This is a genomic window from Streptomyces shenzhenensis, from assembly GCF_003688995.1.
Lineage (GTDB): Bacteria > Actinomycetota > Actinomycetes > Streptomycetales > Streptomycetaceae > Streptomyces > Streptomyces shenzhenensis_A.
Genome location: NZ_PENI01000022.1, coordinates 113,307 through 166,165, shown reverse-complemented (window position 1 = coordinate 166,165; position 52,859 = coordinate 113,307). Strand labels below are relative to the sequence as shown.

The window sequence follows — 52,859 nt, the reverse complement described above, 5'->3', positions numbered from 1 at the left end:
GAACGCCGATCGTGAGGAAGATCCGCTGCCAGAAGGCGTTCATCTTCTTCAGGATGCCGGCGTTGACCACGGCGTTGTCGAACGACAGCGAGATTTCGAGGATGGACAGGATCGCCACGATGCCAAACGCGGTCCACCCCCCGTAGAAGACCGCGGCGACCAGGCCGAGCGCGGTGACCGCGAACGACCAGCCGAACGTTTTCACAAGCACGGGCTGTCCCATCGTCGTGTCCAGGTGTTCCGCACGGCCTGGTCAGGTGTGCGCATGAAGGTGTATTTCGTCGGGGGTGCTGCGCTCGGGACGTGTTCGGCCGTCACGAGGACGTGGGGGCGAGCGCGGCAGCCTGCTCTCGGGTGAGGGGGCGGGTGGTGTGACCCCTGAGCAGGAGGTGGAGCTTGGCCGTTTCCTCGAGTTCCTCGATGGCGTCGGCGGCCTGGGCCAGGCTGCGGCCGGCGACCACGGGGCCGTGGTTGGCGAGAAGCACGGCGTGGTGGGTGCGGGCCGTCCGCTCGGCGAGCGGTTCCAGGCCGCTGTCGCCGGGGGCGTGATAGGGGAGCAGGGGCAGAGTGCCGACGCGCATCGCGTAGTACGCGGTCAGCGGGGGCAGGGCGTTCGCCCGGTCGATGTCGTCCAGGCAGGAGACGGCGGCGGCATGCGTGCAGTGCAGATGGACGACCGCGTGGGCGGTGGGCCGCGCCCGGTAGAACGCGGCGTGCAGGAACGCCTCCTTGGTGGGCCGGGGGCCGTCGAGGTGATGGCCGGTCAGATCGGTGCGGGAGAGTTCGGCCTCTTCGACGGTGCCGAGGCTGGAGCCGGTGGGAGTGAGCAGAAGGCTGCCGTCGGCCAGCCGGACGGACAGGTTGCCCGTGGAACCGTGTGTCAGGCCGCGGGTGAACAGGGAGCGGGCGGTGCGCACGATGAGTGCGCGGGCGGCCGACTCGTCGTCGTAGCCGGTCACTTGGCCTCCTCGGCGGTTGCGCTCAGGGCGCGGGTGAACAGATCGGGGGCGCCGAAGTTGCCGGATTTGAGCATGAGGGCGAGGCCGCCGGTGGCGGCGCCGGCGTAGGTCCAGGGCACGCCGGGATCGGCTTCGTCCGCGACCAGGACGGCACGGATCCCGAGGGCTGTGGTGACGGCGCCCGAGGTCTCCCCACCCGCGACGAGGAGCCGGCGCACGCCGCGTTCGACGAGGCGGGAGGCGAGGGTGCCGAGGAGTTCCTCGACCTGGGCGGCTGCTTCGGAGACGCCCAACTGGGCCTGTACGGCGGCGAGTTCGTCCGGTGAGGCGGAGGCGTAGACGAGCACGGGCAGCTTGGGGTCCTGCGCGTCGTACCAGGTCATTGCCTCGCCGATGACGTCCCGGCCGGTGGCGGCGGCCAGGACGTCAAGGTGCAGGGAGGGCAGCCCGGCGGCGTAGAACTGGGCGATCTGCTCCAGGGTGCGGGCGGAGCAACTGCCTGCCAGAACCGCGGCGCGGCCCTGCCGCGGCAGCGCATCGGCGGGGTCGGGACCGGCGGTGGGGTAGGCGCGGCCGAGGCCCTCGGCCAGTCCGGCGGCGCCCGCGACGACGGGGAGTTCGAGGGCGGCGGCGCCGAGGACGGCGAGGTCGTCGTCGGTGAGGGCGTCGGCGATGACGTGCCGGACACCTGCCTGCCGGTGCGCGCTGAGGGCCTCGCGGACCGCGTCCACCCCGCGGCGTACGGTCGGCCAGTCGATCAGGGCGACGCGGTGCGGGGTCTGCGCGGACAGCAGGCGCACCAGGGCGGAGTCGGTCATGGGGGTGAGCGGATGGTGGCGCAGGGGAGAGTCGGACAGGAGCTGGTCGTGGACGAAGAGATGGCCCTGGTAGACGGTGCGCCCGTTGGGCGGGGAGGCCGGGCAGTGCAGGGTGACGGCGGTACCGGCGGCCTGCAGGAGCGCGTCGGTGACGGGGCCGATATTGCCCCGGGGTGTGGAGTCGAAAGTGGAGCAGTACTTGAGGTAGATCTGCGCGGCGCCCTTGGCGTGCAGCCAGCGCTGGGCGGTCAGGGAGTCGGCGACGGCCTCGTCGGCGGGCGCGGAGCGGGATTTGAGGGCGACGACGGCGACGTCGCAGTCGGCGGGCAGCTCGGTCGTGCTGTCCGGGGCGCCGAAGACCAGGGCGGTGCGCAGGCCGGCCCGCCGGAAGGCTGCGGCGACGTCCGTGCCGCCGGTGAAGTCGTCGGCTATGCAGCCGATGCGCAGGGTCATGGGCGTGGTCTCTCCTCGGGCGTGGGGTGGAGCGTGTGATCCGGGGCGGGTGGGGGAGTGGCCCGCCCCGGACGGACTCGGGTCAGTTCTGGCCGGCGTCGGCGGTGATGGCCTTGACGACGGCTGCGGTGAACTCGGTCGTGGAAGCGCTGCCGCCCAGGTCGCGGGTGGAGATGCCCGCGGCGATCGTGCCGGCCACACCGCTCTCGATGATCTTTGCGGTGTTCGCCAGTGCCGGGTCGCCGTGCCGGGCGCCGAGCCATTCGAACAGCATGGCGCCGGAGAGGATCATGGCGACCGGGTTGGCGATGTTCTGACCTGCGATGTCCGGGGCGGAACCGTGGGACGCCTGGGCCATGGCGGTGGTGGCGGAGGCGTTGATGGACGGGGCGGTGCCGAGTGAGCCGCTGATCTCGCCGGCGAGGTCGGAGAGGATGTCGCCGAACATGTTCTCGGTGACGATGACGTCGAAGTCCTGGGCACGGCGCACCAGATGGACGGTCATGGCGTCGATGTGGAAGTCGTCCACACGCACATCCGGGTAGTCCCTGGCGACGTCCTGACAGACCGTGCGGAACAGGCCGGTGGTGAGCTTGAGGACGTTGGCCTTGTGGACGATGGTGAGCTTCTTGCGGCGGGAGCGGGCCAGGTCGAAGGCGACGCGGGCGACGCGCTCCGTGGCCTGACGGGTGATGATGCCCATCATGATCGCCGTGTCGGGTGTGGGCATGAACTCGCCGGTGCCGGCGAAGGTGTTGCGGTCGGCGTAGAAGCCTTCGGTGTTCTCGCGGACGATGACCAGGTCGGCGCTGTCGCAGACGGCCTGGGCACCGGGGAAGCTCTTGGCGGGGCGGATGTTGGCGAACAACTGGAAGTGCTTGCGCAGGGTGCCCGAGGGGTTGAGCGCGGACTTGTGCGGCTCGGGGTAGCTGACCGAGTCATGCGGACCCAGATACCACCCGTCCAGGCCGGCCAGGGCGTCCTTGGTCTCCTCGGGAACCGGGGTGCCGTGCGTGGCGATCGCGGCGGCGCCGAGCGGCAGGGTCACCCAGTCGACGCGGGCGCCCGCGACGGCCGCGGCTGCGGTGGCGATCTCGACCGAGGAGGGGACGATCTCGGGGCCGATGCCGTCGCCGTCCAGGACGCCGAGGCGGTAGGTGGTGCTCATCTGCGGGTTCCTCTCGAAACGGGGTAGCGGGGTAGTTCTTCCGAGGGTGGGGAGACGGATCAGGCCAGGGCGGCTGCGGCGTCGGTGAGAGCGGTCCAGGAGCGGGCGGCGGCTCGGACGCTGTCTCCGTCCTGGGTGTGTTCCAGTGTCAGCCAGCCGGTGAAGCCGCCCTGGCGAAGTGCCTTGAGCAGGGGTGGAAGCCGGGGGTCGCCCACCGGCAGGGGGCCCCGCGTGACAGTCGCCGCGAGTTGCAGACAGCCGGTGACGTGTGCGTGCTCCGTGACCGCCTGGACCGTGTCGACGCGCTCGGCTTCGAGATGGTGGCTGTCGAGCACCAGGCCGGCCGGGGAGCCGAGCGTGCGGATGACGGTGACGGCTTCGCCGGGAGTGTGCCACAGCGAGGTCGTGGCGCGTGACTGCGGCTCCAGCAACAGCCGGCTGCCGTGCGCGGACGCTTCCTCGGCCAGTCGCCGGACGGCACGTTCGACCCACAGACGCTGTGCGTCCGCCAGCCCGGGAAGAAAGGTGCCGCGGGTCTGGCCGAGGGTGACGGGCACACCGAGCGCGCCGGCGAGGCGGGCCGCGTCCAGCAGCCGGGCCAGGGCGTGTCGGCGCACATCGGGCGACGGGTCAGCGAGTGTCAGCCGGTCCTGCGCGGCGACCGGGCCGGTGCCGATGCCCAGGATCTTCAGGCCGGTGCCTGCCACGGTCCGGGCCAGCGCGTCGGCATCGCGCGCGCCCTTCTCGCGGACCTGGACCTCCACACCGTCGTATCCGAGGTCGGCCAGGTGACGGACGGCCTCGGCAAGGGGCGCCGCAAAGCCGAGCGGCATGGGGGCGCGGCAGTCGTCGCCCGAGACGGTGTAGGCCAGCGGCCAGGGCAGGTGTGCGGTCACGGTGCGACCGCCACGGCCGTCTGCCCGGCAGCGGGGCTGAGCAGGGCGCGCAGTTCGCGGGCGGCCGCACCGGCACCGTCCAGGACCGGCACTCCCACCAGCGCGGCCAGAGCCTCGCGAACCGGGGCCAGGGAGTACTGCGCCAGCAGCACCGCATCGGCGTCGGAGCCCCCTGCGGCATACAGCGCATCGGCCAGATGACCAGCGGCCGTCTCCGCGCTCTCGGCACCGGCGGCTCCCTCGCCCAGGGCGGTCACGATCTCGACCGGGCGGTCGGGCCGCACCGCAGGGACGAGCGCTTCGAGCTGGGCGACGGCCGCCGGGACGGCGGGCGGGGTGGAGGCGACGACGGCGATGCGCCGGTACGAGCAGGCCAGAGCGGCCCTGAACATCGCCTCGTCCGACTTCAGGACGGGCACGCTCCACAGCAGTCGGGCCGTGTCCGCGACCTCCCCGTAGGAGGAGCAGGTCAGCAGCAGGCCCTGTGCGCCGCCGTCCAGCACATGCCCGATCAGGCGAAGCATGCGTCGGCGCAGCGCGCCGGTGAGGCCGCCGGCCTCACGGGCATCGTCCAGGAGCCGGTCGTCCGACACGTTCCAGACCGTGGCCTCGGGGAACTCTCGCGCGAACGCCTCTTGGGCGATGCGGGCGCCGGTCGGCACGGCGTGGATCATGGCAACCAGGGGATGGGGTTCGATCACCGGGTTCTTCCTCTTCCGGTAGGCGGGACCGTCGGGGTCCCGGCTCCGGGCCGCTCCGTTCGGCGCGAGGACGCTCCTCACAGGCATGGGGAGGGGCCCGGGATGGGGTGCGGCGAGGTGTCGCTGCGGTGCCGCGCCGCCACTGTAGAAGCAACCGGTCAACCGGTCAACCGGTTGGGGGTGTGGGAAGCCCCGCGGGCTGCCGGATCCCGCCCGGCGGCCCATGGGGCACCCGTCACGTGTCCCGCTGTTCGAGGGCCTCCATCAGCCGCCGGGACGCCCCCTCCATGTGCTGCGCCATGGCCGCGCGGGCCGTCTCCGCATCGCCCTTCGCGACGGCCTCGAAGATCGGTACATGGTCCGCGTACGCCACCGCACGGGGCCGTACGGCCCCGGTGCGCTGGACCCAGCCGCGCTGGATCATCGCCCGCATGCCCTTGAGCATGTCCCGGAGCACCGTGTTGCCGGCCAGTTCGCCCAGGGCCGCGTGGAACGCGGTGTCCGCCTCGGGGAACTCCTCGTCCGGACACTCCCGCATCGCCGCGAGCCGGGCGCTCAGCAGGTCGATCCCCGCCTCGTCGCGTGCCTGGGCCGCCAGGCCTGCGACCACCACCTCCAGCTCCGCGCGGGCTCGCACCATGTCGCGGGCGCCCTGCTCGCCGAGGACCAGGCCCAGTTCGAACAGCCGGTAGAGCACGTCCGAATCGGCGCCCCGGAAGTATGTGCCGCTGGACTGCCGGATCTCCAGCAGGCCGAGGAAGCCGAGCGACTTGATCGCCTCCCGCACGGTGGGCCGGTTCACACCGAGCATTTCGGTCAGCTGCCGCTCCGACGGGATACGGTCGCCGGGCTGCACCTCACCGGACATCAGGTAGTCGATCAGGCGACGGGAGACCTCGGCGGCCAGTGGCTCACGCGGCTCGACCGTGATCCTGGCGAGTTCGGCCATCGAATTCCTCACTTCGGTATTGACGCGGTGGCTGGATTCTAGTTTCCTACCGGCCATCCGGTAAACCGGTTGTCCGGAAGCTCGGCGAGCCGCCCTCCCTTCCCCGCGGCAGCCGCTCCGGTAGTCCCAGCCACTCCAGGCGCACCTCTGACACCTCCGCAGGGCCTCTGCCCGCTATGGCCGTGCGCCCCGAACCTCCGTACAGGAGCCGTATCTGCCCTGGCCGACCCGATGCACGAGCCGCATCCCGTGTGCTGACGGTCGCCTTCCGCCCCGGCACGCACCGACTCGTGCGCCGCCTTGCGCCGCCTTGCGCCGCCGGTCGACCGGCGGTCCCTCAGAACTGCCTCAAGGAGCAACGATGCTCGCCGTCCTCGGCTTTGCCACCCTGGGCAGCTTCATGCTGCTCGTGATGCGGAAATACCTCTCCGCGTTCACCGCCATCATGCTCACGCCGATCGCCGCCGCTCTCGTCGTCGGCAAGGGCGCCAAGCTCGGCGACATGATCACGAACGGCCTGGACACGGTCGCCCCCACCGCCGCGCTGCTGCTGTTCGCCGTCCTCTACTTCGGCCTGATGATGGAGTGCAGACTCTTCGAGCCCGTGTGCCAGGTCATCGTCCGTGCCGCCAAAGGCGATCCGGTCCGTATCTGCGTCGGCACCGCCGTTCTGGCCCTGTGTGTCGCACTCGACGGTGACGGCACCACCAGCTACATGATCGTCTGCTCCGCGTTCCTGCCGATCTACCGGCGGCTGGGCATGAACCCCCTCGTCCTCGCCACCATTGCCGCCATGGCCCTGGGCACCATCTCCGGCACCACCCCCTGGGGCGGCGCCGCCACCCGCGGCATCAGCGTCCTGCATCTGAGCGCCACCGAGTACTTCGTTCACATGATCGGCCCCATGGCCCTCACCAGCCTGGCCGCCATCGCCGTCGCCTACTGGCTCGGCCGGCGCGAACGCCGAAAGATCGACGTCGACGAACTCGCCGCCCACCAGCGCGAGATCGCCTCGGGCGAAGCGTTCGAGCCGGTGACGGCGGACTGGCGCATGTGGTTCAACGCCGCCCTCACCGTGCTGTTGCTGGTCCTGCTCATCCTTGAGGTCGCCGACCTCCTGGTGCTGTTCATGGTCGCGTTCGTCATCGCCCTGCTCGTCAACATCCGCACCATCGGCGACCAGCAGGAGCTGATCAAGCGCCAGGCAGCCAACGCCGTCCCCGTGATGATCCTCGTCCTGGCGGCCGGCGTCTTCACCGGGATCATGACCGACGCCGGCATGATCAAGGCCATGGCGGACGCCGCCCTCGCCGTCGTGCCCGAGTCGATGGGCAATCTCATCCCGCTGTTCACCGCCGTCCTCGCCCTGCCGCTCGGCTTCTTCATGTCCAATGACGGCTACTGGTTCGGCGTCGTCCCCGTCCTCGCCGAATCGGCCGCGCACTACGGCGTCGACGCCAACGAGATCGCCCGCGCCGGCGCCATCGGTCAGATCCTCCATATGATGGGTCCCACCAGCGCACCGCTGTGGGTCCTGCTCGGACTCGTCAAGGCGGAACTCGGCGACTTCCAGAAGCACGCCCTGCGCTGGGGCATCCCGGTCTCCCTCGCCTACATAGCCTTCGCCGTCATCACCGGAGCCATCACCGTCACCTGACTCCGAGCCGCGGGCGGCCGACATCGACACGACGTTCCGTCCGGTGCCCGCGCCCACGATGCGGCCACCGGACGGTCGGCGGGTGGGACAACATGCCCCCGATCCGACTCGGCACGCGGTGCTCTTCCGCACTGACGTCCGCGATGCGGACAAAGCCGACAGCACCGGCCGGGTCGGCACCGAGTGTCTGTATCTGCTGGTTCAGCGGGTGGCTGAGGGAGATCGCGGCCCCGGCGGCGTCCCCGGCCCGGCCGCGCCAACGCGCATGGTTGCGGTGTGTGCCGAACATCTTCAGCCAGTTGGGGAGCGCCGTGAGGGCGCCCAGGCCGCTTTCCCGCGGATGCCGGAGTCCGCCGTGCCGGCCCAGCACGCGGCCCAGATCGGTCGGGAGCGCCTCGTACGCCGTCGCCGCTCCGCAGGTGCTCCCCGACTCGCCCAGCCGGCGTGCGAGTTCGGCCCGGGCATCTTCCGGTGGGCCGGCCTGGCCGTGGAGTCCGGGAACGTGTGCTGGTGCAGCAGGGGCAGGAGTTCGGCGTACGCGGCCGCCGCCCCGGCCGCGACCCGCCGACGGCCGGGCTGCCGTCCCCGACCGCCGTCCCGGACGCGCCGTGGGTGTTCAGCAGCGAGTGCAACTCCGCGGCGGCACGGTCGCGTTCGTCCTGTGCGAGGCCCTCCGGCAGGCTCTCGAAACGAGCCTGCCACAGGGCCTCCTGACGGATGCGGATCTGCTCGGCCGATACGCCGTCGTCCGCGTCCAGTCCGGCTAGGTCGGCCGCGGTCCGGTCCAGCCGCGCTGCTGAGCACGTTGACTTCAAGAGGCCGCGCCGCTTCCGGGTGGCAGGCAGCCGCTCGCCGTTCGGCGTCGGCGACGTCTTCCGACAGCGGTACGGCAGAGCCGGGGGACCCTGGTTCATGACCCGGAGGTGTGCTCGGCTGCAGCGTGTTGGGCTCTGGTGGTCGCGTAGATGCGGATCGGACGACCGCAGCTGGGGTCCACCGACTCACGTACCAGCCGCATCCCCAGCTTCTCCATGATGCGCTCGGAGGCGCCATTTCCCACTTGGGTGACGCTCACGATCTGTTCCAGTTCACAGTCACGGAACCCGAACCGCACCACGGCGGCAGCCGCCTCGCTCGCGAAGCCCTTACCCCAGAACCGGCGCCCCAGACGCCACCCCACCTCGACCGTCGGCATCACCTCGGGGAGGAACTCCGGAACCGACAAGCCGGTGAAACCGGCCAGTTCACCCGTGGAGCGGACCTCGACGGCGAACAGGCCGAAGCCGTTGGCCTCCCACTGCCGCTCCATGGCCTCAAGGCCGGCGCGGGTCTGCACCTCATCACGAGTCGACCCGTCACCGATCCAGCGCATCACGTCCGGATCGGCATGGATGGCAGCCAGTGGCTCAAGATCATTGTCACGCCAGCGGCGCAGGACCAGTCGGGCGGTGTCAATCTTGACCATCCGGTGACCCTATCCGCGGTGTCACCCACGAGGCTCAATCCGCCTGGGCTCTGTGTCCTTCTTCAAGAAGGTCGCGCGGGCTCCGGCGGCCAGGCAGACCGAGGCCGTGGAAGACCAACGCCAGCCCGACCGCCCCATACGCGGTGAGAAAGACCCCTTGCAGAAGGAGCTCGCTCTGGTGTTGGGCTCGGAGGTTCACCGCCTCGTCGAAAGTCTGCGTGCCCGTTGGGTTCCGTCCGTCGTACGTGGTGCAGGTCTGGCCGGGCCGCAAGTGCCTCACCGGGATCTCTTCCCCGTACCTGTCGTGCACGGTGCCCCTGCACGGCGGGTTCTCATCGGCAGGTAAGGCGCCTGCCATCTGGAACAAACCGCAGCCGACGGGCAGGAGAAAGAACAGCACCAGGCGACGCCGGAGCGTCGTGGCTCTGTCCACATGTGGCCGCGGTTTCGGAGCACGGAAGAACATGCGGGCACAGCGTAGTGCCGAACCGCGCGATGCGATATTCGCTTGCCTGTCGGTCCACCGCTCCGCATAGTGAGCACGATGAGCGACATGCCCGAGCGGTGGAGCCAGGCCAGTGTGTACCCCGACATGTGGGCCGATCCCGACGAGGATCCCCGCAACCGCGACGGGGCCAGCCCGGACGGCGAGTTGGCGACGCTGCAGGATTTCCTGAGGGACTATCGGCTGACCCTGCAGATGAAGTGCGAGGGGTTGGATCCGGAGAAACTGGCGCGCCGTTCGGTGCCGCCGTCGACCATGTCCTTGCTGGGGCTGGTCCGTCACCTTGCCGAGGTGGAGCGGGACTGGCGCAACTGGGTGGTGCCAGGGGACCCGGCACCGAAGCTGTACGGAGCGCGTGACGCCGACTTCGAGGGAGTCGCCGCGGACCAGGCGCTGGTCGAGGGCGCGTTCGCCGATCTCGCCCGCGAACAGGCGGCGACCGACGCGGTGTTGGCCGAGTATCCGGATCTGGGCACGCGCGTGGGCCGGGACGGCATCGCTGTCCGGGAGCTGTTGGTGCACCGGATCGAGGAGTACGCCCGCCACTGCGGACACGCCGATCTGCTGCGCGAGTGCATCGACGGCCGGGTAGGGCAGTAGCTCCCCACTCGGCGGCTGCAAACAACTGACCGCTTTGGCTCCGGCGGTTCAGGTGAGGGACAGCCGCATGATCGTCAGATCGAGTCGGCGGCCGAACTTGATTCCGGCCTCCCGCACCGTTCCGACGTGGTGGAACCCGAACCGTTCGTGCAGCCGGATCGAGGGGGCGTTCCCGGCCTCGATGTCGGCGATCATGAGGTGATGGCCGGCCTCGCGCGCTGAGGCGATCAGCGCGTCGAGCAGTGCGGAGCCGATGCCGAGCCCGTGCCGGCCTTCGCGAACGTAGACCGAGTCCTCCACGGTGTGGCGGTACCCGTCCAGTTCCCGCCACGGCCCGTACACCGCGAATCCGGCCACCTCGCCGTCCAGGTCGGCCACGAGTGCCGACCCCCGATCCAGATGGGCGGCCAGCCAGGCGGCCCCCTCGGCGGGGGACTGCGGGGTCTGGGTCCACAGGGCCGTCGACTGCTCGATCGCGTGGTTGCGTATCGCGCGGATGGCCTCCGCGTCGCCCCGCTGTGCGCGGCGTACGGTCACCGCCACCGTGTCTCTCTCGTATATTGGATTCATGTCCAACATAGTAGATCCTCTGGTGGGGCAGATCGCAGCCCGGGTCCGCACCGAACGGGAGCGCCGGCGGTGGACCCTGGCCCAGCTCGCGGAAGCCTCCGGTGTCTCCCAGGCGATGATCAGCAGGATCGAGCGCGGCGAGAGCAGCCCCACCGCCGTCGTCCTCGGCAAGCTGTCCGCCGCCTTCCAGCTCAGCGTCGCCTCCCTGCTCGCGCTCGCCGAGGGGACCCGGAGCGACACGGAAGCGGCAGCAGGCGTGCGCCGCCGGACGGACACGGCCGAGTGGCGGGACCCCGGCACCGGCTACCGGCGCCGCCAGATCACCGGCCCGCACTTCCCCGCCGAGGTCGCCGAGATCCGCCTGCCCGCAGGCGCGCAGGTGCCGTATCCGGCCGCCGCCTTCGCCTTCGTACGACAGCTCGTCTGGGTCCTCGAAGGCCGCCTGACCTTCCACGACGGCGACACCGTCCACGAACTCGACGCGGGCGACACCATCGAACTCGGCGAGCCCGCCGAGCGCGTCTTCGTCAACACCACCGACGCCGAGTGCCGTTACGCCGTGATCCTCACTCGCGGCGCACAGCCATGACCCGCCCCCTTCCGCGAAGCGGCACACTCCTGCTGGCCCTCATCGCCGGGACGGCGATAGCGAACAACTACGCCATTCAGCCCGCGCTCACCGCGGTCGCCGCCGACCTGGGCGTCCCGCTCTCCGTGATCGGCCTCGCACCGACCGCCGCGCTCGCCGGCTGCATGACCGGCTTCGCCCTCCTGCTTCCCCTCGCCGACCGTCTCGCCCCCAACCGCCTGGTGGCCGCCCAGCTCACCGCCCTGGCCGCCGCCCTCGCCCTGGCCGCGGCCGCACCCGGCGCGGCCGTACTCCTCGTCGCCTATCTGCTCATCGGCGCGGCCGCCGGCGTCGCGGCCCAGGCCGGCGGCATCGCGGGCCGGTATGCCCCGCCCGGCCGGCGGGGAACCGGCGTCGCCACGGTGGCCGCAGGGATGTCGGCGGGCATCCTGCTCAGCCGCCTGGCAGGCGGAGCCCTCACCGACAGCCTCGGCTGGCGGCGGATGCTCCTCGTCTTCGCCGCCCTCGCCCTGCTCGGCGCGCTCGCCGCCGCCACCCGCCTGCCCCGGCAGCGCCCGCACAGCGACCACAGCTACCGCGCCGCCCTCACCGCACTTCCCCCACTGCTGCGCGAGTTCCCGGACCTGCGACGGGCAGTGGTCACCGGTGGGCTGTGGTACTTCGCGTTCAATCTCATGTGGGTCGCGCTCGCGCTCACGCTGGCCGCACCGCCCCACTCGCTCGATCCGACCGCCATCGGCCTGTACAGCCTGGCCGGACTCCTCGGTCTCGCCGTCCTCCCGCTCACCGGACGCCTCACGGACCGGCACGCCCCGGCCGCTGTGATCACTCACTGCACACTGGCCGCCGCCGCGGGCACCGCCTTGCTGGCCATCGGTGTGAACACCCCGCCGCTCCTCGTCCTCGGCCTGGCTCTCCTCGACGCCGGCTGCTTCGCCGCCCAAGCCGCCAACATGAGCCGCGTCATCGCCCTCGACCCGCGCCGCTCCGGCAGCCTGACCAGCGTCTATCTCGTGCTGTACTTCATGACCGGCGCCGTCGGCACCGCCCTCGCCGCGCCCCTGCTCAACCTCCTCGGCTGGCAGGGCACCACACTCACCGCCCTCGTCGCACTCCTCCTCGCCGCCGCCCTCGGCCGACTCGCGAGTGGCGCGTCCGTGCCCGTTCGACAGCGGTCGGTCCGGTCCGGGTGCGGCCGAGGGCACTGACAACAGCCCGCGCCTCGCCGACGGATGGGCGACGTGGGGGACGGCCGGCTGGTGCCCCACCGGGTACCGGGGGCACGGTTACGGAGTCGCGAGGTCGGCGAGCAGGGCCACCGTCTCCGTCCACAACTCGTCCTGCACCCGCTCGTCACGGCCGGGCTCGGGACATTCCAGGGGCTTGGCGCCGCGTACGGAGAAGTAGCCTCCGCTGGTGTGAGCGAACGCCGGATCGGTCGCCAGCCGGACGACGATGCCGGCGCCCTTACGGGGGTCGCCCACCCTGAGGGTGTTCAGTACGCGCTGCAACACGGCGGATCCGCGCAGATCCCGGCCGAGGCCGGTGGCGTTGAATCCGGGGTCGCAACAGTTCACGGTGACCTGCGCCGGATCCAGACGCCGGGCCAGTTCCCGGGTCCACCGGCCGTACAACGCCATCGACTCACGCCGGGTGTAGGGGGCGGTGTGCCGCAGGTCCCTCGCCGGCGAGACGGTCCCGGCCTGCTGGGCGGCATCCGAGGCGACATTGACGATACGTGCCGGGCCGGACGCGGACAGCGTGTGCGTCAGGGCCTGCGTCAGCGCGAACGGGCCGAGGTAGTTGACCGCGGTCATCTCCGCCGCCCCCTCGGCTGATCACAGCAATGCACGCAGGCCCTGATCCGGCCCGGGTGGGGCTGCAGTTCCTCTCCGTCGCCTACCGGGTACGCCAGGCGGTCGACCAGCACATGGCTGCGGCGGGGCTGTCGCTGTCCCGCACCAAGACGCTCCGACTCCTGGCCGAACGCGGCACCCTGCACCAGGCCGAGCTCGCCGAGGCCCTCGGCCAGGCGCCACGCTCCGTCACCCAGGCGCTGGAAGCCCTGGAACGGCTTGACCTCATCGCCCGAACCACCGATCCCCAGGACCGCCGCCGTAAGATCGTGACGCCGACCGGCAAGGGACGGGCGGCCCTCACGGCGGGAGAGCAGCGGCTGCGGCAACTTTTCGGTTCCCTCGACGGCCGCCAACTGGCCGCTCTGGACAGGTTGCTCACCACCATCGACGTAGCAACCGGCAGCACGGACTGAAGCCGGCCGGGCGCGGAGCGGGCGCGGAACCTGAGGGTTCCGCGCCACGGGACCGGGGCGTCAGCGTGGCGAGGTCACCACCACGACGTGCACTTCGTCTGCCCGGCGTTCTTGAGGTACCCGCACGCCCGGAACCGGTAGCTGGACGACGTACTCGTCGTTTTCGCGGCGCTGGTCTTCGAGGTGCCCGGGCCTCGGTCGACCGCGAACGGCCCGCACTGGAGCCACGTCGAGCCGTTGTCCGTCGTCCAGTCCATCCACACCAGGTCCCCGTTGACGGTAGTGCCGCTGAGCTTGGCCCAGCCTCGCTGCGCACCGGCGACGCTGCCGTAGTGGAGGGTCACCGAGCGGCCGGCACCCATGTCGACCGACCGGACAACGGTTCCGGACGCGTCGTCGGAGATGTCGACGAACCCGTTGCGTCCGCCCTGACAGTCGGCAGCCGCGGCAGAAGCCAAGGTGGCCGATCCGGCGACGGACAGCCCGGACCCGAGCGTGAGCGCAGTGGCGGTGGCCGCAAGGCAGCGCCATAAACGATTCTTCATTGGGTGTTCTCCTCCTGTGGTCGCACCCGCTGGTCCGCGGGTCGGCCGGGCTCGTGGTGTTGCCCCGGCGGGGTGAGGTCCGTACGCCGACGGCGCTCCGGGACCCAGCGGGCCCTGGCCTCGCTCAAGGTGCCCGCCATGGCCGGCGCCTGTCGTCGCGGGCGAGCACACTGGTCCCAAAACCCGGCAACGGCGTCTGAAATCTTGGTGTCCCGGGCAATCCGGCCCAGTCCCTGTCGTCAAACTCCCGCCTGCCCCGCGACGCCATGCACGCACTCTCGCCGCACCGGACACAGGCCCAAGTACGTCCAGTACGAGGACCCGCGCCCGGCACACCGAGAGCACGCACCTGACGCCGCAGGGCCCGCCCTCCGGGCGGACGACGGGAGTTTGACGACAGGGACTAGGTTCTGACTCATGGACGAGCGGTTAGTGGTGATCGTCGGCTACGACGGGGCGCAACTGCTGGACATCGCCTGCGTGAGCTCGACACTGGATGTCGCCGACCTGGGAGGCGCCACCCCTGCCTACCGGGTGCGCCTCGCCACCCCCGGAGGCCGGCCCATCACCTGCGGCCAGGGACTGACCCTTGAAGGCCAGGAGACACTCGAACGCCTCACCGGCCCGCTGGACACGCTGATCGTCTCCGGCGGGCTCGGATTCAAGGCGGCGGCAGCCAACCCGCGGATCGTCGGCCATGTGCGCCGCCTCGCCAGGGAGGCCCGCCGGGTGGCGTCGGTGTGCACGGGGGCCGGCGTCCTGGCGGCCGCGGGCCTGCTCGAGGGCCGGCGCGCCGCCACCCACTGGATGTTCGCCGAGGAGATCGCGGCCAGCTATCCCGGCGTCACAGTCGACCCCTGCCCCATCTTCATCCGCGACGGCCATGTCTCCACCTCGGCCGGCGTGACCAGCGCACTGGATCTGACCCTTTCCTTCATCGCCGAGGACAACGGGCTCGAACTCGCGCGCCAAGTGGCTCAAGTTCAGGTGACGTACCTCCAACGGCCGGGCAACCAGGCCCAGATGAGCATGTTCGTGGCGACTCCCACACCGGAGGACGACCTCGTGAACCGTCTCGTCGCCCACATCACCAGCCACCTGGACGGCAACCTGACCACCACGGCACTGGCCACGCGGATCGGAGTGAGCGAGCGCCACCTCACCCGGCTGTTCACCCAGCACCTCGGCCAGACACCCGGCAGGTTCGTGCGGCAGGCCCGCACCGAAGCAGCCGCACACCTGCTCACGACCACCACGCTGGCCATGGCGAGCGTCGCCCGACGGTGCGGATTCAGAACCGCCGAGGCACTGCGCCTGGCCTTCGTCGACCGCTACGGCGTCTCCCCGTCACGCTTCCGTACAACTCGCCGCACGCCAACCGCGGTTGCCCCTCGTGGGGTGGACCGGCGCCTGCCCGATATGCCAGCGTGGTCCGTCGAGCGAAGGGGGAGAGGGCGCACGTGACATCGACTGCGTTTCGTATCGGCGGGGATCTGACAATACGCCGACTGGGGTTCGGGGCCATGCACCTGCCGACGGAACCGGTCCAGGCCCGCGAGACCTCTCGCGCGGTCGCCCGACGCGCCGTCGAACTGGGCGTCACGCTGATCGACACCGCGTATCTGTACGGCGGTGGAGCCAACGAGAAACTCCTGGCCGAGGCCCTGCACCCCTACCCGGACGGGCTGCTGATCACCACCAAGGTCGGCGTCGCTCGGTCGGGCCCCGCCGGCGAGTGGAAGCTCGACGGGCGGCCGGCGGTGCTGCGCGAGCAGGTCGAGCGGGCCCTGCTCCGACTGCGCGTCGAGCGGATCGAGCTGCTTCAGCTGCACCGCATCGACCCCGGGACACCGCTCGCCGACCAGGTGGGTACGCTGCGGGACCTGCGGGACGAGGGCAAGATCGGCCGGATCGGGCTGTCCGAGGTCGGCGTCGACGAGCTCGACGAGGCGCGGGAGATCGTGGACGTCGCCAGCGTACAGAACCGATACAGCCTCCTCGACCGCGAGCACGAGCCCGTGCTGGCCGCCTGCGAAGCGGCGGGGATCGCGTTCCTGCCGTGGCGCCCTGTCGCCTGGGGGGAGTCAGGGACGAACGCGGAGGTCGCCGCCGTGGCGGCCGAGGTGGCGGCCACCCCCACGCAGGTTGCGCTCGCCTGGCTCCTCGGCCACTCATCGGTCATCCTCCCGATCCCCGGCACGGCCCGGATCGATCACCTGGAGGAGAACCTCGCTGCGGATCGTCTCGAACTGGCCCCGGCGCAGCGGGATCGACTCGACCGACTGTCCGAAGTGGCGTAAGAGCCCCGTCACTTCAGCCTTGCCCGGAACACCTCGACGCCGACATCAACCCGGCAGCACCCTGGGCCTGGCCGACCCGATCGGCGCGGACGGCAGCGCGGCCCGGATGCCGGACCACCTCGGTCTGCCCGACCAGGCGACCCGCCTCCCTTTGGTCACCCGTGATCGGCAGCACTGGCCCCCGCTGGGCCGGTGACCTGGGCGGTCCCTTCTGTAATCGCAGCCGGGGCGAGGCTGGTTGCGAGCCAATCGGTGATCGAACGGTGCCGCGGGCGCCAGCCGAGAAGACCGCGGGCGCGGTCGGCCCGAACGCGGCTGTTGGAGCCCAGGGCGTGCTGGGCGAACTCGGGGTGCCAGAGGTTGTCCGGAGAGCCGGGGTCCCAGGGGCGGGGGCCGGGCAGCCCGAGGGCGGCGGCGATGGCGTCGGTCATCGCGGCCAGGGACTCCTCGCCGTTCTCGACGAAGTAGAAGGTGCCGGGCGCTGTCTTCTCCAGAGCGAGAAGATAGAGGTCGGCGACGTCGTCGAGGTGCACATTGGACCAGATGTTGCGGCCGGCGCCCACACGTCGGACGACGCCACCGGCGCGAGCCTGGTTCACCAGCGCGGCGATCAGGACGCTGTCCCGGGCCGGTCCTCGTCCGTGGCCGTAGATGAGGCTGTTGCACAGGACCGCGGAGCGTACGCCCCGCTCGGCGGCGGCCAGGACCAGGCGGTCGACGGCCACCCGTGCCTGGCGCACGGGATGGCCGGGTGCCCAGCCGGATCCCTCGTCCAGGATGGCCTCGTCGAAAACCGTCGCGGACGCCTCGCCCTCCGTGCCCACCCCCACGATGCTGGAGCCGCTGGTGTGGATCAGTGGCTTGTCCGAGCCGGCGAGCGCGGCAATCAGGGTCCGGGCGGCGCCGAGGTGGTCGCTGTCGGCCGCATTGATCACCGCGTCCGCGTGACGCGCCTGCTCGGTGAGGACAGGGGCGTCGTCCAGCAGCCCCACCACCGGCCGCACGCCGATACGGGCGAGTGCCTCAGCCTTGGCCGGGTCCCGGGTCAACCCGGTGACGGTGTGGCCGGCGCGGACGAGTTGCGCGGCGACGGTGCCGCCGATGTAGTCACTCGCGCCGGTGACGAAGACATGCATCGCATACCTTTCGGGTCGGAGACCGGATGCACCGGCAGCCTCGGCCGCTGCGCGGCAGGGCTCCAACGCAGGTTGCGGAAACGGCAAAGGCTTGCACCGGGTGATGAACGACTCACGCGTCGGATGCCGCCGACCTCGGCGTCTCGGAGGTCCGGTTCGATGGGTCGTCGGGGAGATCCCCTTCCGGTCGGCGCACACCCGTGAGGTCGGTGTCGTTCCAGGTGATCTCGGCCAGGTACGCACCCTCCAGGTTTGCGCCGGCCATGTCCGCCCCGCTCAAGTCGGCGCCGGTCGGCAACGTCTCCGGTGGACGCAACCCCGGGACCGATCGTTCGGCGAGGGACCGGGTTCCGTCGAACGCTGCAGCCGGGCCATCGGTCGAGCTGACGGGTGGGCCGTTTCACGTCAACAAGCTGAACTTGACAGAGAAATCGCCGCCTCGACGCTGGTGGCCGCCGTCCCGGTCACCGTCAGGCGCGCGCGGACGCCGGCGCTGCCGCGGGCACGCGCTGACCGTTCGTCCGCACACACGCGGAGAGCGAAGCCGCCCCGTTGTGTCGCGGGTCTTGACTTGATTCCGGCTCTCCCGCCACAGTGCTCGTTAATGCGCATTACCTAATACGCATTAACGCGTGAGGAGGAGTGGCGTGGCCAAGGAAGGCGCGGGACGTGCCCGGCCGGGGCGGAGCCCTGTACCGGCGGGGCGGCGCTCTCGGCCCCGGCAGGCCGAGGTGGCCCAGCTGGCGGGCGTGTCCCAGGCGACGGTGTCCCTGGTGCTGTCGGGGCGGGACGAGGCGACGGCGCGGCCGATCTCGGAGGAGACTCGCAGAAAGGTCCTCCAGGCCGCGCAGACCCTCGGCTATGTGCCGGATCCGGCCGCCCGCCGGCTCGCCGCCGCCCGCAACAACCTGCTCGGTGTGTTCAGCTTCACCGCGACCTTCCCGACCGATGTCCGCCACTCGTACTACCCCTTCCTGGTGGGTGTGGAGCAGGAGGCCGCCGTACAGGGCTACGACCTGGTCCTGTTCACCGGCTCCAGCGCCGGCGGCGCGGACGCGGCAGGCGCCGGCGCGCTCAACAGGGTCCGGCTGGCGGACGGTTGTCTCTTCCTGGGCCGGCACGCTCCCTCGCCGGAACTGGCACGGCTCGTACGGGACGGTTTCCCGGTCGTCCATCTCGGCCGCCGCGAGGACACCGAGGGGGTCGCCTGGGTGGGCGCCGACTACATCAGCGCCAGCCGGGATGTCGTCACGGCGCTCGCCGAGGCCGGCCACCGGCGCATCGTGCTGGTGCGCGAGGACGACGACGCGCCGGCCTCGACCGACCGCGAGCACGGCTTCCTGGACGGCCTGCGGGCCGCGGGCCTGCCCGCCGGGCCGGCGGCCGTCTTCCGCACGGCCGATCCGCACACCGAGGTCACCGCCGCGCGGGTGCGCGCCTGGCACGAGGACGGGGTGACCGCGTTCGTCGCCGAGGAGACCGACACCGGCGCGGCCTGGCGTGCCCTGCGCGCCGCCGTCGACGCGGCGGGTCTGCGCTGCCCCGGCGAGGTGTCGCTCGCGGTACTGGGCAGCCCGCCCCCGGACCTGGTGAACGAGCCCGTCCCGATGGGGTTCGACATCCCGAGGGCGCGGCTGGGCGCCGAGGCCGTCCGGCTGCTGTCCGCCCTCATCGCGGGCGAGCCGACCGAAAGCACGCTCGTCGCCTGCACGTTCAGGGCCGGCGTCAGCTCCGGTCCGCCGGCCACTGCCTGACCCGTGCGAACCTCCCGACCCGCCGACTACGGCAACCCGAACCCTTCGACCGGCCGGCCGCACCGGACCGGTCCCCCCGAAGACCAGCGAGGAGAAGAGTGATACCGGAAGCCGACATCCTCATCGTGGGCGGTGGGCTGGGCGGCGTTGCCGCCGCGCTCGCGGCCTGCCGGGCCGGATGCAGCGTCGTGATGACCGAGGAGACGGACTGGATCGGGGGACAGCTCACCAGCCAGGCCGTGCCGCCGGACGAGCACCCGTGGGTGGAGCAGTTCGGTGTCACCGCCACCTACCGGCAGCTGCGTGAGGGGATCCGCACCTACTACCGCCAGTGGTACCCGCTGCGGGCGGAGGCGCGGGCGGTGCCGGAACTCAACCCCGGCGCCGGGCGGGTGAGCAAGCTGTGCCACGAACCACGCGTGGCCCTGGCCGTGTTGGAGGGCATGCTCGCGCCGCACCGTGCGGCCGGACGTCTGACGGTCCTGACCGAGCACCGGCCGGTCGCGGCCGAGTCCGACAACGATGCCGTGCGTTCGGTCACCGTGCGGGACCTGCGCGACGGCACGCGCCGCACCCTGACCGCCCGTTACGTCCTGGACGCCACCGAAACCGGCGAACTGCTGCACCTCGCAGGCGTCGAACACGCCACCGGTGCCGAATCACGAGCAGAGTTCGACGAGCCGCACGCCCCCGAGACGGCGCAGCCGCTGAACCAGCAGGGCATCACCGTCTGCTTCGCGCTCTCCCATCACGAGGGCGAGGACCACACCATCGACCGGCCCGCCGACTACGCCTTCTGGCGTGACTACCGGCCCGCGTTCTGGCCGGGCCCGCTGCTCGGGTTCCAGGCGCCCGATCCGCGCACCCTGGAACCCGTCGGACGCACCCTCCGGCCCAACCCCGACATCGACCCGCTCGCCGTCACCGCCGACCAGAGCGCCGACGCCGGCGACAAGGAACTGTGGGGATTCCGCCGCATCCTGGCCCGGGGCATGCACGCGCCGGGCGCGTTCGACTCGGACATCACGCTGGTGAACTGGCCGCTCAACGACTACTGGCTCAAGCCCTGCATCGGTGAGGAGACCGAAGCCCTCAAGGGGGCACGGCAGTTGTCGCTGTCGCTGCTGTACTGGCTGCAGACCGAGGCCCCCCGCCCCGACGGCGGCACCGGCTTCCCCGGGCTGCGGCTGCGCCCCGACGTCACCGGCACCGCCGACGGCCTCGCCAAGTCCGCGTACGTGCGCGAGTCACGGCGCATCAAGGCGGTCACCACCGTCACCGAGCACGATGTCGCCATCGACCTGGTCGGCCCCTACGGAGGCACCCGCCACGGCGATTCCGTGGGCGTCGGCGGCTACCGCATCGACCTGCACCCCTCCACCGGCGGCGACTCGTACATCGACATCGGTTCCGTCCCGTTCGAGATTCCGCTCGGTGCGCTCCTGCCGCGGCGCGTGCGCAACCTGCTGCCGGCCGGCAAGAACATCGGCACCACCCACATCACCAACGGCTGTTACCGGCTGCACCCGGTGGAGTGGAACGTCGGCGAGGTCGCCGGCGCCCTGGCCGGCTACTGCCTCGCCGAGAACGTCGAGCCGCACCAGGTGCAGTCCGAGGAAAAGCGGTTCGAAGACTTCGGCCGGCTGCTCGACCGCGAAGGCGTGCAACGCCACTGGCCCGACATCAGAGGCTACTGAACCACTCCCGCGCGGTGCGGAGTTGGGCGGGGCAGCACCACCTGCCCCGCCCGGCCGCCCGCGTGGACCGACCCAGCACAAGGAGGTGCCCGGACATGACCACCCACCGCATCCGCGTCGGTATCGACGTGGGCGGAACCTTCACGGACGCCGTGGCCGTCGACGCCACGACACTCCAACTCGTGGGCCAGGTGAAGGTTCCCACGAGCCACCACCACGAGGACGGCGTCGCCCACGGTATCGTCGAGGCGCTCGACCGGCTCCTGCGGCAGACCGGCCACGCACCCACCGACATCGCCTTCCTGGCACACGGCACGACCCAGGCTACCAATGCCCTGCTGGAGGGCGACGTCGCCACCGTAGGTCTGCTCGGCATCGGTACGGGACCGGCGGCCTTCCTCACCCGCCGCCTCGCCTCCCTCGCCAAACTCGAACTCACCCCCGGCAAACGTCTTCCCCTGCGGTACGCGCACATATCCGACCCCGACGACGAACACGCCGTACGCGCCGTGGTCGAGCAGGCGAAGGAGGCCGGCGCACAAGCACTCGTGGCCAGCGAGCCGTTCGGCGTCGACCGGCCCGAGGGCGAGCAAGCCGTCGCCGCGGCCGGACGCGCCGCCGGGCTGCCGACGACGGCCGCACACGAGATCACCTCCCTGTACGGGCTGCGCAAACGCACCCGCACCGCCGTCGTCAACGCCGCGATCCTGCCGCGCATGCTCGCCACCGCCGACCTCGTCGACACCTCCATCACCAAAGCGGGTGTCACCGCGCCGCTGATGGTGATGCGCTGCGACGGGGGAGTGATGTCGCTCGACGAGATGCGCCGCCGCCCCTTGCTGACCGTGCTGTCGGGGCCGGCCGCGGGCGTCGCGGGCGCCCTGATGCAAGAACGCGTCAGCGAGGGCGTCTTCCTGGAGACCGGCGGCACCTCGACCGACATCAGCGTCGTCCGCCGGGGCAAGGTCGCCGTGCGGCACGCCACCATCCTCGGCCGCACCTCCTACCTCAACGCCCTCGACGTACGCACCGTCGGCATCGGCGGCGGCTCCATGGTCCGCCTCGGCAACGGCAGGATCACCGGTGTCGGCCCGCGCAGTGCGCATATCGCCGGACTGCCGTACGCCTGCTTCGCCACCCCCGACGACCTGCGGGACGCCACGCCGGCCACGGTCCGCCCGATGCCCGGCGACGCCGCCGACCATGTGGTGGTCGACGCCGCGGGCGGGCGGTTCGCGATCACCCTGACCTGCGCCGCCAACGCCCTGGGCCGAGTACCGGAAGGCGACTTCGCCCATGCCGACCCCGCGGTGGCGCGCGCCGCCCTCGCCCCGCTCGCCGCCGCACTCGGCGTCGACGTGGCCACCGCCGCCACCCGGATCCTGGACGAGGGCATCGCCCAGGTGAAGACCGTGGTGGACACCCTGATACGCGAGTACCGGCTGGACACCGACACCGCGGTACTGGTCGGCGGAGGCGGCGGCGCGGCCTCCGTCACTCCCCACCTTGCCGCGATGACCGGTATGCAGGGCCGGATCGCCGCGCACAGCGAGGTCATCAGCCCGATCGGCGTCGCCCTCGCCCTGGTCAGGGAACAGGTCGAGCGGATCGTGCCCGGGGCGACCCAGGAACAGATCCTGGCCGTGCGCGCCGAGGCCGAGCAGGCCGTCGTCGCCCAGGGCGCCGCCGCCGACGGCGTGCAGGTCGAGGTCACCGTCGACCCGCAGACCCATGCCGTGCGCGCGATCGCCACCGGAGCCACCGAACTGCGCACCCAGGACCGCGCCCACCGGACCGACGAGACCGAACGCCTGCACCTGGCCGCGGCCAGCCTCAAGACCGACCCCTCCCACGTCCATGTCCTCGCCGGCACCCCCGCGCACACCGTCTACGGCGCCGACACCTCCCGCCGCTTCCGACCCGACCGCCATCCGGTACGGATCGTGGACGCCGACGGCGTCGTACGCCACCACGCCGCCGACGCCACGGTGGCGGCCACCACCGTCGGACAGGCACCCGAGGTGCTGGCCCGGCTGGTCACCGAGGCGACCTCCTACGGGGACGGCGGAGTACGCGCCCCCGCCGTCCGACTGCTGCTGGGCTCGCGCATCGCCGACCTCTCCGGCGTCCTGGACCCGCAGCCGCTGCTCGCGCTCGCCCGCAGCGAGCTGCGCTCCAGGGCCGCCGACGAACCGGTCGTCGCCGTCCTGGAGGCACGGAGATGACCGCCCCCACAGCCGGCCCCGACCTCGCGCGGACCGACGACATCGAGTGGGCCGTACGGCTGCTGGCCGCCACCCCCACCCACGAGAGCCGCGACCCGCAGCTGCTGCGCCGATGGGCCCTGGCCGCCGACGCGTTCGGCGCCGCGCTCGCCCCCGTCGCCTGCACCGCCCGCATCGTCGAACGCGACGGCGGGCTCGCGCAGGGGCTGCTCGCCCGCTACCGCTCACGACCGCCGACGGTCGAGCTGTACACCGACACCCTCGCCCTGGCCGAACGCGTCGTCGACGAGCGCGGCTGGCGCACCTGGTACCCGCCGGGTTCGGTGCGGGCCGCCGCCCTCGCGCACGAGGCCGTGCACGCCCACCTCCACCACGGCCCGGCGCGCACCGCACTCAAACGCACCCTCGGCCACACCGCACTGCGGCTGGGCCGCTGGCAGGTGCCCGGCCATGTCGCCGGCGCCGAGGAGGTCGCCGCACACGCCTACGCCCGCACCGTGTGCGGCCTCGGCCGCAGCCCCCTGCTCCTGACCGCCGCGCTGGCCGCCGCCACCGGCGACGACCGTGCCCGCACCGCGAGAAGAGAGAACTGACCCATGGGTGTCGTCATCCTCGTCGTCATGGCGGCCGGTGTCGCCGCGATGCTCACCCGCAGAATTCCCACGGCCTTCGCCCTGGTGATCCTCGCCGTGGCCATCGCCCTCCTGGCCGGCGCGCCGCTCACCGGCGAGAACAGCGTCCTGGACACGGTGCTGCAGGAAGGCGCCCCGGCGCTGGCCGCGACCATGGTCGCGATCATCCTCGGCTCCTGGCTCGGCCGGCTCCTCGACGAGACCGGCATCGCCGGCACCCTCGTCCGCAAGATCGTGGAGTTCGGCGGCGACCGGCCCACCGTCGTCGCCCTCGGCGTCCTCGCCGTCTCCGCGCTCGTCGGCACCGTGACGGGCTCGGCGCCCGCGGCCATGCTCGCCGGCATCATCGGCATCCCCGCCATGATCGCCGTAGGTGTGCCCAAGGTGACGGCCGCGGGGACCGTGCTGATGGGCATCGCCGTCGGCGCCCCCTTCGAACTGCCGGTGTGGCAGTTCTTCTCCACCGCGCTGAACCTGCCGATCCCCACCGTGCGCGGCTTCATGGTGAAACTGTTCCCCTTCGCACTGGCCGCGGCCCTCGCCTACGTGGTGATCGAAACCCGGCGCCGCGGCACCGAGCACACCTGGTCCCTGAAGTCGGTGCCGGCGCGGCCCCGTTCACGCCGGGAGCAGCTCGGCGACGCCCCCTGGTACGCGCTGCTCGCCCCGGTGGTGCCGCTGGTGCTCGCCCTCGGCCTTGAGGTGGCCATCGTCCCCTCACTGCTGGCGGGCGTCGGCTACGCCCTGGTCACCACGACGAGACCGCACGAGATGAACAAGCGGCTGCTGCGCACCCTGTACGGCGGCTTCGAGGTGGCCGCGCCGCCGATCGCCCTGTTCGTCGCCATCGGCATCCTGCTCGCCGCCGTCAAGCTCCCCGGTGCCGTCGACGCCCTGCAACCCCTGGTCAAGGCGGTCAGCCCGGACAACCCCGTGCTGTTCGTGCTCGTCTTCACCCTGCTGGTGCCGCTGTGCCTGTACCGCGGACCGCTCAACGTCTTCGGCCTCGGCGCGGGCATCGCCGGCGTCCTCATCGCCACCGGCATCTACCCGGCCGCCGCCGTGCTCGGCATGGCCACCAGCTACAACCAGGTGTTCGGCGTCGCCGACCCGACCAGCACCCAGACCGTGTGGAGCGCCCAGTACGCCGGCGTCACCCCCCAACAGGTCATGATTCGTACCCTGCCCTATGTGTGGGTGGTCGCCCTCGGCGGTCTGTGTGTCACCGCCGCCCTGTACCTCTGACCTCGCCCCGCTCCGACCCGATCCCTTCCGCACCCGATGGAGCCGACATGCACGAGCCGCACCTCGACCGCCGTCTCTTCCTGAAGGGCACGGCCGCCACCGGCGCCGCCCTCGCCCTGGGCACCGCCGCCGCACCCGCCGCGACGGCCGCACCGGGGGGCTTCCCCGACTACACCTACGTCCGCACCCTGCTGACGCCGTCCCAGCTCTCCTACAACCCCACCGGCGAGATCATCTTCCCCACCGTCCGCGGTGTCTACGACAAGCTGACCACGCGGCTGGGCCGTTACTACCTCTACTACGCGCCGCACGACGCCCCGGGCGGCATCTGCCTCGCCTACGGGAACTCCCTCGAAGGCCCGTTCACGGAGTACCCGAACAACCCGATCGTCTCCAACAAGTGGCAGCCGCACTACTCCGTCAGCCATGTCTCCTCACCCCATGTGCTGTGGAACGCCGACGCGAAGGAGATGTGGCTGTACTTCCACGGCGAGAACACCACCACCCGCCTCGCCCGCTCGACCGACGGCATCCACTTCACCTACGACAAGGTGGTCCTGTCGACGTCGATGCTGCCCGCGGGCACCACGGAGACGTCGTACGCCCGTGTCTTCCGCCACGACCTGCCCTCCCGCAACGCCCGGTACGTCATGGTCTTCATGCTCAACAACACCACCAACCACCGCGACATCCACTGGGGTTGGTCTCCCGACGGCCGCAACTGGACCTTCGACCAGCAGCCGCTCATCCGACACGGCGACGTCGGCGCGGTCAACGTCGGTGGCCCGCACCTGCTCCACCGCAACAACTCCACCTACGTCGTCTACAACAAGGACAAGGGGAGCGGCGGCGACATCATGATCACCGAGGTGGGCAACGACTTCAGCCGCCGCAACCACCTCGGCGTCTTCTACAACTCCCGCGCCGCGGCCCCGGAGAACGGCCGCGCCGCCGCGCCCAGTTTCGGCACCGACGGCGGCGTCCCCTACATGATCTACGAGGCGGGTGAACGCCTGGCCGGCTCCATCGCGGTGGCCCGCGGCTGACCCGCCCGCGCACGCGTGGCTGAAAAGGGACTCTTCGCCGAAAAATCCCTTCGGAATCCCCCGGAACCGGAGTATTCGTAGCGACCAGTGAGGCTCGACAGAGAGCCGGCGCTTCGTACGACTACTGGAACGGACACCATGAACATGGCCCGCGCCGAGGACCATCCGCCCTCCTGCCGCGACCTGGTGGGCGCCCTAGCCCAGCACGACCGGCGCGCGGCCTACGCGGCCCTCGCCCTCGGCGCGACCACCGCTGCCGAGGTCGCCGAGCGGGCAGGGCTTCGGCCACCGGCCGCCGCTGCGGCTCTGCAGAAGCTGACGGACGTCCGGATCGCCGTTTTCGACAGCGACAGACGCACCTACGCCCTCCTCGACGACACCTTCCGGCTCGCGATCCAGTCCGAGGTCAGGCTCTCCGGGCAGGGTGGGGGAGACGGGGCGGGCTCCTATTTCCGGCGTGGCAGGCTCACCTCCATCCCGGGCAAGGAGGAGGTACGCAGCCGGGTGCTGGCTGTGGTGAAGGACTCCTTCGCGCCCGGTGTGGCGTACTCCGAGGCCAAGGTCAACGCGATCTGCGGCGAATGGTTCGACGACTGGGTGACCCTGCGCCGTGCCCTCGTGGACCAGGGTCTCCTCCGCAGAAACGAGTCCGGCACGCTCTACGAGCGCGTCTGACGGACGGTCCGTGACGGACGCTGGACACCTTCCTGGGCCGGGAAGAAGGCCAGCGCCGGCATGGCCGCGCGGAGAAGGCCGGCTCCCTGTCCGAACTGGCGTCGGCGAGGAGCCGATCCTGTGCAGGGGAATCCGGTCGTGGCCGGGCCACCCCCGCGACACGGTGCGGTCGGGGTGTGTGAGGGTGACTCTGCCGAACTGGTCGGGTACGTATGGGGGTTGCAGTGAGCCAGGTGCTCTATGGCGAGCGATCGTGGAATCCGCTGGCGCGCACCGTGGAGTTGACCGAGGATCGGTTGCACAGGGGCGGCAACAGCACGCCCTTGAGCGAGCTGAACCTCGGTGCCATGGCCGACGCGTTCCAGCGCGGATGCTGGCTCGGCGGCGGCGGTGCGGAGCGCCCGCTGGAGCGGCTGGCGGACGGGGCCGGGGCCGTTCCGGTGACCCGCATCACCGGCACCACCACGCCGGTCAAGGTGCGGCAGGCCGCCGAGTTCGCCCGCGCGCTGGGGGAGTTGGCGGTACGGCGCTGTGGTGGTCCCGACCAGGTGGCCGCCCTCGCGGCCCGGGCCCGGGCCGAGGGCGTACCGCTGTGGATCGCGCGGCGATTCGCACCGGGGCCCGTCGGCCCCGTCGCCGTCGCGGTGGAGCGGCGTCTGGTGCGCGTGGACGTGTGGGGGCCGCACGCTCCCGTCGTACGGATCCGGGCGCCACACGGCTTCCGTGGTGACTCCGCCGAACCGTCCAAGGGCCTGCGGCTGACCGTCGGCGATGTGACGGCCGAGCTCAGCCTCAGGAAGAAGCTGCGCAAGTCCAAGAGTTTCGTGGAGGTGCGACTGCCCGAGCGGCACTGGGCGCTGCGGCGGGAGAACGCGGTGAGTTCGTGGCTGCTGCGCGACGAGCGACGGGTCGCCCTGCTGACACGTCCCCCGCGCCGCCCCGTGCCGGAGCCGGGCACGGTGCTGCTGCCGCTGGCCCTCGTCCAGTACGAGGGCGCCGACCCGCTGGATGCCGTCATGGCGCACGCCTTCGCCGTTGCCTTCGGGCTCGGGGACACGACGGGGTCGGCACGGTTCCGGGCCGAGCGGCGCCCGGTGGACGGGGGCGAGCCGATCGCCGCCGACGAGGGGTGGGATCGCCCCTGGTTCAGCAACCTCGGGAAGAGCAGAGACGACAACGAGTCAGGCGACGGCGACGGCTGGGGCACGGACGGCGGCGACAGCGGGGGAGACGGAGGAGGCGGTGACGGGGGTGGCGACTAGGTGTATTGACCCGGAGCGTTGCTCACGCGGTTGATGGGTGGGTGGCCGTCGGGACGTTGCGTCAGACCAGGGCGAGCCGGTCCACCAGCAGCTCCGCCCTCCGCTCGGTCTCCTCCGGCGGCAGCCGTCCCGCCCGGGTCAGGGTCGCCAGCCCGTGCAGGGCCGCCCAGAACACCTCGGTGAACAGCGCCGGGTGGACGCCGTCCCCGGCGACCTCTCCGAGGCTCTCCAGCAGGGCGGCGAAGGCGTCCTGCAGCGGCTCCGGGGTGTCCTCGTTCGCGAATGCCAGGCCGCCGTCGAGCCGGAACATCGCGTCGTAGACCGCCGGGTTGCGTTCGGCGAAGTCGAGGTAGGCGCGAGCGAGGGCGGTGACCCGGGCGCGCGGGCCGTCCGCGGCACGGGCCGCGGCCCGCAGCGACGCGGCCATCTCGGCGGCGCCCACGAGGGCGACGGCGCCGATGATCTCCCGCTTGCCGCGAAAGTGGCTGTAGAGGACGGGCTGGCTGTACTCGATGCGCTCGGCCAGCCGGCGGGTGGTGACCGCGTCCCAGCCCTGCTGCTCGGCGAGTTCGCGGGCCGTCGCCAAGATGAGGCGTTCGCGGCCCGCCCGTTCGCGCTCCTTGCGTTCCTGTACCGACATGACTCGATCCTAGCATTGCTAGACAATCGAGCGGCAGTAGTACTAGCGTTGCCTTGTCGGCTAGCGGCGCTAGATCCTAGGAGGGGTCATCATGCTCAGCGCACTCGAGATCTTCACCACCGTGGTCGTCGGCGTGATGGTGGGGGTGGAGTTCTCCGTCGCCTTCTTCGTCAACCCGATCCTCGACGGCCTCCCCGACGACAGCGCCCTGCGTGGCCGCAGCCACGGGGCTCGGCTGCTCGGCGCCGTGATGCCGGTCTGGTACATCACCTCGCTCGTCCTCGTCGCGGTCTGGGCCGTCGCCGGATGGCACCACCACGGCGCCGGCCTCGTCGTCACCGCCGCCGCGCTGCTCATCCTCAGTGTGATCATGTCGATCCTGCTGCTCGTCCCGATCAACAACCGGGGCAGGACGTGGACCGCCGACAACCGGCCCGCCGACTGGAAGCAGCAGATGAACCGCTGGGACCGCCTCCACTACGTCCGCGTCGCCGTCATCATCGCCGCCTTCGCCCTGCTGGCCACCGCCCTCACCTGAGCCCGCGGCCCGGCACCGCGCCGGTCGCTGCATACGGCTACTTGCTGTGCACGATCTGGATCAGGTTGCCGCAGGTGTCGTCCAGAACAGCGGTGGTGACCGTACCCATCGCCAGCGGCTCCTGGGTGAAGCGCACCCCGAGCGCGCGCAGCCGGTCGGACTCCGCCTGTACGTCGTCCACGGCGAAGGAGGCGGCCGGGATGCCGTCCTGGACCAGAGCCGTCTTGTAGGGCTGCACCGCGGGATGGCCAGAGGGCTCCAGCAGCAGCTCGGTCCCGTTGGGCTCTTCCGGCGAGACCACGGTCAGCCACCGGTCCTCGCCCAGCGGGATGTCGTGCTTCTTCACGAAACCCAGCACATCGGTATAGAAGCGCAGGGCCTTTTCCTGGTCATCGACGAACACGCTGGACAGGTGGATCTTCATGGGGTGCTCTCCGGTGTCGGGGCGTCCGCCAGAGTCACCACCATAGGCAAGTGGTGACTTGCCTATCAAGGGCTGCAAGATCCTCCGCGACTGCCAGCAGCACCGCGACGGTCTCCACTAGGCTCAACGCCGACAGCGTCCGCACCCGCCAGTGACAGCAATCGGACTGTCGGCGGCCCCGGGCCTTCCGCGGGCCACGCCTCTCACGGAAGTCGGCAGAAGGCCAGAATGACCATCCACCTCTCGCGCTGCTCCTTCGGATACCGGCGCCGGGATCTCGTCCTCGACGACCTGACGCTCGACCTGCCGTCAGGGTGTGTCGTGCTCCTCGGCCCGAACGGCGCCGGGAAGTCGACGTTGCTGGCACTTCTCGCATCCGCGCTCAGACCCCGCGCGGGCAGCGTGACGCTCGGCGACCTCGACACCCGCAGGCGACGCGATCTGAAGCGGTACCGACGGCAGGTCGGCTGGCTGCCGCAGCAGGTGACTCCCGTTCCAGGGCTGCGGGTCAGGGAGCAGGCGGCGTATGCCGGCTGGCTCAAGGGCCTGTCGCGGCGGGACGCATGGGACCGTTCTCTGGAGGCGATCGAGCGGGTCGGACTGCGGGAGCTTGCCGAACGCTCCGCCGCCCAGCTGTCAGGAGGCCAGTTACGGCGCCTCGGTATCGCCCAGACGCTGGTGCACTCCGCGCGGGTGGTACTGATGGACGAACCGACCGCCGGACTCGACCCGGCACAGCGGAAGGTGTTCCGCTCCCTCCTGGACGATCTCAAGGATCAGGCGAGCTTCGTGGTCTCCACCCATCAGACGGAGGATCTGGCGGACAGCTACGACTCGGTCGTCCTCCTCGACCAGGGACACCTTCTCTTCCAGGGGTCCACCGTCTCCTTTCTCGACCTGGCGCCCGGTGAGGTCGCGCAGGAGCGCCGAGCCGAGGCCGCCTACGCAGGCCTGGTCGAGGAGGAGGTGTGAACATGCCGTGGCGCACCGTGCTGCGGGTGTCCATCGCTCCCCGCATCGGCATTCTGCTGATCCTGTGGTTGCTCGCCTACAGCGGCAATGTCACCGAACTGGTCACCGACGGGTACTGGGAATCGGTTGCCGCACACAGCACCTTTCTCCTGGTCTGGACAGCACCGGCAGTGGCCGCCTGCGCCGCCTGGGAAGGGCTGCGCGTCCGGCGGTCCAGGGCTCTGCAAGGGGCGCCCGTGCGGACCTTCAGCCGGGTGTCACTCGCCGTCCTGACACCCACGCTCGTCCTGGGGGTCCTCGCGGTGGCGCTGTCCCTCGGTCTGCTGCTGCCACAGGCCGCAGGCAGTCCCGGCCGGAGCGCCGTGGCCGTGATCGGTATGGAGCTGCTGGTCGTCGCGGCGCACACCGCCGTCGGATACGTCATCGGACTCAACCTGCCCCGGCTGCTGGCCGTTCCCGTGGCGCTGGTCGGCAGCTTCGTGTGGATGGCCTACCCGGCGGCGCTGAACGTCTTCTGGGTCCGGCAGCTGAACGGCACGAACCTTGCCGAGTGCTGCGAGCTCGACCAAGTAGCGGCGCCCCGCAGCATTCTGGCACCCGCGCTGGTCTCGATCGGCCTGCTCCTTGCCGCCCGGCTGGTGACGGTACGGCAGCGTGGTCTGCGGATCCTGGCCCCGGTCGTGCTGGCCGTTGTGGTCACCGTCGCGGCGTGGATCGTCCATCCCCTCGGGTACAGCGCGGCCGCATCCCGGCCCACCACCTTGCGCACCTGCTCGGACACGCGGCCACGGGTGTGCCTCTGGCCCGAACAGGAGCACGCCGCCGCGGACATCGTCGAATGGGCAACGGACGCACACACCCGGCTGGCTGCCCTCGGTGTCACCACCGCTCCGGAGCTGTCGCCGTGGACTTCCATGCCGGCATCCGATGACATCCGCGCCCTTGTCGCACAGAGTGCTCTGCCCCAAGGCACTCCGGCATGCGCCACATACGGTGACTGGCCGGGAAGTGACGCTTCCGGGCCGCTCGATGCCTGGCTCACCCTCACCGCGGGAGTGGACTCCCAGGTCGTCGCGTCTCGTTACGTCCCAGAGAACGTCGAGGTCGCCACCCGCGTTCTCGAACGTCCCCGGTCGGCCCAACTGGCCTGGTTCCAGCGGAATGCGAGGACGCTCACCCGGTGCGACCTGCGGCCCGTCCTCGACCCCGCCCGCTACTGAGCACGCCACCACGAGCCAACCGACAGAGAGAGAACATTCATGGACTGGTGGCTTCACGTGCGCCGGGTACCCGCGGTCTGCGCCGGCCTCGCCGCCTGCCTGGTCCTTGGTGCCGTCGCCGATTCCGTCCAGGTACCCGTGCCGGTCGTGGTCGGCCGAGTCTCCTTCGCGTTCCCTCTGCCGTTCCTGCTGCCGCTCGCACCGGTGTGCCTCATCCTGTACGGGCAGTCCCGCGGCGGCAGCGCCATCGAAGTGACCGCCGTACGAACCGTAAGACTGTGGGACACCGCGTTCATGGCGGCCTGCGCCGTACTGATGCTGGCCGGGGGCCGGCTCGTGTCGTCCATGACCGGCCATATCCTCGCCGCGGGCATGGCCCGCAACTTCCTGGGCTACCTCGGACTCGCCCTGCTGCTGCGCACCTTCACCAGCCTGCACATCGCCGCCACGAGCGTCACTCTCTTCCCGATCGCCTGCGCAGCCTTCGGTGTTCGCCACGGGACCCCTGCAAGCTGGGCATGGCCACTCCACGAGCCCACACACCTACCGGCCTTCGTCGCGGCCCTCGCCCTGGGGGCCGCCGGACTGGCCGCTGCCGCTCAGCCATTGTCTACGCGCTGGTCAGCGGCCGTGCCCGGCGGGTACCGCGCATCTCTCTGGACCGGCGAGGTGACGACCTCCCGGAGATGACGATACGTAGACTCGCGCGCGGTGCAGGGAGCACCGACGGGTGGAAGGTACCGTTCTGTGGCGACGTATGTATTGGTTCATGCCGCGGCTGTCGACGCGTGGTACTGGGGGCCGCTGGCTGCCCAGTTGCGCGATCGGGGCCATGAGGTCGTCGCACCGGACCTGCCGTGTGACGACGCGTCGGCCGGGCTCGCGGAGTACACGGACACGGTGGTCGAGGCGATCGGCGGCCGCACTGATCTCATTGTCGTCGCCCACTCGTTCGGCGGTTTTACCGGTCCACTGGTGTGCGACCGGGCGCCGGTGGACCTGCTGGTCATGCTCCAGGCCCAGGTTCCGGCCCCGGGCGAATCACCGGGTCAGTGGTGGGACAACACGGGTTACGGCCCGGCCCGGCAGGAATCCGACCGCCGCCGAGGTGTCGCGGAGGGTGACGAGGAAGATCCGCTCTCCCTTGTCCTGCACGACACCCCGGCCGCCCTGGCCGCCGAGTTTCTGGCGGAGCACCAGCGGAACCAGGCGCCGGCCCCCTTCGGCGAGCCGTGGCCGCTGAACGCCTGGCCCGAGGTGCCGACCAGGTTCCTGATGTCGTCCGACGACCGCTTCTTCCCCGCCGAGTTCATGCGTAGGACGGTCGCCGAGCGGCTTGGCTTCCCGCCGGACGAGATGCCCGGCGACCACTGCCCCATGCTCGGCCACCCGAAGGAACTGGCCGACCGCCTGGAGACATACCGCGCCGGACGATGACCGGCCGCTACGACCTCAGGTCCACCGTCTCCTCGGACGGCGCGCCCTTCGCGGTGCGGGTGCGGTCGAGCAGTCGCAGGGCGAGGAGACCGCCGATGCCGGGGATGATGGCGACGGCCTTGGCGGCGGTCGCCGTCTGCTTGAGGCGCCAGGTCGCGATCACGACGAACAGGTAGGCGCAGCCGTGGGTGGGGCCCATCAGGGAGGAGATGGGTTTGAGGTGGGCGGTGGCGAGATTCGCCAGCATGACGATCAGGGAGACGAACTCTGTGTGCGCCGCGATGCGCAGGGGTCGCAGATGCACGGTCATGCTCCTGTGGTGGAGCCGGGGCGGATGATCATCAGGACCGTGACCGTGGCCCACAGCAGGTTGAAGATGCCGGTGAGCATGGCCAGGCGGCCCGGTACGCGCGAGCCGGAGCCGGAGCCTGGTTCGGGGGAGTCGTCGTTGGGTACCGGGGTGCCGGTGCCGGACGCCTCCGCCGCTGCCAGGGCCGCCTCCTGGGTCGGCAGGATCAACAGGGCCAGAATGCCGGCGGCCACAGCGGTCAGGACGATCGAGGTGATGAGCCACGCATCGCCGAGGACGCCGAGGCTGCTCGCGGTGGCGAACCCGAAGACGGGCACCGCGAGGCCGAAGACCGCGTAGACACGGCAGATGCGGTGCAGCATGCGCAGGGTCGTGAGCGGCTCAGGGGCACCCGGTTCGCTGTGCGCGTGGCGCAGCGCCTTGGGGAACATGCTGGCGGCGACGGTCACCGGTCCGATGGCCAGCACAGCGGCCAGGACGTGCACGGAGAGGAGGAACTTCGTCACGTCAGCGCTCCGCCGCCGCTCGAACCGTACGCCGCTCGCCGGTGACCTTCGATGCCGGCATGCGTCCGGCCTTGGAGGTCCCCTGCACGGTGTCGCCGTCGACCGTCACGTCGAAGGCCAGGTTCAGCCGCAGGGGCTTGGTGATGGCCTGATCCCACGTCAGCCGGTCGTCGTCGAGGACGACATTGCCGAGGGGAACCTCCTCGCCCGCTCCGTGGGCGACGCCGGTCAGGACCCCGTCCTCGCGCCGGAGATCGACCGCGGCCTTGATTCTGCCGATGGGCGTGGAGATGGACAGGTCCCAGATGCCTTCGACGGACATGCTGCTGTTCTTCCTTACGGTGTGTGCGAGTGAGGAGGGGTGGACAGGAAGGGGGCGGCGGGTGTGCTGCGGGCCGTGGGTGTGCGTACGGCCCACGGTCAGAGACCGACGGGCACCGGGCCCTGCTCGCGCCAGACGGTGCCCCGGCGCTCATGGGCGAACAGTTCCTCCACGGCGTGTGCGACGCGCGGCCCCACCTCCCGCTCCAGCAGATACAGCGCCAGGTCGAGCCCGGAGATGACGCTGGCGCCGCTGACGAGGTCGCCGTCGTCGACGATGCGCGCCCGTACCGCGTGGGCGCCGGTGGCGTCGAGCATGTCCAGGCCCATGTGGTGCGTCGTGGCATGGCGGCCCTCCAGCAGGCCCGCCATGGCCAGGACGAGCGAGCCACCGCACACAGTGCTGACCGTCACATCGGGGTTGGCCATGGCCGCCTTCAGCAGCGCCGGCAGTTCGGTGTTCAGGGTCCGGCCCAGCAGGACGGGGATGAACTCGTCCTGCCGCCACTCCCCGTCGCCCGCATCCTGGTCGGGGACCTCCCCGGGCTCGCCGACACGGCCCGAGGCACCGGGGACCACGATCAGGCACGCGCGCGAGGGATCGAGGGCGGCGGTGGCGCGCAGCGTCAGACCCCCGGTGCCGCTGACCACCTCGCGCGCCCCTTCCGCGGAGACCAGCTCCACGCTCACCGCGCCCCCGGAAGCGGTACCGCCGGCGTACAGCGCTTCGTAGGGGGCGACGACGTCGAGCGGGTCGAAGCCGTCGAACAGGACGATCTGGGCGTGCATGGAGAGTTCCTTCGGGTGAGGGCGAGCCGGCCCCGTGCCAGGGACGCCTCCGAAGGTATGTGCTCCCCCTCCCGTTCCCCAGTGGCATGAGTGACACTCTTCAACGGGATAGTGCCAAGGCCCGCCGCAAGCGCTCTGAACCTGGGCAAGGGGCACTTATCAGGGAGCGGAACGGGTTGCTCTCGCCCGGCGGGCAGATATGTTCTCGCCATGCACACCGTCGCCGTTCTCGCCCTGGACCAGGTGATCCCGTTCGACCTGTCCACCCCGATCGAGGTCTTCACCCGTACCCGCCTCCCGGACGGACGCCCGGGCTACCAGATCCGCATCTGCGCCGAACGGCCGGAGATCGACGCGGGCACCTTCACCCTGCGCGCGCCGTGGGGCCTTGAGGGGCTCAAGGGCGCGGACACCATCATCGTGCCCGGTACGGCCACCCCCGCCGCCCCGCTCACACCCGCGGTCCGAGACGCGTTGCGTGCGGCGGCCGAGGAGGGCACGCGGATCGCCTCCATCTGCGTGGGCACCTTTCCCCTGGCCGCCACCGGGCTCCTCGACGGCCTGCGGGCCACCACCCACTGGATCGCGGCCGACCTCCTGGCCGACACCTACCCGGCCGTCACGGTGGACCCGGACGTCCTGTATGTCGACAACGGGCAGATCCTCACCTCGGCCGGCGCCGCCGCGGGCCTGGACCTGTGCCTGCACATGATCCGCAGCGACTACGGTTCGGCCGTGGCCGCCTACGCGGCGCGCCTCGCCGTCATGCCTCTCGAACGCGAGGGCGGGCAGGCGCAGTTCATCGTCCACGACTACGCGCCCACGCCGCAGGGCTCCGCCCTCGAACCCCTGCTGACCTGGCTGCAGAACAACCTGGGCCACGACCTCAGCCTCGCCGACATCGCGGCCCACGCCGGGACCAGCACCCGGACCCTGATCCGGCGCTTCCGTGAGCAGACCGGCACCACTCCGCTCCAGTGGCTGCACCGTGCCCGTATCCGCCAGGCCCAGCACCTCCTGGAGACCACGAGCCACTCCGTCGAGCGCATCGCCGACCAGGTCGGTTTTGGGTCGCCCACCGCTTTCCGCGACCGCTTCAAGCGCACGACCGGCGTCAGCCCGAACACCTACCGCCGTACCTTCAGCTGACGCGGCTGCCCTTCCGGCGATCGGGGCGGTCTGTGGCGGCGGTACGTTGTGCCGATGAACGACTCCCTGCCGCCCGGTGGCGCCGTGCTCGACGTGGACGAACTGAATGCCCGCTGGGCGGACGCCTGGCGTCCGGAACAGGTCGCGGAGCGGCTGGGCGGGGTCTGTGCGCCCTGGTGCGTTGCGGCGGGGTGGGCGCTGGATCTGTTCCGCGGTGAGCAGTCCCGGCCGCACGGCGATCTGGAGATTGCGGTGCCCGCGGCGGGATTCCCGGAGATTCGGGGCCGCTTTGCCGAGTATGTGTGGGACGCGGTGGGTTCGGGACGGGTCTGGGCGGGGGCGGGAGCCGAGGTGCTGGCGAGCACACACCAGACCTGGCTCAGGGACCCGGGAAGTGGCCAGTTCCTGTGTGACGTGTTCCGTGAGCCGCACGAAGGCGGGACGTGGATCTGCCGACGGAACGAGAGCCTGCGGCTGCCGTACGACGCCATCATCGAGCGGACGGCGGACGGGATCCCCTATCTGGTACCGGAGTTGGTGCTGCTGTTCAAAGCGAAGGCGCCGCGCCCCAAAGATCAGGCGGACTTCGACGCGGTGCTGCCGCTGTTGGACCGGAGACGGCGGGACTTCCTCGACGAGTGGCTGGAGCGGATGCACCCCGGGCACCCGTGGCTGGCGAAGCTGTCGGGCTGAGGGACCGCACGAGACGGCCTCAATAGGTTGGCTGCAAATTTACTTTTCCTGCCCTCGGTGAGGCGGTTGTGTGATCCACATCATCAGACGTCGTGCATTCACAGGTGGCACTCACGTATGGAGGCTTACATGCGTAAGAAGGCGATTACTGCCCTTTTTCTTGTTGTTGCGGCGGTCGGAGCTGTCGTGATGACCGGGTGCGACGCCCCGTGGGTCCACAAGCCTGCTCCCAACGACGTCATCACCGTTTCCACGCTGCCTCCCGATGACGACCCTGCGGTATCGAAGAAGGCTGCACGGTCGTTTCTTCTTGCGCGGGCTGACGACGGCACCATCTATCCACTGGCGGATGCGATCGAGCGCGTTTTCGGAGACTGGGAGAAGGGCAGTGACCGTGCGTTCATTGCCACAAGCCTCTACGGCGCACGGGCTACGCCCGAGAACGGCAAGCTGATCGCAATCGCATTCGCAAACTGGACCAACAGCGAAACCGGACGCGGGCGAGTCAGCGTCTTCGGCGAGGACGGCAAGCTGCTGTACGCGGGTGACTTCTGACCCGACCGCATCGCCACCGCCGGCCCCGACTGCTCTTCGCGCTAGCCGGGCATGATGGCTGCGAGTTGTGCGAGCAGCAGGATCAGCCGGTACGTCTCGGCGAAGTCGGCGCCGGTGAAGGTGACCGTTCGGCCGTCTTCCGTGCGGGACACGCCCGGTACGAGCGTCGCCAGGTCGACCATGAACGGTGCGGAGAGGTCGACCTCGACCTCAAGAGGGCCGGCAAGGACCAGCGGCGAAACCTGTGCGCGCCGAGTGACGGCTTCGGCGGCCGCCCGGCGCAGCCGATCGCGTGCTTCCGCGGGGTGCAGGGCGACGGCGGCGCCCTGACCGAGAGCTTGCTTGACCGCGACGGTGACCGCGGAGGGGACCAGGTCGCTGAGTTCGGCGCAGGCGCTGTCGTCGCCGCTGAGCAGCACGACCGGCAGGCCCAGATGCCCGGCCATGGCGGCGTTGAGACCGATCTCTCCCATGGAACGCCCCGCCACCCGCACGTCGAGGATGCCGTCGTTCATGGTGTGTGCCAACACGGCGGGGCCGCGACCGGCACGGGCGTGGTATCCGACGAGCAGGACCGCGTCGGTGTGTTCGTCGAGCCCACCGAGCATGCCCAGCGGGCGCGGTTTGCCCCGAACCAGATGCGCCCGGCGGTCCAGCTCCTCGGGCAGCAGGTTACGGAACGGCCCGTGCGCGTCGGCGACCCACACCACAGCGGTGGGTTCGGCGTCCAGAACGCCGGCTATCACGCTGTTCGTCTCGGCCGTCATCAACGCGCGACTGCGCTCGTAGTCGTAGCGATCCGGATTCGTCTCGGTGGGATGCACGATCCCCGAGATGCCTTCCATGTCAACTGAGATCAGCACCTTCGTCATCCAGGAAGCGTATGTGCTGTACACGCCACGCCGGCACTGCATAACAGGCCCGCCGACCTGACCGGCCAGGCCGTGCACCGCGAACGCCGCCGCGCCGATCATCAGCAGGCACAGGCGGTCGATCCGGTCGTCGAACGTTCCCGTCGAGTCCCATGCGATGAGACCGGACTCGTACGAGATTTTCCGGCGCACCATGTCAAGACCGGGGCGGCGGCTCCGACCACCGGGTGAAAAGGGCCCTGCCGGGGCTCGCGAACCACGAGGAGTACGACATGCAGTTCCTGATCAGCCTGCACATCAACCCCGCCGTGCTGGACGCGCTGACCGACGAGGAGAAGGCGGCGATCGGCGAGGGCCACGGCAGGTTCATCCAGGCGATCAAGCAGTCCGGCGAGCTGATCACCACGCAGGCCCTCGTCGACCCGTCCCAGGCCGCCGTGGTGACCGTGCGCAACGGCCAGCCGGCGGTCACCGACGGCCCCTTCCTGGAGGCCAAGGAGCACCTGGGCGGCTTCTACCTGGTCGACTGCGAGGACAAGGACCGGGCGATCGAGCTGGCCGCGCAGATCCCGGACGCGGCGATCGACGGTCTGGGCGTCGAGGTGCGGCAGGTCATGTTCGCTGACGGACACTTGGAGGCATGACGGCGCCCGACATCGAGGACCTGCTGCGTGAGCTCGCGCCGCAGGTCCTCGGCGCGCTGGTACGACGGCACGGCGGGTTCGAGGACTGCGAGGACGCCGTACAGGAAGCCGTCCTCGCCGCCACCGTGCAGTGGCCGGCCGAGGGAGTGCCGGACAACCCGCGCGGCTGGCTGGCGACGGTTGCGTCCCGCCGGCTCATCGACCGTGTACGCAGCGACCGCGCCCGCCGCGAACGGGAGGCGGCGACCGCCGCGGAGGCCGCACACACGGAGGTGCCGGACACCGACGACACGCTGGTCCTGCTGTTCCTGTGCTGCCATCCGACGCTGACCGCGGCCTCCCGGACCGCCCTGACCCTGCGGGCGGTCGGAGGCCTGACCACGGCCGAGATCGCCCGTGCGTTCCTGGTGCCGGAGGCCACGATGGCGGCCAGGATCAGCCGGGCCAAGCAACGTATCAAGGCCGCCGGCAGCTTGTTCACCCTGCCGGACGGCGCGGATCCGGCGGAGCGGCTGCACGTCGTCCTGCACGTGCTCTACCTGATCTTCAACGAGGGCTACACCGCCTCCTCGGGCAGCCGGCTGCACCGTGCCGACCTCGCACACGAGGCGATCCGGCTGACCAGGATGGTGCACACACAGCTGCCCGAGGACAGCGAGGTGACCGGGCTGCTCGCGCTGATGCTGCTGACCCACGCCCGCCGGGACGCACGGACGACGGCGTCCGGTGACCTGGTGCCGCTGGCCGAGCAGGACCGTACGACGTGGGATCCCGCGCTGATCGACGAGGGCACCGAGCTGGTGAAGGCGGCGCTGGCCGGTCCGGCCCTGGGGCCCTACCAGCTGCAGGCCGCCATCGCCGCCACCCACGCCGACGCCCCCACCGCCGCGGAGACCAACTGGCCGCAGGTGCACGCCCTTTACCTGATCCTGGAGCGGATCGCGCCGAACCCGATGGTCACCCTCAACCGTGCGATCGCGCTCGCCGAGACCGAGGGCCCCCACGCCGGGCTGGCCCTGCTGTCCACCTTGGACAGCGACGAGCGGATGGCGGGACATCACCGCCTGCTGGCCGTACGGGGGCATCTGCTGGAGAAGACCGGCGACTTGGCCGGGGCCCACGAGCACTACAGGCGCGCCGCGAAGGCCACCGCAGGCATCGCCGAGCAACGCTACCTGGAGTCCCGCGCCAGCCGGGTGAGACGCCCTGGACCAGAGGCGTCGTGATCAATACGGTGCTCGGCGGTGCCGTCCCGCGTCAGGTTCGTACGCGTCGGGTGAAGCGGCGCAGGGCGAGGTGGCCGAGGGCTGCGGTGCCGAGGGTGAGGGCCGTGAGGTAGGCCCAGGTGGGCATGTGGTCGGTGGCGGGCGTGAGGTTCGCGCGTAGCCCCTCGCTCATGCAGACGAGCGGGTTGGCGAGGGTGAGGACCTGCACTCAGCGGATCGAGTCCAGGGCGGTCCACGGGTAGTAGACGCAGCTCAGCATGGTCGCGGCGGCCAGCAGAAGGCCGAGCAGTGCCCCGAAGGCGGGTCACGTTCCTGCGGGCGTGCACGGCAACGGCCCCCAGCCGGTTGCGAGACCGGGCCGGGGGCCGGATCCCCGGGCGGCGAGCAGAGCCGGGCCGGGTGAGGTGTCGTGGAGGGTCAGGCCGTGCGGCGGTAGAGCGCTATCAGGCCCGCCGCGAGTACGGGGTCCACCACCGGGACGCCGAGCCGCTGTTCCAGGCGCGGGCGGACACCGACGGAGGTCAGGCCCGTGCAGGCCAGCAGCAGTGTGTCCGCGCCCCGGGCGACCAGGTCGGCGGCGGCCTTCTCGGCGGCGTCGGTGCCCTCCGGGGTGCGCAGCTCCGTGGTGCTGTGCACGCCCTCCGGGCGCATCGAGGCGGCCAGACGGGTGCCGAGCAGGGCGGCCACGGCGGGCGGGGTCTCGTCCCGGATGCCCAGCACACCGATCCGGCGGCCCAGCGACAGGGCCACCGCGGCGGCGGCGGAACCCGCGCCGATCACGGGAATGCGCACGGCGGCACGGGTGTCGTCCAGGGCCGGGTCGGCCGCACAGCTGATGATGATGGTGTCCACGCCGTCCGCCTCCAGTTCCTGGGCGAGGCGGACGATCTTCGGCTCGGCGCGGCGGTGCGTGGCGTCGTCGTGGATGCCGTGCGGCTGGTCGGGGATGCAGCGGGACACCGTGTGGAGCCCGTAGCGCTCGTGGAGCAGCCGGCCGTGGTCCTCGACCACGGCGGGGTCTTCGCTGGTGAGGACGCGGATGATGCCGACGGAGGGGACAGACACGGGTGACCTCGGTTTCGCGTGGAGGGATTCAGGGGTGGGCGGCGACGACCTCGGCCGCGGCGCGGACGGCCAGCGACCGGGCGAGCAGTACGGGGCGGCCGGCCGCTCGCGCCGCCGTGCGCCGCATGTCCTCGGTGTAGCCGATGCAGTCGAGGACCAGCCAGGCCGCTCCGCCGTCGGCCAGTTCCCGGGCCGCCTCGGCGATCTGCTGGTGGGCCTCGTCGGCCGGCGCGTAGGGGTTCGCTCCGGCGGCCGTGACACGGCCGGGAAGCAGCTCGACCCAGCGGCCGGAGACGTCCGCGACCTGGTCCGGATGCGGGCACACGAGGCCGACCGGGGCGTCGCCCACGATCGCGGCCACGGCACGCTGTACCAGCGGCTCGGCAAAGAGCACCGGGCGGGACCCCTGGATGGCGGGGAAGTGCCCGGTGCACAGCAGCAGGGTTGCCACCGCGCCCTCCGCCTCCGCGCGGGCCACGGCCCGTTCCATCCGGGGAACCACGGCGCCGTGGCCCAGCACCACCGCATTGCCGTCGCGCAGCCGGGAGACGAGCGGGGCCTCGCCCGGCTCGGGAGCGAGCTCCCGGCGGGTGGCGGCCTCGGCACCGGCGGTGAAATCGTCCTCGTCAAGGGCCCCGTGCTCGACCAGGCGTACGCCGGGCAGCAGCGGCTCGGCGTCGGGCCGCAGGTCGGTACGGGGGGCCTGGCCGATGGTGACCAGGCCGAGGGCGGGGCGGTCGTCGGACGTGCGGTCGGCCGGTGGAGCGGAGGCCACGGGCTGGTTCGAGGACAAGGTGACTCCAGCGGGTCGGGTCGCACGGGCGTGGGCGGAGGACCGCCCGTGCGGGAGGGCGTGCGGGTGTGTGCGAGGGCCGCCCCTGCGACAGGGCGCGCGAGGGCCGGCTCGGGGTGCGGCGCTGCCCGGCGTCGCCGGGCAGCGCGTGCGGTCAGAACGCCTTGGTGAGCTTGCTGATGTCGTTGAGCGAGCTGCCCGCGATGAGCCCGGCGCCCACCAGGGACATGTCGTTGTCGGACTGCTCGTCGCGGCGGATCCGCTCCTCGGCCGTGCGCACACCCCGGCGACGCCACCGGGTGTAGCCATAGCGGACGGCGAGGGCGCCCAGCACCATCCAGCCGGCGTTGGCGGTCGCCACGAGCAGACCTGTGGCGAGCAGGACACCGAGCTGCCTGGAGGAGCCACCGATGAACTGGATCAGGGCGCCGGGGATCGCCCACAGCAACAGGGTGGTCATGGTGTGCGGGTCAAGACCGGACGTGATGGTGGTGACATACACCTTGGAGACCGGGGGCACCTTGCCGTCCGTGAAGAAGGCGTGCCAGGCCAGGGCCACCACACCGAGCGCGACGGCGAAGCCCAGCACCTGGGCGATGTACTGCTCGCGGCGGCCGGCCATTTCGTAGGGCTGCCACGGCACGGCGTCCCGGCGCAGCAGCCAGCCCGCCTTGAAGTCGTAGCCGAGGTCGGCGAAGGCCGGGCCGGTGGAGGCGGTGTAACCGACGAGAAGGGCCAGCGGCACCGTCGGGATGTCCAGGAAGAGACCGACGATCAGGACGATGAGGGTCACCGCGAAGGCCGGGAACCAGCCCGAGTGCATCGCGGCGAGTCCGACGATCAGCTGGTGCACCAGGGCGGCGGCCCCGGCCAGCAGGACCCAGCCGATCAGGCCGGGCACGGACATCCCGCCGATCAGACCGCCGGTGATGGCGACCACCACCGCTCCCGCGGTGAACAGGACCACGCCCTCCAGCAGACCACGCCGCAGCCGGGTCGAGCCGACCGTGAGCTCGGGGGTCCCGTCGTCCGCCGCGTCCGCGTTCGCGGCCACGGCCTGCTGCTTGTTGCCCCCGCGGTTGCGCATCAGCATCCCGGCCTGGGCCAGGGCGACCAGCCCCGCGCCGATCATCAGGCCGTGCGGGACGTACTCCGCCGACAGATTGACATCCAGCACGGTCGGCGCGTACTGGGCCACCAGCAGGCCGATGCCGAACATCAGCAGTGCCCAGACGTTGCCCAGGAAGGCGACCCCGGCCGCGCTGGTCGGGATCTTCATCAGGGCGCCGAGCAGACCGACCACGGCGCTGGCGCCCAGGACCACGGCCTTCTTGCCGCCGCTGTCGCCGGCCTTGATCGTCTCGGCCGCCGCGATGCCGGCCGGCCAGGCGTTGGTCGCGGGGAGCAGCTTGGAGTCGAACACCCGGTAGAGGACCCAGCTGTCGACCGCCAGGCCGATGGTCGCGCCGCCCAGCATCGGCCACACCAGGTCGGTGCGGCCCAGCGCGAAGGGCACGGCGATCGGCGTCATCAGCGAGTTGGCCGCGGCGAACGTGGAGCCCGAGATCGCCGACTGCACGAGGTTCTGGCGGTGCAGCGACCGCATCTTGACCAGGGCACCGACCGGGATGCGCCCGACGAGCATCGCCACCAGGGCGCCGATCACGGCGGTGTTCGGAGACACGCCGAGCGAGGTGATCAGGACGATGCCGATCAGCGCGCCGAGGACGGACAGCAGCACGATGAGGATCGCGGTGACCGGTTCCAGGGCGCGCGGGTGGCGCGCGGGGGCCGATTCGGTCCCCGTTCTCGGGGCGGCGGGCGATGGGCCGGGGGGACCGGCGGCGGGCGTACGGTGCACGGAAACTCCTGATGTGGACAGTTCTCGGGGGCGGCGGGAAGAGCGGGGACGCCTCGGCTGCCCGAGTGGAGGGGGACGGGTGGGGAGGGGAAGGGGGTCAGGAGGGCCGGCCCTGCAGGCGCGTCATGGGCCCGTACAGCTCGACGAGGCGGTCGAACTCGGCGGGGTCGAAGAACCGGGCTCCGCCCCGGCCGTAGTCCTTGGCCGTCTCTATGGCGAACCGCGCGGCGGCCGCGATGTCGGTCTCGTGGCTGGCCCCCGTGGCGCAGCCGGCGACCGCCGTACCGGCGGTGATGGCGAGCCCTACCACCGGGGCGTCGGTCGCGACGGCCGGCTGGAGCAGCGAGTTGATGTGGTGGACGTCATTGCCGTACGGGGTGATGTCCTGGGTGGTCACGGGGATGACCCGGGCGGGCTCTCCGGTCACGGTCTCCAGGACCGACAGCAGATCCTCGCTGACCCGCAGCACCCAACCCTGCCGGATGGTCGGCGAAAGGGCGATGCCACGGTGGTTGAGCAGCCGGTTCCCCTTGGTGGTGTCGATGGAGACGATAGCGTCCATCTCCTCGCTGACCTCCTCGCGGTTGCACAGCGCGATGTCCACCGGGGAGTCCATGAAGGGAACCGGGTCGTGCGGGCGGGTCGGGGCCCAGCCGCAGACATGGGTGGAAAGGATCACATCGCCGTCGAGTACGTCACCGCGCGCGTGCATGTCGAGCAGCTTGGCGGCGGCTGCCAGCGCGGCGACGGCTCCGTCGGCGTCGGAGACCAGGCCGATCCGCTCCGGCCGGGCGCCCACGCCACCGAGACGGCCCAGGATGCCCAGGGTCGGGGCCTCGCCGCCGGACAGCCGTCCGGACCGGCCGGGGATCGTCACGTTGACGAAGTCGGTGCTGCCCTTGTCGCCGACGACGGTCCGCACCTCGATGGTGGGCCGGGGGGCGGCGGCATCGGTGTCGTCGGCGGCCGGCACGGCGGCCAGGACACTCCGGAGATGGTCGGCGAGCAGGTCGCCGCTGGTCTGCGGACGGTCGAGGAGTTCGATGACGTCGATCACGTGCTTGAGCAAGGGAGCGCCTCTCAGGGGTGCCGGGCCGTGGCCGGGAGGAACACGGTCGGCCGGGGTGGAACGGATCGTGCGGATGCGGGCCGGGACGGATCGTACGGATACGAGCCGGTACTGATCGTGCGAATACGGACCGGGCGGGACCGCCGGGTGAGCCGGGTCCGCCCGGCCGCGGCGCCCTGTGCCGCGGGCCTCACCGAAGGCGAGGCCCGGGGGCCGGCGCGCGGGTGACCTCGGGCCGCCGACGGTTGGGGTGGCCGTCGCTCCTGCCCGGGGGAGCGCGAGCGCCGGATCCGGCCTCGCGGTGCCGGTGGAATTCCGACGGGTGACAGAGTTCTTCGGAAAGGCGCTGAGCGCAATCATTTCCCGATATCAGAGAAGCGTTACCCTGCGTCTCATGAACGAACATGCTCCGGCAACCTCTCCGGAGACCATGCGCCCTCCGCTGCAGACGGCGGACCGGCTGCTCAGCGTGCTGCAGTCGTTCGACCGTGAGCATCCCGAGTGGGGAGTCTCCGATGTGGCCAAGGAGTTCGGCCTGGACAAGTCGGTGGCCCAGCGGCTGCTGGCCGCCCTCGCCTACCGGGGGTTCCTGGTCTCCGACCCGCGCTCCCGCCGCTATCGGCTCGGGCCGGCGGTCTGGCACCTGGCCCATGGCTGGGAACGGGACGGCGGGCTGGCCCGGTTGGTGGGGCCGCCGCTCCAGGTGCTGGCCGCCGACACAGGAGTCTCCACCTTGTTCGCGGTGCCCGACGGCATCCACATGCGGTGCGTGGCCTCCGCGGAAGGCGCCGAAGGCCCCCTTCGGGTGGACGGTCTCGCCGGGGAGCTCTACCCCGCGCACGCCGGAGCCACCTCCCGCGCCTACTTCGGCATGCTGGCCCCCAGGGACCGCGCCGCACTGCTCTACACTCGCCCGATGGCCCGCTTCAGCGAGCGGACCATCGTCGAACCGGCCGCCCTGGAAGAGCGGTTCGCCGAGGTACGCCGTGACGGGCACGCGTACTCGGAGGGGGAGTACGATCCCGATACCGCGGCGCTGGCCGTCCCGGTCGCGGTGGGCCGCCGCGCCGTCGGTACCCTCAGCCTCGTCGCCTCCACCGATGCACTGCGCTTCCGGCGCGCGGAACTCGTCGGTCCGCTGCTGCGCGGCGCCGTCGAACTCGGCAGGCTGCTCACCCCGCGCCGCCCCGGCCCGGCCGCCGGAGGCCGCTGACCCGCCGCCCCAGCGGTAGGACGCGCTCCCGCACCGCGCCCCGACCAGGCCGCTGCGCCATGCCCCCTCGCCCGGAAGGAATCACCATGAAACTGCTGCTTCTGTCCAACTCCACCGCCCCCGGCCACGATTACCTGGAGCACGCGCTCGACGAGATCCTCGACATCCTCGGCACGGTCCGGCAGCTGGTCTTCGTGCCGTACGCGCTCGCGGACCACGACGCGTACACCGCCAAAGTGGCCGACGCCCTGGCGCCTCGCGGGGTCGAGGTGACCGGCGTCCATACGGCCGCGGACCCGGCGGCTGCCGTGCGGGAGGCCGAGGCCGTGTTCGTCGGCGGGGGAAACAGCTTCCGGCTGCTCAAGGCGCTGCACGCGCACGGCCTTGTGTCGGCCGTACGGGAACGGGTGGCGGACGGAGCGGTGTACCTGGGCTCCAGCGCCGGGACCAACATGGCCTGCCCGACCCTGCGCACCACCAACGACATGCCGATCGTCCAGCCTCCGACCTTCGAGGCGCTGGGCCTGCTGCCCTTCCAGATCAACCCGCACTACCTGGACGCCTCGCCGGACTCGACGCACATGGGTGAGACGCGTGCCGAGCGGCTTGAGCAGTTCCTGGAGGAGAACGACATCACCGTGCTCGGCCTGCGTGAGGGCACCTGGCTGCGCCGTGAGGGCGACCGCCTCACCCTGGGCGGCACTTCGGCCGGTGCCGTGCTCTTCCGCCGAGGTCAGAAGCCCGAGGAGATCGCCGCAGGCCGCGACCTCAGCCACCTGCTCACCCTCCCGGCACACTTCGACCAGCGCTGATCACCTCACACCGTCCCGCCCCGGTCGGGGAACGCCTCCATCGGCGTCCCCGACCGCTCCCATTGACACCCGGGAAACGGCGCACATACTGTCTACCAGGAATTCGAACAGCATTCGATATATCGAACAGTCGTAACGAGCCGCCTCCCTGCACGGATCACAGGGCGCGGCTCGCACCGTGCCGGCTCAGCTCGTTCCGTCATGCACCCGCACCGTACGTATCTCCGGAATGTCATGGTCGCGTCCCTGGCCGAGATACCGACGGGCCACCCCGTGCCTGTCCGCAGCACCTTCTGCCGGAGCATCGTGGCTTCCGCTGTTGCTGAGGAGACTGTCATGTCCGAACTCCCGCGCCGCGATGCCCTGCGGCTGACCGCACTCGCCACCGCGATCCCGGCGTTCCAGGCCCTGTTACCGACGGCGGCCGGGGCGGCGACACCCGCTACGGCCCATACGGCGGGTGGGAGTTCCGCTGCCGGCGCCGCACCCGGTCCCCAACTCCCCACGCCCGCGTCCTGGATCGTCAAGCCGTTCGACAACACGCGCGTGACGCTCGCGCGGAGCCTCTTCACCGACAACCGCGACCGGGTACTGACCTTCCTGCGCGCCTACCCGGCCGATCGCATGCTCGCCGTCTTCCGCACCAACGCGGGGCTCGACACCCACGGCGCCCAGCCGCCCGGCGGCTGGGAGACCGCGGACGGCAACCTGAGGGGCCACTTCGCCGGGCACTACCTCAGCGCCCTCAGCCTCGCGTACGCCGGAACCGGCGAGCAGGTGCACAAGGACAAGGCCGACTACATGGTCGGTGCGCTCGGCGCGTGTCAGGACGCACTCGCCGCGCTGGTCGGCACGGACGACCCCGCCGCGCCGAGCCGCGCCGGCTACCTGGCCGCGTATCCCGAGACGCAGTACGTCCTGCTGGAGCAGTACGCCACCTACCCCAGGATCTGGGCGCCCTGGTACACCTGCCACATGATCATGCGGGGGCTGCTCGACGCCTACCAACACACGGGTAACGAGCAGGCGTTGCGGATCGTGCGGGGCATGGGCGACTGGGCGTACAGCAGGCTCGGCCACCTGCCCAGAACACAGCTCGACCGGATGTGGAGGATCTACATCGCGGGCGAGTACAACGCGATGCCGGTGGTCATGGCCGACCTGTATGCCCTCACCGGCGACGAGAAGTATCTGACGACCGCCAAATGCTTCGACAACACCTACCTGTTCGAGGCGGCAGTGGCGAACGAGGACACCCTCGACGGGGAGCACGCCAACCAGCACATCCCGCAGTACCAGGGGTACTTGGAGATCTACGAACAGACCGGGGAGCAGCGGTACCTCGCTGCGGCGAGGAACTTCTGGGGCATGGTGGTCCCGCACCGCACCTACGTCGACGGCGGCATGGCCGGCTCGGGGGAGATCTTCGGCGCGCGGGACGTCATCGCCGCGACCATCCAGCAGGACAACGCCGAGACCTGCTGCGTCTACAACATGCTCAAGCTGAGCCGGAGCCTGTTCTTCCACACCGCGGACCCGAAGTACCTGCAGTACTACGAGCGGAGCCTGTACGGGCAGATCCTCGGCTCGCGGCGGAACACAGCGAGCGACACCAACCCGTTGCTGACCTACTTCGTGCCGGTGAATCCGGGCGCTCACCGGTCGTACGGCAACCTCGGCACCTGCTGCGGCGGCACCGGCCTCGAAACCCACGCCAAGTTCCAGGACTCCGTGTACTTCAGCTCCGCGGACAACTCCACCCTCTATGTGAACCTCTACCTCCCGTCCACTCTCGACTGGCCGGAGCGCGGGCTGACCATCACCCAGTCGACCGACTATCCGACCGACCCGGCCGGCACCAGCACCCTGACCATCACCGGGGACGCAGATCTCGACCTCAGGCTGCGCGTCCCCTACTGGGTCGAACGCGGCTTCACCGTCCGGGTCAACGGAGTCCGGCAACAGATGGCCGCCGCGCCCGGCACCTATGTCTCACTGAGCCGGCGCTGGCGGACGGGAGACCGGGTGGAGATCGCCGCGCCGTTCACCCTGCGCATCGAACGCGCCCTGGACGACCCGGCCACCCAGGCAGTCGCCTACGGTCCCGTGCCCCTCGTGATCCGGAGCTCCGCCACGGAGTACCAGAACCTGACCCTGTACCGGGACTACCCCCTCAGCCGCGATCTGAGCCAGGTGATCCGCCCGACAGGGGAGCCGATGACCTTCACGGCCAACGGCCTGACCCTGGTCCCCTTCTACATCAACACCACCGAGAGCTACCACATGTATTTCAGGCGCGCCGAACCCGAGATCGTCTTCGGCGCCGTCGGCACCGGCATCGAGAACCGCACCGATGCCGCAGGGCTGACGTTCCTCGACGAGGTCTGGGATCGGGGTCCGTTCCACAACAGGGGTGGTCTGGTGCGGGCGGTCACGGAGGTCGCCGACGCACGCGTCGCCACAGGAGACTTGACGTTGCGTCAGCGCCAGGTGCTGATCGAAGCGGCAGCCCGAGCACAGCTCCCGTCCTGATCCCGTGTGCCGGAGGCAGCCGTTCCGGGGGCGCTGCGGCAGGCCTCTCCGATGAGGATGCCGCTGAGGGCTTGCAGCACCGCCCAGCCGCGAGCCCGGCGCAGGGCCGCGGCGTCCGGGGCCGGTCGGCAGGTGTCGTGGAAGCGGTCGGCGGCGCCGGCCGGCAGGAGTACCCAGGAGGCGGCGAGGTCGCAGGCCGGATCGCCGGCGCAGAGGTCGCCGAAGTCGATCACGCCGCAGAAGGTGCCGTCCGCGGTGAGGACGTTGGCCGGGTGCAGGTCGCCGTGAAGCCAGAGTGCGGGGCCAGTCCACCCGGGCGCGGCGACGGCGTCCGGGTCGGCGATCAGACCCCTCGCGGTGGCCGCGGTGAAATGTTCGGCGAACTGCTCGGCGCGGTCGGCGGGCTCGCCTGGCACCCAGGTGTGCTCCTTGCGCAGCAGCGCGTCCGCGGTCCGCGTCGCCCAGGGCAGCCGTACGGCGAGGTCGTCGCCGAGTCGCCACAGTCGGTGATCTCGATCTCGGTGTGGGTCAGGCGGCGCAACCGTAGTCACTCAGGGTGGCGCCGGGTAATCTCCCCGTCGTCGACCCTAAGGAGCTGCTGAATGGTCCGTTCACCTGGCCCCGTGCTGAGCACCGCGAGGCTCGTGATGGAGCCGATCCGTCGCGAGGACAGCGGCGATCTCTTCGATGCCGTGGTCAGCCAGGAGGGCGTCATGCGCTGGCTGGCGACCGGCAGGGCGGACAGCCGGTCCGCCGCGGAGACCATGTGCGACGATCACGTCGCCCACTGGGCCAGGCACGGTTACGGCGACTTCGCGGTCAGGGACGCGGCAACGCGCGCGTTCCTCGGGCGGGTGGGACTGCGCAACCGGCCCCGGTACGGCGTTGACGTCGGCTTCGCCGTGCATCCGCGGGCGCAGGGCCGCGGGGTCGCGGGCGAGGCAGGCCGCGCGTGCCTGGATCTGGCGTTTCACCGACTCGCGCTGCCGGTCGTCTTCGCCTTCGTCCTGCCGGGCAATGCGGCCTCGATCGCGGTGCTGCGCCGCCTGGGCGCGCAGGCGGACGGGGCTGTGCGGTCCAGCGGCCTGCACTGTCTGCGGTACCGATTCGACCCCGCCGTCACCGCGTCCGCCGCGGGGCCTGCGGTGGACGGTGGTGATTCCGGCCTCCGGCTGGTGTATACGTCCGGCCCCGGTGACCCGGAGGACATGGCCGCGCTCCGCGACGGCGCGTCGGGCCCTTTCGGGACGAACGGGCTCGGCCTGGTCGAGGCGGACAAGGAACACACGCTCACGGCTGTCCGTGACGGCCGGCCGGTGGCGTGTGCGGGATGGCTGCTGCGGAACATGACGTTCGACGGGGCATCGCGGCGTGTCGCCGGGCTGGGCAGCCTGCTGGTGCATCCCGCCCATCGGGGGCAGGGCATCGCCCGGACCCTGATCAGCGTCGCGGTCGAACACGCCAGGGCCGCCGGCGCCGAGACGATGATGCTGCTCTGCCCCCCGGAACTGGTCCCGTTCTACACGCAGTTGGGATGGCGACGGCCGAACGTGCCGGTCACCTGTCGGCAGTCCGACGGCACCCGGCGCTGCCCGCTGACGGCCATGACGTACGACATGGCCGACTTGCCCGAGCCGACCGCCCGCATCGACTTACAGGGCCCGCCCTTCTGACCTGATGAGCAACAGTCCACCGGTGGTCTCACGGCTGTGCCTGCTTCGGCAAGGTGAGGATTTCGGCTCCGTCCTCGGTGATGGCGATCGTGTGCTCGCTGTGTGCCGTCCGGCAGCCCGTCGCACTTCGGAGCGTCCATCCGTCGGCATCAGTGACGAGTGCAGCGGTGTCCGCCATGACCCACGGCTCCAGTGCCAGCAGCAGCCCAGGACGGAGTTTGTAACCACGGCCGGGCCGACCGGTGTTCGCGACGTGCGGGTCCTGGTGCATCGTTGATCCGATGCCATGACCCCCGAACTCGGTGTTGATCGGGTACCCCGCCTCGCGGAGTACCGTGCCGATGGCATGGGAGATGTCACCGATACGAGCCCCGGGCCCGGCAGCGGCGATCCCCGCGGCCAGCGCGCGCTCGGTCGCACTGATCATCGCGATGCTCTCCGGGGGCCTTGCGTCGCCCACGATGAAGCTGATGGCAGCGTCCGCGGCGACTCCGCCTCTGGAGACGGCGAGGTCGAGTGTCAGCAGATCGCCGTCGGCAAGCGTGTAGTCATGCGGACGGCCGTGCAGTACTGCGTCGTTGACGGCCGTGCAGATGTAGTGGCCGAACGGGCCGCGTCCGAAGGAGGGCGCGTAGTCGACGTAACAGGACAGCGCTCCCGCCTCGACGATCATGCTCTTGGCCCACCGGTCGATGTCCAGAAGGTTCGTGCCGACCGTGCTACGGCCCTTCAGCGTCTGCAGGATGTCCGCGACCAGGGCGCCTGTGTCCTTTGCGCGGGCCAGCAGGGTGGGGTTGAGGATCTCGATCATGTGGCGCCTTTCTCATGTCACCAATAACTATACCGGCCAAACTATACCGGTACTAGAATCGGGGTCATGGTCAGGTTTCCGCTCACTCCCGAAGAGGTCGAACGCGGACAGCGTCTCGGCGCCCTCCTACGCCGGGCCCGGGGAGAGCGCTCGATGCTCGATACCGCGCTCGACGCACGTGTCTCACCGGAGACCCTCCGGAAGATCGAGTCGGGCCGCGTGGCCACCCCTGCCTTCCCGACCATCGCGGCGATCGCCGACGTGCTCGGCCTCTCCCTCGATGCGGTGTGGGCCGAGATCAGCCGGCCCGAAGGTGGTGCCGAACCGGCCGGCTCCGGTCACGACACACGTGAGCGGATGGCCTCCTGAGCCTCGATGAGGGGGAACCGGCAGGCCGAGACGGCGGGTGGACTCCGCTGCGACCGTGCGCGGTCCCGGCGCGTGATCGGATCGATCGGTAGTTGAGGAATCAATTAGTCGGGCGTGCGGTTACCGATCGCATGAAACGCATCGGATTCCTCTCCTTCGGCCACTGGTCGGACACCCCGCACTCGCAGACCAGGACGGCCTCGGACACCCTGCTGCAGTCCATCGAGCTCGCCGTGGCCGCCGAGG

57 protein-coding genes and 1 pseudogene (1 of these 58 only partly in view) are annotated in these 52,859 nt (G+C 71.0%); 31 read left to right on the top strand and 27 right to left on the bottom strand.

Annotated features, from left to right (window positions below; translation table 11 throughout):
* The 7 genes from CTZ28_RS29680 to CTZ28_RS29650 all read right to left on the bottom strand — a co-directional run.
* A partial coding sequence (locus CTZ28_RS29680; protein WP_121892803.1) for a DUF475 domain-containing protein occupies positions 1–211 on the bottom strand: 211 nt, incomplete at its 3' end.
* Between the two features lie 103 nt (positions 212–314).
* Positions 315–959, bottom strand: a complete 645-nt coding sequence (gene otnC / locus CTZ28_RS29675) for a 3-oxo-tetronate 4-phosphate decarboxylase (RefSeq protein WP_121892793.1) — start codon at positions 957–959, stop codon at positions 315–317.
* Complete coding sequence (gene otnK / locus CTZ28_RS29670; RefSeq protein WP_121892792.1) at positions 956–2,230, bottom strand: 3-oxo-tetronate kinase; 1,275 nt, start codon at positions 2,228–2,230, stop codon at positions 956–958. Before otnK ends, otnC begins: the two co-directional genes overlap by 4 nt.
* Positions 2,231–2,312: 82 nt before the next feature.
* Entirely contained in the window at positions 2,313–3,398 is a 1,086-nt protein-coding gene (locus tag CTZ28_RS29665) for an isocitrate/isopropylmalate dehydrogenase family protein (RefSeq protein WP_121892791.1), read from the bottom strand.
* Between the two features lie 59 nt (positions 3,399–3,457).
* The gene (locus CTZ28_RS29660) at positions 3,458–4,294 is read right to left on the bottom strand and encodes a sugar phosphate isomerase/epimerase family protein (RefSeq protein WP_259471867.1); all 837 of its coding nucleotides are present in this window, start codon (positions 4,292–4,294) and stop codon (positions 3,458–3,460) included.
* Positions 4,291–4,995, bottom strand: coding sequence for an aspartate/glutamate racemase family protein (locus tag CTZ28_RS29655; protein ID WP_121892790.1), 705 nt, complete (start codon positions 4,993–4,995; stop codon positions 4,291–4,293). Before CTZ28_RS29655 ends, CTZ28_RS29660 begins: the two co-directional genes overlap by 4 nt.
* 235 nt (positions 4,996–5,230) lie before the next feature.
* Positions 5,231–5,956 (bottom strand): FadR/GntR family transcriptional regulator, encoded by a 726-nt coding sequence (locus CTZ28_RS29650; RefSeq protein ID WP_121892789.1) that lies wholly within the window; start codon positions 5,954–5,956, stop codon positions 5,231–5,233.
* A gap of 349 nt (positions 5,957–6,305) precedes the next feature.
* Between CTZ28_RS29650 and CTZ28_RS29645 the strand changes: the two genes are divergently transcribed.
* Positions 6,306–7,601, top strand: coding sequence for a CitMHS family transporter (locus CTZ28_RS29645; RefSeq protein WP_121892788.1), 1,296 nt, complete (start codon positions 6,306–6,308; stop codon positions 7,599–7,601).
* 910 nt (positions 7,602–8,511) lie between these two features.
* On the opposite strand, the gene CTZ28_RS29635 is transcribed toward CTZ28_RS29645, so the two are convergent.
* On the bottom strand, positions 8,512–9,066 hold the full coding sequence (locus CTZ28_RS29635; protein ID WP_121892787.1) for a GNAT family N-acetyltransferase: 555 nt from the start codon (positions 9,064–9,066) through the stop codon (positions 8,512–8,514).
* A 544-nt stretch (positions 9,067–9,610) separates the two neighbouring features.
* Here CTZ28_RS29635 and CTZ28_RS29625 point away from each other — a divergent pair.
* Positions 9,611–10,171: a DinB family protein gene (locus CTZ28_RS29625; RefSeq protein WP_121892785.1), complete on the top strand. Its 561-nt coding sequence runs from the start codon at positions 9,611–9,613 to the stop codon at positions 10,169–10,171.
* A gap of 48 nt (positions 10,172–10,219) precedes the next feature.
* Here CTZ28_RS29625 and CTZ28_RS29620 read toward each other — a convergent pair whose 3' ends face one another.
* Complete coding sequence (locus CTZ28_RS29620; protein ID WP_121892784.1) at positions 10,220–10,741, bottom strand: GNAT family N-acetyltransferase; 522 nt, start codon at positions 10,739–10,741, stop codon at positions 10,220–10,222.
* On the opposite strand from CTZ28_RS29620, the gene CTZ28_RS29615 reads away from it, so the two are divergent.
* Positions 10,740–11,330 carry a helix-turn-helix domain-containing protein gene (locus CTZ28_RS29615; protein WP_121892783.1) on the top strand — a complete coding sequence of 197 codons (591 nt, stop codon included), beginning with the start codon at positions 10,740–10,742 and terminating at the stop codon, positions 11,328–11,330. The genes CTZ28_RS29620 and CTZ28_RS29615 overlap by 2 nt on opposite strands.
* On the top strand, positions 11,327–12,538 hold the full coding sequence (locus CTZ28_RS29610; protein ID WP_121892782.1) for an MFS transporter: 1,212 nt from the start codon (positions 11,327–11,329) through the stop codon (positions 12,536–12,538). Before CTZ28_RS29615 ends, CTZ28_RS29610 begins: the two co-directional genes overlap by 4 nt.
* Before the next feature lie 78 nt (positions 12,539–12,616).
* Here CTZ28_RS29610 and CTZ28_RS29605 read toward each other — a convergent pair.
* Positions 12,617–13,153: pseudogene (locus tag CTZ28_RS29605) on the bottom strand (SDR family NAD(P)-dependent oxidoreductase); the annotation flags it as partial.
* Between the two features lie 23 nt (positions 13,154–13,176).
* Here CTZ28_RS29605 and CTZ28_RS29600 point away from each other — a divergent pair.
* Complete coding sequence (locus CTZ28_RS29600; protein WP_259471866.1) at positions 13,177–13,602, top strand: MarR family winged helix-turn-helix transcriptional regulator; 426 nt, start codon at positions 13,177–13,179, stop codon at positions 13,600–13,602.
* Positions 13,603–13,676: 74 nt separating this feature from the next.
* On the opposite strand, the gene CTZ28_RS29595 is transcribed toward CTZ28_RS29600, so the two are convergent.
* Positions 13,677–14,147: a hypothetical protein gene (locus CTZ28_RS29595; protein WP_121892780.1), complete on the bottom strand. Its 471-nt coding sequence runs from the start codon at positions 14,145–14,147 to the stop codon at positions 13,677–13,679.
* Positions 14,148–14,564: 417 nt separating this feature from the next.
* Here CTZ28_RS29595 and CTZ28_RS29585 point away from each other — a divergent pair, with 417 nt between their 5' ends.
* Positions 14,565–15,611, top strand: coding sequence for a GlxA family transcriptional regulator (locus CTZ28_RS29585; RefSeq protein WP_121892779.1), 1,047 nt, complete (start codon positions 14,565–14,567; stop codon positions 15,609–15,611).
* Positions 15,608–16,447, top strand: coding sequence for an aldo/keto reductase (locus CTZ28_RS29580; protein ID WP_121892778.1), 840 nt, complete (start codon positions 15,608–15,610; stop codon positions 16,445–16,447). Before CTZ28_RS29585 ends, CTZ28_RS29580 begins: the two co-directional genes overlap by 4 nt.
* Positions 16,448–16,602: 155 nt before the next feature.
* Here the strand turns inward: CTZ28_RS29580 and CTZ28_RS29575 are convergent, their stop codons facing one another.
* Both CTZ28_RS29575 and CTZ28_RS49690 read right to left on the bottom strand, forming a co-directional pair.
* Positions 16,603–17,583: an NAD-dependent epimerase/dehydratase family protein gene (locus CTZ28_RS29575; RefSeq protein ID WP_121892777.1), complete on the bottom strand. Its 981-nt coding sequence runs from the start codon at positions 17,581–17,583 to the stop codon at positions 16,603–16,605.
* Positions 17,584–17,695: 112 nt separating this feature from the next.
* Positions 17,696–17,881 carry a pentapeptide repeat-containing protein gene (locus tag CTZ28_RS49690; RefSeq protein ID WP_398656989.1) on the bottom strand — a complete coding sequence of 62 codons (186 nt, stop codon included), beginning with the start codon at positions 17,879–17,881 and terminating at the stop codon, positions 17,696–17,698.
* Positions 17,882–18,230: 349 nt separating this feature from the next.
* Between CTZ28_RS49690 and CTZ28_RS29565 the strand changes: the two genes are divergently transcribed.
* The 8 genes from CTZ28_RS29565 (at position 18,231) to CTZ28_RS29530 (ending at position 28,119) form a co-directional block, all read left to right on the top strand.
* Entirely contained in the window at positions 18,231–19,337 is a 1,107-nt protein-coding gene (locus tag CTZ28_RS29565; RefSeq protein ID WP_121892775.1) for a LacI family DNA-binding transcriptional regulator, read from the top strand.
* Between the two features lie 98 nt (positions 19,338–19,435).
* Positions 19,436–21,034 carry an FAD-dependent oxidoreductase gene (locus tag CTZ28_RS29560; RefSeq protein WP_121892774.1) on the top strand — a complete coding sequence of 533 codons (1,599 nt, stop codon included), beginning with the start codon at positions 19,436–19,438 and terminating at the stop codon, positions 21,032–21,034.
* Between the two features lie 95 nt (positions 21,035–21,129).
* Positions 21,130–23,259: a hydantoinase/oxoprolinase family protein gene (locus CTZ28_RS29555; RefSeq protein WP_121892773.1), complete on the top strand. Its 2,130-nt coding sequence runs from the start codon at positions 21,130–21,132 to the stop codon at positions 23,257–23,259.
* Complete coding sequence (locus CTZ28_RS29550) at positions 23,256–23,852, top strand: hypothetical protein (RefSeq protein ID WP_121892772.1); 597 nt, start codon at positions 23,256–23,258, stop codon at positions 23,850–23,852. Before CTZ28_RS29555 ends, CTZ28_RS29550 begins: the two co-directional genes overlap by 4 nt.
* A gap of 3 nt (positions 23,853–23,855) precedes the next feature.
* Positions 23,856–25,136: a TRAP transporter large permease subunit gene (locus CTZ28_RS29545; RefSeq protein WP_121892771.1), complete on the top strand. Its 1,281-nt coding sequence runs from the start codon at positions 23,856–23,858 to the stop codon at positions 25,134–25,136.
* A 47-nt stretch (positions 25,137–25,183) separates the two neighbouring features.
* Positions 25,184–26,182, top strand: a complete 999-nt coding sequence (locus CTZ28_RS29540; protein ID WP_121892770.1) for a twin-arginine translocation signal domain-containing protein — start codon at positions 25,184–25,186, stop codon at positions 26,180–26,182.
* Positions 26,183–26,320: 138 nt separating this feature from the next.
* Positions 26,321–26,857 carry a DUF2087 domain-containing protein gene (locus CTZ28_RS29535; RefSeq protein WP_121892769.1) on the top strand — a complete coding sequence of 179 codons (537 nt, stop codon included), beginning with the start codon at positions 26,321–26,323 and terminating at the stop codon, positions 26,855–26,857.
* A gap of 323 nt (positions 26,858–27,180) precedes the next feature.
* Positions 27,181–28,119 (top strand): hypothetical protein, encoded by a 939-nt coding sequence (locus CTZ28_RS29530; RefSeq protein WP_259471865.1) that lies wholly within the window; start codon positions 27,181–27,183, stop codon positions 28,117–28,119.
* 61 nt (positions 28,120–28,180) lie between these two features.
* On the opposite strand, the gene CTZ28_RS29525 is transcribed toward CTZ28_RS29530, so the two are convergent.
* Positions 28,181–28,759: a TetR/AcrR family transcriptional regulator gene (locus CTZ28_RS29525; protein WP_121892767.1), complete on the bottom strand. Its 579-nt coding sequence runs from the start codon at positions 28,757–28,759 to the stop codon at positions 28,181–28,183.
* A 91-nt stretch (positions 28,760–28,850) separates the two neighbouring features.
* Here CTZ28_RS29525 and CTZ28_RS29520 point away from each other — a divergent pair, with 91 nt between their 5' ends.
* Positions 28,851–29,297 (top strand): anthrone oxygenase family protein, encoded by a 447-nt coding sequence (locus tag CTZ28_RS29520; RefSeq protein WP_121892766.1) that lies wholly within the window; start codon positions 28,851–28,853, stop codon positions 29,295–29,297.
* 37 nt (positions 29,298–29,334) lie between these two features.
* Here CTZ28_RS29520 and CTZ28_RS29515 read toward each other — a convergent pair whose 3' ends face one another.
* A complete protein-coding gene (locus CTZ28_RS29515; RefSeq protein ID WP_121892765.1) occupies positions 29,335–29,721 on the bottom strand; it encodes a VOC family protein in 387 nt (128 codons plus the stop codon).
* A 228-nt stretch (positions 29,722–29,949) separates the two neighbouring features.
* Between CTZ28_RS29515 and CTZ28_RS29510 the strand changes: the two genes are divergently transcribed.
* The 4 genes from CTZ28_RS29510 to CTZ28_RS29495 are packed head-to-tail and all read left to right on the top strand — an operon-like array spanning position 29,950 to position 33,350.
* Positions 29,950–30,693 (top strand): ATP-binding cassette domain-containing protein, encoded by a 744-nt coding sequence (locus CTZ28_RS29510; protein WP_121892764.1) that lies wholly within the window; start codon positions 29,950–29,952, stop codon positions 30,691–30,693.
* 2 nt (positions 30,694–30,695) lie between these two features.
* Positions 30,696–31,913: a DUF7224 domain-containing protein gene (locus CTZ28_RS29505; RefSeq protein WP_121892763.1), complete on the top strand. Its 1,218-nt coding sequence runs from the start codon at positions 30,696–30,698 to the stop codon at positions 31,911–31,913.
* 39 nt (positions 31,914–31,952) lie between these two features.
* The gene (locus tag CTZ28_RS29500; protein WP_121892762.1) at positions 31,953–32,603 is read left to right on the top strand and encodes a hypothetical protein; all 651 of its coding nucleotides are present in this window, start codon (positions 31,953–31,955) and stop codon (positions 32,601–32,603) included.
* Positions 32,604–32,660: 57 nt separating this feature from the next.
* Positions 32,661–33,350, top strand: a complete 690-nt coding sequence (locus CTZ28_RS29495; protein ID WP_121892761.1) for an alpha/beta hydrolase — start codon at positions 32,661–32,663, stop codon at positions 33,348–33,350.
* A gap of 7 nt (positions 33,351–33,357) precedes the next feature.
* Here CTZ28_RS29495 and CTZ28_RS29490 read toward each other — a convergent pair whose 3' ends face one another.
* The 4 genes from CTZ28_RS29490 to CTZ28_RS29475 all read right to left on the bottom strand — a co-directional run bounded on the left by CTZ28_RS29490 (position 33,358) and on the right by CTZ28_RS29475 (position 35,276).
* Positions 33,358–33,660, bottom strand: a complete 303-nt coding sequence (locus tag CTZ28_RS29490) for a DUF3817 domain-containing protein (protein ID WP_121892760.1) — start codon at positions 33,658–33,660, stop codon at positions 33,358–33,360.
* A complete protein-coding gene (locus tag CTZ28_RS29485; RefSeq protein WP_121892759.1) occupies positions 33,657–34,166 on the bottom strand; it encodes a hypothetical protein in 510 nt (169 codons plus the stop codon). The genes CTZ28_RS29490 and CTZ28_RS29485 overlap by 4 nt, the downstream gene beginning before the upstream one ends.
* 1 nt (position 34,167) lies before the next feature.
* Positions 34,168–34,488, bottom strand: coding sequence for a hypothetical protein (locus CTZ28_RS29480; RefSeq protein ID WP_121892758.1), 321 nt, complete (start codon positions 34,486–34,488; stop codon positions 34,168–34,170).
* Positions 34,489–34,586: 98 nt separating this feature from the next.
* Positions 34,587–35,276: a DJ-1/PfpI family protein gene (locus tag CTZ28_RS29475; protein WP_121892757.1), complete on the bottom strand. Its 690-nt coding sequence runs from the start codon at positions 35,274–35,276 to the stop codon at positions 34,587–34,589.
* A gap of 210 nt (positions 35,277–35,486) precedes the next feature.
* On the opposite strand from CTZ28_RS29475, the gene CTZ28_RS29470 reads away from it, so the two are divergent.
* The 3 genes from CTZ28_RS29470 (at position 35,487) to CTZ28_RS29460 (ending at position 37,673) form a co-directional block, all read left to right on the top strand.
* Positions 35,487–36,425: a GlxA family transcriptional regulator gene (locus CTZ28_RS29470; protein WP_121892756.1), complete on the top strand. Its 939-nt coding sequence runs from the start codon at positions 35,487–35,489 to the stop codon at positions 36,423–36,425.
* A 54-nt stretch (positions 36,426–36,479) separates the two neighbouring features.
* The gene (locus tag CTZ28_RS29465) at positions 36,480–37,118 is read left to right on the top strand and encodes a nucleotidyltransferase domain-containing protein (protein WP_121892755.1); all 639 of its coding nucleotides are present in this window, start codon (positions 36,480–36,482) and stop codon (positions 37,116–37,118) included.
* A 129-nt stretch (positions 37,119–37,247) separates the two neighbouring features.
* A complete protein-coding gene (locus CTZ28_RS29460; RefSeq protein ID WP_147481212.1) occupies positions 37,248–37,673 on the top strand; it encodes a hypothetical protein in 426 nt (141 codons plus the stop codon).
* A 41-nt stretch (positions 37,674–37,714) separates the two neighbouring features.
* On the opposite strand, the gene CTZ28_RS29455 is transcribed toward CTZ28_RS29460, so the two are convergent.
* Positions 37,715–38,545, bottom strand: a complete 831-nt coding sequence (locus tag CTZ28_RS29455; protein ID WP_121892801.1) for a M55 family metallopeptidase — start codon at positions 38,543–38,545, stop codon at positions 37,715–37,717.
* A gap of 272 nt (positions 38,546–38,817) precedes the next feature.
* Here CTZ28_RS29455 and CTZ28_RS29450 point away from each other — a divergent pair, with 272 nt between their 5' ends.
* The gene (locus CTZ28_RS29450; RefSeq protein WP_121892753.1) at positions 38,818–39,189 is read left to right on the top strand and encodes a YciI family protein; all 372 of its coding nucleotides are present in this window, start codon (positions 38,818–38,820) and stop codon (positions 39,187–39,189) included.
* Positions 39,186–40,415 (top strand): RNA polymerase sigma factor, encoded by a 1,230-nt coding sequence (locus tag CTZ28_RS29445; protein WP_121892752.1) that lies wholly within the window; start codon positions 39,186–39,188, stop codon positions 40,413–40,415. The genes CTZ28_RS29450 and CTZ28_RS29445 overlap by 4 nt, the downstream gene beginning before the upstream one ends.
* Positions 40,416–40,446: 31 nt before the next feature.
* Here the strand turns inward: CTZ28_RS29445 and CTZ28_RS47280 are convergent, their stop codons facing one another.
* The 5 genes from CTZ28_RS47280 to CTZ28_RS29425 form a co-directional block, all read right to left on the bottom strand.
* Positions 40,447–40,623, bottom strand: a complete 177-nt coding sequence (locus CTZ28_RS47280; protein ID WP_183154651.1) for a hypothetical protein — start codon at positions 40,621–40,623, stop codon at positions 40,447–40,449.
* A 209-nt stretch (positions 40,624–40,832) separates the two neighbouring features.
* A complete protein-coding gene (locus CTZ28_RS29440) occupies positions 40,833–41,480 on the bottom strand; it encodes an aspartate/glutamate racemase family protein (protein WP_121892751.1) in 648 nt (215 codons plus the stop codon).
* Between the two features lie 28 nt (positions 41,481–41,508).
* On the bottom strand, positions 41,509–42,273 hold the full coding sequence (locus tag CTZ28_RS29435; protein ID WP_259471864.1) for an AroM family protein: 765 nt from the start codon (positions 42,271–42,273) through the stop codon (positions 41,509–41,511).
* Positions 42,274–42,427: 154 nt separating this feature from the next.
* Positions 42,428–44,134: an OPT family oligopeptide transporter gene (locus CTZ28_RS29430; protein WP_398656978.1), complete on the bottom strand. Its 1,707-nt coding sequence runs from the start codon at positions 44,132–44,134 to the stop codon at positions 42,428–42,430.
* Between the two features lie 97 nt (positions 44,135–44,231).
* Positions 44,232–45,203: a DUF1177 domain-containing protein gene (locus CTZ28_RS29425; RefSeq protein WP_121892748.1), complete on the bottom strand. Its 972-nt coding sequence runs from the start codon at positions 45,201–45,203 to the stop codon at positions 44,232–44,234.
* A gap of 394 nt (positions 45,204–45,597) precedes the next feature.
* Here CTZ28_RS29425 and CTZ28_RS29420 point away from each other — a divergent pair, with 394 nt between their 5' ends.
* The 3 genes from CTZ28_RS29420 (at position 45,598) to CTZ28_RS29410 (ending at position 49,760) form a co-directional block, all read left to right on the top strand.
* Positions 45,598–46,416 carry an IclR family transcriptional regulator gene (locus tag CTZ28_RS29420; RefSeq protein WP_259471863.1) on the top strand — a complete coding sequence of 273 codons (819 nt, stop codon included), beginning with the start codon at positions 45,598–45,600 and terminating at the stop codon, positions 46,414–46,416.
* An 86-nt stretch (positions 46,417–46,502) separates the two neighbouring features.
* A complete protein-coding gene (gene pepE, locus CTZ28_RS29415; protein ID WP_121892746.1) occupies positions 46,503–47,228 on the top strand; it encodes a dipeptidase PepE in 726 nt (241 codons plus the stop codon).
* A gap of 336 nt (positions 47,229–47,564) precedes the next feature.
* Positions 47,565–49,760 carry a glycoside hydrolase family 127 protein gene (locus CTZ28_RS29410; RefSeq protein WP_121892745.1) on the top strand — a complete coding sequence of 732 codons (2,196 nt, stop codon included), beginning with the start codon at positions 47,565–47,567 and terminating at the stop codon, positions 49,758–49,760.
* Here CTZ28_RS29410 and CTZ28_RS29405 read toward each other — a convergent pair.
* Positions 49,709–50,311, bottom strand: coding sequence for a phosphotransferase (locus tag CTZ28_RS29405; protein ID WP_121892744.1), 603 nt, complete (start codon positions 50,309–50,311; stop codon positions 49,709–49,711). The genes CTZ28_RS29410 and CTZ28_RS29405 overlap by 52 nt on opposite strands.
* Positions 50,312–50,362: 51 nt before the next feature.
* Between CTZ28_RS29405 and CTZ28_RS29400 the strand changes: the two genes are divergently transcribed.
* The gene (locus CTZ28_RS29400) at positions 50,363–51,433 is read left to right on the top strand and encodes a GNAT family N-acetyltransferase (RefSeq protein WP_121892743.1); all 1,071 of its coding nucleotides are present in this window, start codon (positions 50,363–50,365) and stop codon (positions 51,431–51,433) included.
* Between the two features lie 28 nt (positions 51,434–51,461).
* On the opposite strand, the gene map is transcribed toward CTZ28_RS29400, so the two are convergent.
* Positions 51,462–52,244, bottom strand: coding sequence for a type I methionyl aminopeptidase (gene map, locus CTZ28_RS29395; RefSeq protein WP_121892742.1), 783 nt, complete (start codon positions 52,242–52,244; stop codon positions 51,462–51,464).
* A gap of 66 nt (positions 52,245–52,310) precedes the next feature.
* Between map and CTZ28_RS29390 the strand changes: the two genes are divergently transcribed.
* The gene (locus CTZ28_RS29390) at positions 52,311–52,613 is read left to right on the top strand and encodes a helix-turn-helix domain-containing protein (protein WP_121892741.1); all 303 of its coding nucleotides are present in this window, start codon (positions 52,311–52,313) and stop codon (positions 52,611–52,613) included.
* A gap of 131 nt (positions 52,614–52,744) precedes the next feature.
* Positions 52,745–52,859, top strand: the 5' portion of a protein-coding gene (locus CTZ28_RS29385; RefSeq protein WP_121892740.1) for an LLM class flavin-dependent oxidoreductase. 908 nt of this gene lie beyond the right edge of the window; 115 of the gene's 1,023 nt are visible here — the first part of the coding sequence; the start codon lies at positions 52,745–52,747; its stop codon lies beyond the right edge, outside the window.

What these genes read in the sequence shown, in the direction of transcription:
- otnK (WP_121892792.1), bottom strand. Translation starts at nt 2,230, where the DNA reads ATGACCCTGCGCATCGGCTGCATAGCCGACGACTTCACCGGCGGCACG.
- CTZ28_RS29665 (WP_121892791.1), bottom strand. Translation starts at nt 3,398, where the DNA reads ATGAGCACCACCTACCGCCTCGGCGTCCTGGACGGCGACGGCATCGGC.
- CTZ28_RS29645 (WP_121892788.1), top strand. Translation starts at nt 6,306, where the DNA reads ATGCTCGCCGTCCTCGGCTTTGCCACCCTGGGCAGCTTCATGCTGCTC.
- CTZ28_RS29635 (WP_121892787.1), bottom strand. Translation starts at nt 9,066, where the DNA reads ATGGTCAAGATTGACACCGCCCGACTGGTCCTGCGCCGCTGGCGTGAC.
- CTZ28_RS29625 (WP_121892785.1), top strand. Translation starts at nt 9,611, where the DNA reads ATGAGCGACATGCCCGAGCGGTGGAGCCAGGCCAGTGTGTACCCCGAC.
- CTZ28_RS29615 (WP_121892783.1), top strand. Translation starts at nt 10,740, where the DNA reads ATGTCCAACATAGTAGATCCTCTGGTGGGGCAGATCGCAGCCCGGGTC.
- CTZ28_RS29620 (WP_121892784.1), bottom strand. Translation starts at nt 10,741, where the DNA reads ATGAATCCAATATACGAGAGAGACACGGTGGCGGTGACCGTACGCCGC.
- CTZ28_RS29610 (WP_121892782.1), top strand. Translation starts at nt 11,327, where the DNA reads ATGACCCGCCCCCTTCCGCGAAGCGGCACACTCCTGCTGGCCCTCATC.
- CTZ28_RS29600 (WP_259471866.1), top strand. Translation starts at nt 13,177, where the DNA reads ATGCACGCAGGCCCTGATCCGGCCCGGGTGGGGCTGCAGTTCCTCTCC.
- CTZ28_RS29595 (WP_121892780.1), bottom strand. Translation starts at nt 14,147, where the DNA reads ATGAAGAATCGTTTATGGCGCTGCCTTGCGGCCACCGCCACTGCGCTC.
- CTZ28_RS29585 (WP_121892779.1), top strand. Translation starts at nt 14,565, where the DNA reads ATGGACGAGCGGTTAGTGGTGATCGTCGGCTACGACGGGGCGCAACTG.
- CTZ28_RS29575 (WP_121892777.1), bottom strand. Translation starts at nt 17,583, where the DNA reads ATGCATGTCTTCGTCACCGGCGCGAGTGACTACATCGGCGGCACCGTC.
- CTZ28_RS29555 (WP_121892773.1), top strand. Translation starts at nt 21,130, where the DNA reads ATGACCACCCACCGCATCCGCGTCGGTATCGACGTGGGCGGAACCTTC.
- CTZ28_RS29550 (WP_121892772.1), top strand. Translation starts at nt 23,256, where the DNA reads ATGACCGCCCCCACAGCCGGCCCCGACCTCGCGCGGACCGACGACATC.
- CTZ28_RS29545 (WP_121892771.1), top strand. Translation starts at nt 23,856, where the DNA reads ATGGGTGTCGTCATCCTCGTCGTCATGGCGGCCGGTGTCGCCGCGATG.
- CTZ28_RS29540 (WP_121892770.1), top strand. Translation starts at nt 25,184, where the DNA reads ATGCACGAGCCGCACCTCGACCGCCGTCTCTTCCTGAAGGGCACGGCC.
- CTZ28_RS29535 (WP_121892769.1), top strand. Translation starts at nt 26,321, where the DNA reads ATGAACATGGCCCGCGCCGAGGACCATCCGCCCTCCTGCCGCGACCTG.
- CTZ28_RS29525 (WP_121892767.1), bottom strand. Translation starts at nt 28,759, where the DNA reads ATGTCGGTACAGGAACGCAAGGAGCGCGAACGGGCGGGCCGCGAACGC.
- CTZ28_RS29520 (WP_121892766.1), top strand. Translation starts at nt 28,851, where the DNA reads ATGCTCAGCGCACTCGAGATCTTCACCACCGTGGTCGTCGGCGTGATG.
- CTZ28_RS29515 (WP_121892765.1), bottom strand. Translation starts at nt 29,721, where the DNA reads ATGAAGATCCACCTGTCCAGCGTGTTCGTCGATGACCAGGAAAAGGCC.
- CTZ28_RS29510 (WP_121892764.1), top strand. Translation starts at nt 29,950, where the DNA reads ATGACCATCCACCTCTCGCGCTGCTCCTTCGGATACCGGCGCCGGGAT.
- CTZ28_RS29505 (WP_121892763.1), top strand. Translation starts at nt 30,696, where the DNA reads ATGCCGTGGCGCACCGTGCTGCGGGTGTCCATCGCTCCCCGCATCGGC.
- CTZ28_RS29500 (WP_121892762.1), top strand. Translation starts at nt 31,953, where the DNA reads ATGGACTGGTGGCTTCACGTGCGCCGGGTACCCGCGGTCTGCGCCGGC.
- CTZ28_RS29490 (WP_121892760.1), bottom strand. Translation starts at nt 33,660, where the DNA reads ATGACCGTGCATCTGCGACCCCTGCGCATCGCGGCGCACACAGAGTTC.
- CTZ28_RS29480 (WP_121892758.1), bottom strand. Translation starts at nt 34,488, where the DNA reads ATGTCCGTCGAAGGCATCTGGGACCTGTCCATCTCCACGCCCATCGGC.
- CTZ28_RS29475 (WP_121892757.1), bottom strand. Translation starts at nt 35,276, where the DNA reads ATGCACGCCCAGATCGTCCTGTTCGACGGCTTCGACCCGCTCGACGTC.
- CTZ28_RS29470 (WP_121892756.1), top strand. Translation starts at nt 35,487, where the DNA reads ATGCACACCGTCGCCGTTCTCGCCCTGGACCAGGTGATCCCGTTCGAC.
- CTZ28_RS29465 (WP_121892755.1), top strand. Translation starts at nt 36,480, where the DNA reads ATGAACGACTCCCTGCCGCCCGGTGGCGCCGTGCTCGACGTGGACGAA.
- CTZ28_RS29460 (WP_147481212.1), top strand. Translation starts at nt 37,248, where the DNA reads ATGCGTAAGAAGGCGATTACTGCCCTTTTTCTTGTTGTTGCGGCGGTC.
- CTZ28_RS29455 (WP_121892801.1), bottom strand. Translation starts at nt 38,545, where the DNA reads ATGACGAAGGTGCTGATCTCAGTTGACATGGAAGGCATCTCGGGGATC.
- CTZ28_RS29450 (WP_121892753.1), top strand. Translation starts at nt 38,818, where the DNA reads ATGCAGTTCCTGATCAGCCTGCACATCAACCCCGCCGTGCTGGACGCG.
- CTZ28_RS29445 (WP_121892752.1), top strand. Translation starts at nt 39,186, where the DNA reads ATGACGGCGCCCGACATCGAGGACCTGCTGCGTGAGCTCGCGCCGCAG.
- CTZ28_RS29420 (WP_259471863.1), top strand. Translation starts at nt 45,598, where the DNA reads ATGAACGAACATGCTCCGGCAACCTCTCCGGAGACCATGCGCCCTCCG.
- pepE (WP_121892746.1), top strand. Translation starts at nt 46,503, where the DNA reads ATGAAACTGCTGCTTCTGTCCAACTCCACCGCCCCCGGCCACGATTAC.
- CTZ28_RS29410 (WP_121892745.1), top strand. Translation starts at nt 47,565, where the DNA reads ATGTCCGAACTCCCGCGCCGCGATGCCCTGCGGCTGACCGCACTCGCC.
- CTZ28_RS29400 (WP_121892743.1), top strand. Translation starts at nt 50,363, where the DNA reads ATGGTCCGTTCACCTGGCCCCGTGCTGAGCACCGCGAGGCTCGTGATG.
- map (WP_121892742.1), bottom strand. Translation starts at nt 52,244, where the DNA reads ATGATCGAGATCCTCAACCCCACCCTGCTGGCCCGCGCAAAGGACACA.
- CTZ28_RS29390 (WP_121892741.1), top strand. Translation starts at nt 52,311, where the DNA reads ATGGTCAGGTTTCCGCTCACTCCCGAAGAGGTCGAACGCGGACAGCGT.